This window comes from Thioalkalivibrio sp. AKL19 (genome assembly GCF_000420165.1).
Taxonomy (GTDB): domain Bacteria; phylum Pseudomonadota; class Gammaproteobacteria; order Ectothiorhodospirales; family Ectothiorhodospiraceae; genus Thioalkalivibrio.
On the sequence record NZ_ATUK01000013.1, the window covers coordinates 56,327 to 113,997 of the forward strand.

Here is a 57,671-nt window from a genome sequence, read left to right on the forward strand (position 1 = left end):
AGCTGAGGCAGCAGTATTTCGCCCGCGGCCGCTACAACGTGCAGATCGATGTCGAGATCGTCGACCTGCCGCGCAACCGGGTAGACGTGGAGATCGACATCGCGGAAGGGCCGGTGGCGAAGATCCGCCAGGTCAACGTGGTCGGCAACGAGAGCTTCAGCACGCGCGAGCTGACCCGCGGGTTCGAGTCCGGCGTGCCGCGCTGGTGGGCCTTCTTCAGCCGCCGCGACAACTATTCGCGGGAGAAGCTCTCCGGAGACCTGGAGCAGCTGCGCTCGCATTATCTGGACCAGGGGTTTCTCGAGTTCGATATCGACTCTACCCAGGTAACACTCACGCCGGACCGCCGGGATCTGTTCATCACCATCAACGTGGACGAGGGTGAGCGCTACACCGTGACCGGTGTCGACCTCGCCGGGGAGTTCGTGATCCCGCGCGAGGAACTGGAAGAGCTGATCGAGGTGGACATCGATGCGCCGTTCTCGCGCAGCCAGGTGACCGAATCCGCCGAGCGCATCAGCGAGCGCCTGACCCGTGAAGGTTTCGCGTTCGCCAACGTGAATCCGGTTCCGGACGTGGACGAGGATAACCGCGAGGTGTCGATCACGTTCTTCGTCGACCCGGGCCCCCGCGTCTACGTGCGCAACATCCGGATCACCGGCAACCAGAACACGGAGGAACGCGTCTATCGCCGTGAGCTTCGCCAGATGGAGAGCGCCTGGTACAACGGGGCGCTGATCGAGCGTTCGCGGGTGCGCATCCAGCGGCTGCCGTTCGTGCAGAGCGTGAACGTGGAGACCGAACGGGTCGCCGGCACCGATGACGAGGTGGACCTCAATATCACGGTGACGGAACAGCAATCCGGGGCCCTGTCCCTGGGCGCTGGGTTCTCGCAGAACCAGGGCCTGCTGCTGACCGCGAGTTTGACGCAGGACAACTTCCTCGGGACCGGCAACCGCTTTTCCACGGAGGTGAGTACCAGCGACGTCAACCAGCTGTTCCGGATGAGCGTGACCAATCCGCACTTCACCCCGTCCGGAGCAAGTCGCGGTTTCTCCGTGTTCTACCGCAAGATCGATGCCGAGGAGGCCAATATCTCGCGGTATTCGTCGAACCGTTATGGATTTGACGTGACCTACGGGATCCCGCTTTCGGAGTTCGACCGAATCCAGGTACGGCCAGGCTTCGAGAACATCGAGATCGAGACGGTCGACCGGTCTGACACCCGTATCGGGACCCCGGACGAGATCATCGACGAGCTGGACGAATTCGGCGACTCCGCGAACCTCTACAAGCTGGAGACGAGCTATATTCACGACACACGGGACAGCACCACCTTCGCGTCGGAAGGGCGACGGCATCGTGTCGGTCTGGAAGTGGCGGTGCCGGGCAGCGACCGTGAGTTCTACAAGCTGACCTATTCCGGTCAGGAGATCTTCCGGCTGTCCGATCGCTATTCCTTCAGCCTGTCCGCCGGACTGGCGTATGCGGATGGTTACGGCGGCGATGAAGTCCCGTTCTACGAACGCCTGTTTGCGGGCGGCATCCGTTCCGTTCGAGGATACGAGGACAACCGTCTGGGTGACCTGCGTCCGTTGCGGGACGGACAGACCGCGACCCGGGATTCGAACGACGATCCCTATGGCGGCCGCTTCCGGACCACGTTGTCGGCGGAGCTGTTCTTCCCGATGCCGTTTGCCGCGGATAACGATGCGGTACGGATGAGCACGTTCGTGGACGCCGGCAACGTGTTCGACGAGGTCTCGGATTTCGATACCAGTGAACTGCGTGCATCGGCCGGTGTTGCGGTGACCTGGTTCTCGCCGGTGGGCCCGCTGAGCTTCAGCGTGGCAGAACCCTTCAATAACCAGCCGGGCGATGATTTGCAGCGCTTCCAGTTCCTCCTGGGGGCCAGCTTCTGAGGATGATCGGTGCAAGCGATGCAAGGGCATCGGGAGGCGGTATGAGATCCGGAGTTGCCTGGCTGGCGGCGGTGATGCTGGTGGCGAGCGGTTGGCTGGCACTGCCGGCCGTGGCCGGTGCGCAGAACGTGGCCTTTGTCACCATGAACCGCATCCTCGAGGATTCGCCCCAGGCGGAAGAGGCCATGCGCGAGCTGGAACGCGAGTTCTCCCCGCGTGATTCCGAACTGGTGGCGGAACGCGAGGAGTTGCAGCGCCTGCGGGATCGGCTGGAACGTGACGGGGACCTGATGAACCCGTCGGAACGCGCGGACCTGGAACGCGAGTTTTCGCAGCGCTCGCGCGAGTTCCGGCGTGCGCAGGAGAGCTTCAGCGAGGACCTCAACGTGCGTCGCAACGAGGAGCTGGCCAAGCTCCAGCGGCGGATCAACGATGCCATCGTCGATCTCGCCCGCGAACGCGACATCGACCTGATCCTGACCGAGCGCAACGTGCTGTATGCCAGCGACCGGATCGACATCACGGACGACATCCTTGCCGCGATGCAGCGAGACTGACGGCGGGTACTCGGCCCGCTCGCTGGCACAGGCGCTCGACGGGCGGCTTGCCGGGGACGGCGAGCGCCGCATCACCGGTCTGTCCCCGCTGGCGACCGCCGGCCCTGGAGACCTGAGCTTTGTCATCGACACCCAGCGCCAGGACGAAGCCCTGCGGGCGAGTGCCGCTGGCGTGATCCTGGTCCCGGAAAGGGCGGACGTGGAAGCCGTGCCGGGCCGCACCCTGATTCACCTGGATGATGTCTATCTGGGGTATGCCCGCGCGAGCCAATGTCTCGGCGCCATTCGGCGTGCGCGGACTGCCGGGGTCCATCCGGGGGCCTTTGTCGATCCCGCGGCGCGGGTCGCCGCGGATGCGTTTGTCGGGCCGGGAGCAGTGATCGGTGCCGGGGCATCGGTGGGGTCGGGGGTCGTCGTCGAGGCCCGGTGCGTGGTGGGCGAAGGGGTAACGATCGGGGAGGGTACCTTCCTGCATCCCGGGGTCTCGTTGCTCGCCGGGGTCGTCGTGGGGGAGCGGTGCATCCTTCACAGCGGCTGCGTGATCGGGGCCGACGGTTTCGGGTTCGCCTCCGCAGGCGCGCAGGGCTGGGAGAAGATTGAACAACTGGGTGGTGTCGAGATCGGGTCTGATGTGGAAATCGGCGCCAATACCACCATTGACCGCGGGGCGTTGCAGGCGACCCGGATTGGCACGGGTGTGAAGATCGACAACCTCGTTCATGTTGCCCATAACGTCGAGATTGGCGACCATACCGCCATTGCCGGTTGTGTCGGCATCGCGGGGAGCGCCCGGATCGGCGCGCACTGCGCGATCGGGGGCGGCGCCGGGATCCTCGGGCATCTTTCCATTGCGGATCACGTCACGATTCATGCGATGACCCTGGTCACGCGGTCCATCGACCGGTCCGGTCACTACGCCTCGGGGGTCCCGCATCAAGAGGCGCGTTTGTGGAATCGCATGCTGGCTCGATTGCGCCGTTTGGCGCGTTAGCCGGACGGGGGTGACCCCGGGAATATTCGGACCCGACCCGTGTTGTGGGGAACGGTCGCATCGAGCGTCGTATTGAACGTCCGCGCAGCGGTCCGGATGCGGCACAACAAGGATCAGAAAAAGGACACCCGCGTGGATGACTTTAACGTCCAGGAGATCATGCGCTACCTGCCGCATCGCTACCCGTTCCTCATGGTGGACCGGGTGCTGGATTGGGAGGCGGGCAGTTATCTGACGGGAATCAAGAACGTCAGCATCAACGAGCCCTATTTCCAGGGGCACTTTCCGATCAAGCCGGTCATGCCGGGTGTGCTGATCCTCGAGGCGCTGGCCCAGGCCACCGGCCTCCTGGCATTCAAGACCGAGGAGGCACGCAACGAGAACCAGGACAAGCAGCAGCTCTATTTGTTTGTGGGGATCGACGAGGCGCGCTTCCGGCGCCAGGTGGTGCCCGGCGACCAGCTCCACCTCCGGGTTGATCTCAAGCGCACGGTGCGCGGCATCTGGCGCTTCGATGCGGTGGCGAAGGTGGGCGACGATGTGTGCGCCACCGCGCAGTTGATGTGTTCCGGCCAGGAAATCCCGGCGTGATCGACCCGCGGGCCGACGTCCATCCCAGCGCCGAGATCGACAGCTCGGTGGAGATCGGGCCGTTCTCGGTCATCGGCGCCAATGTGAAGATAGGGGCGGGCACCCGGGTCGGCTCGCACGTGGTGATCAAGGGGCCGACCGAAATCGGGCGTGACAACCGGATCTTTCAGTTCTCCTCGCTCGGGGAGGAACCCCAGGACACCAGCTACCGCGGCGAACCGACCCGGCTGGTGATCGGCGACCGCAACGTGATCCGCGAGTCGGTGACGCTGCACCGGGGCACCGAGAAGGGGCTGGGCGAGACGGTGATCGGCCATGACAACCTGATCATGGCGTACGTCCATATCGCCCACGATTGCACCATTGGGAACGGGATCATCTTTTCCAATGCCACCTCGCTGGCCGGGCACGTGGAGATCCAGGACCACTCGACGCTGGGCGGCTTTACCCTGGTCCACCAGTTCTGCCGGGTGGGGACCTACGCCTTCACCAGCATGGGTGCGGCGCTCAACCGTGACCTGCCGCCGTATTGCCTGGCGAGCGGCAACTATGCGCGGTTGATCGGGATCAACAAGGTGGGTCTCAAGCGCAACGGCTTCTCCAACGAGGCCATCCAGGCGCTTCATCGGGTGTTCATCCAGGGGATGCGGGGCCGCGCCGGTCGGGAGAGCCACCTGGACACGATGTTCGAGGAGACCGATGTGCCCGAGGTGCGCAACCTGATCGGCTTCGTGCGGGGCAGTCGCCGCGGCATCCTGCGCGGTGGCCGCCCCCACTGACATTGCACCCCGACTCCCGTGTCATTGTTCCACCGAGGAAACGGAGTGCACGGAGAAGGTCGAGGTCAAGGGCGATTCACAGGAAGTTGGGAAGAGGCAAGAAATTCAGGTTCGTATGTTTCAAGGAAACGGGTCTTTTGGCCGGGCGGTGGCTGCAGCCGCAAACGGAATTGGCCATGACCGGTGTGCAATCCAGGGGATCGACGAATTCGTCATCCCGGGGCGCAAAGCGACGTGGCGGACGGCGAGGGCGCCTCGTCCTCACTGAAGATTGCCGCGCGACACTCGCAACGACGATCCCTCAAAAGCTTACAGATGCTGCCGGCCAGCCGGGGCCCCACCCGTGTACCCCCTTCCTGCCTTCCCATCTTCCTGTGAACCGCGCTTGACCTTCTCCGTGCACTCTGTGTCCTCTGTGGTGCAATCAAGAAAGCGGTGTGGTTCGTTAAGTGGCTTGATGGGTCTTGGTGGTCAGCAGATGCCCGTGGTGGAGGAGTTCCTGCGCCATTTCGGCGACTCGCCGATCCGCCCCGCCATCGCCCAGGCGTTCACGCACCTGCGCCAGGCGATCGCGCATCGCTTCCAGGGCCGCGGGGCGGTCGAGCAGGTCCGCGGCGTCGCGGGCCAGGCGCTCGGCGGTGGCATCGTGTTGCAGGTACTCGGGCACCAGGCGCTCACCGCCGACGATGTTGACCAGGGCGATGTTCTCGAGCCGGACCAGCCGGGAGAAGACGGCATGACTCAGCGCCCCCATGCGGTAGAAGACCAGCATCGGAGCCTGTAGCAGGCCGGCCTCCAGCGTCGCCGTGCCGGAGGTGATCAGCAGCAGGTCGGCACCAGCCATCAGGGAATGGGTCTCCGCGTCACCTCCTACAAACTGCACTGGAAGGTCGTCGCAGGCTGCGAGTTCGGCCAGGCGGCTGGCGGTCACGCCGGGAGCCAGCGACACCGCGAACCGCAGGTCCGGATGTGTTGCATGGAGGCGCCGGGCGGTATCCACGAGCATGGGCCAGTGGCGTTTCAGCTCGCCACTGCGGCTTCCGGGCAGGAGGCCGACCAGGCGCGTGGCGGGCGCCAGGCCCAGCGTTTCCCGAATCGGTGCTTGGGGCGGTTGAACCCGGTCGACGAGCGGGTTGCCTACATAGCGCACGGGGACGCCGGCGGTCTCGTAGACCTCGGTTTCGAACGGGAACAGGACCGCCATCGCGTCGATCGACTGGCGAATCCGCTTGATGCGTCCCGCACGCCAGGCCCACAGCTGCGGACTGACATAAAACAGTACCCGAATGCCCAGACGTCGGGCATGGGCCGCCAGACGCAGGTTGAATTCGACGTAGTCGACCAGCACCAGCAAGTCCGGGCGCGTGGTCTCCAGATGCCGGGTCATGCGTCGGTAAAGCCCGCGCAGGCGTGGATAGTTGACCAGCACGTCGACCAGGCCCACCACGGCCAGTTCGGATACATCGATCAACGTGTCGACACCGGCGGCGCGCATCTGGGTCCCGCCCATACCCGAGTAGCGCAGTCCGGGTTCCAGCGCGGAGAGCTCGTGGACCAGCCCGGCCCCAAGGGCGTCCCCGGAGCTTTCGCCGGCGCAGACCACCACATGCTGCGTCATTGCCGGCGCCGGGCTCCGGTAGGCGCGTGGCGGGGTGGGGTCATGCGAGCGCTTCGCGGATCTTCCCGCAGATCATGTCGACGGTGGCGTCCTCGAGTTCCGGGAACACCGGCAGGGACAGACAGCGCGCGGCGACGTCTTCGGTCACGGGCAGTGAGTCCGGCCGGTTGGCAAGGTCGGCGAAGGCCTTCTGTTGGTGCAGGGGTACCGGGTAGTAGATCGCGCAGGCCACGTCAGCGGCCTTGAGGGCCTCCATGATCGCGTCGCGGTGATCGGTCAGCAGCGTGTACTGGTGATACACGTGGGTCCCGATGCCATCCTCGAACGGCACCTCCACCGGCAGCCCGGCCAGGCCATCGCGGTAGCGCGCCGCCACCCGGCGGCGCTCGGCGTTATAGGTATCGATGTGCGGCAGCTTCACCCGCAGGATCGCGGCCTGCATCTCGTCCAGCCGGCTGTTGTAGCCGATCTCGTCGTGGTAGTAGCGCTCGCTGGAGCCGTGGTTGCGCAGACGGCGCAGGGCCTCGGCGGAGGACGGGCAGCTGGTGGTAACCAGACCGCCGTCGCCGAAGGCCCCGAGGTTCTTGCTGGGGAAGAACGAGAAGCAGCCAAATGCGTGGGCGGCGCCGGTCTGCACGCCATCGACCGTCGCGCCGAAGGATTGCGCGCAGTCCTCGACAATCATCACCTTGTGCTTTTCCGCGATGGCCTGGAGCCGCGGCATATCCGCCGGCTGGCCGAACAGGTGGACCGGCAGGATCGCGCGGGTGCGCTCGGTGATCGCGGCCTCGACCTGGTCCGGGTCGATGTTGAAGGTCCGCGGGTCGATGTCCACGAATACCGGGTCGGCCCCGACATAGCGGATGGCCTCGGCGGTGGCGATGAAGGTGAACGGGGTGGTGATAACCTCGTCACCCGGGCCGATTCCGGCCGCGGCCAGGGCCAGGTGCAGGGCATCGGTGCCGGAGGCGCAGGTGATCGCGTGCTCGACGCCCAGATACTTGGCCAGCTCCTGTTCCAGGGCCTGCACGTTGGGGCCCAGGATGAAGCGGGCGCCCGTCAGCACCTCCTGTAGGGCGGCATCGATTTCGGGGCGCAGGCTCTGGTACTGGCGCTGCAGGTCGACCATCGGGATCACGGCTTGACTCCTTCGAGGTGGCTGTGCGGGCCGTCGGCCCGGCTCATGATGTTCAGGTTCTCGTAGACCAGGTCGGTGATGCGGCTGGCCGTTTCCAGGGCCCGCTGGCCGTCGCGGCCGCTGACCACCACCGGGCCCTGACCGCGCACGGCGGCCACGAAGGCCTGGATCTCGGCCAGCAGGGCGTCGGCTTCGTCGAACACGCTCTCTTCGCGGTGGATGGCCGGGGCGCCGGTCTCGGGGTCCGGCTCGCCGATGTGGTTCAGCGACAGGATGCGGTTCTGAAAGTCCACCGAGGCATAGGCATGCGACTGGAAGATGCGCATGCGGCGCTCGGACTTGGTGCTGATGCGGCTGGAGGTCACGTTGGCCACACAGCCGTTCGCGAACTCGAGGCGGGCGTTGGCGATGTCGATGTCGCCGGTCAGCACGCGGGCGCCGGAGGCACGGATCTCGGTCAGAGGCGCGTCCACCAGCGACAGGATGATGTCGATGTCGTGGATCATCAGGTCGAGGACGACCGACACATCGGTGGCGCGCGGCTTGTAGGGCGCCAGGCGGTGCGATTCGATGAATCGCGGGTGCAGCGGGCTCTCGGTGAGCCGGCGCAGCGCCGCGTTAAAGCGTTCCAGGTGCCCGACCTGCAGGACCACGCCCTGTTGCTCGGCGATCTGGTTGAGGGCCTCGGCCTGGTCCAGGGTCGCGGTGATCGGCTTTTCCACCAGCACGTGGCAGCCGGCCTCGAGGAAGTCCCGGGCGATGTCGTAGTGCAGGGTGGTGGGGGCGGCGATGGAGACCGCATCGACCTGCCCGATCAGGGCGCGATGATCGGTCTCCGCCCGGCAGCCGTGTTCGGCGGCGATGCGGTTGGCGGTTTCGGAATCGGCATCGACCACGGCGACCAGCTCGGTGTCCGGCAGGGCGGCGTATTTGGCGGCATGCCATTTGCCAAGGTGGCCCACGCCGATGGCGGCGCAGCGTAACGGGGTTTGGGACATGGGTAGGCTCGGATCCGGAGGGGGTGTGCTAGGATTTTCGGCGCTATTGTAACGGATCCCCGGCGCGGCGCATGGTTGCGTCCGGGCGATTTCCCGCAGTTCACCGTGGTGGAGACTCCATGACAGAGGCAGCGCAGCGCCATGTCGCCGGCGTGGACGAGGTGGGGCGCGGGCCGCTGGCCGGGCCGGTGGTCGCCGCAGCCGTCATCCTGCCGGAGGGCTACGCCTGCCCCGGGCTGACCGATTCCAAGAAGCTCGGGGCGAAACGCCGGGAGGCGCTGGACGCGCAGATCCGCGCGGAGGCCCTGGCGTGGTCGCTGGGTCGGGCCGAGGCATCGGAGATCGACGCGCTCAACATCCATCATGCGACGCTGCTGGCCATGCAACGCGCGGTCGCGGGCCTGTCCATCGCGCCGGCGCACCTCGTGGTCGACGGTCGCTTTACCCCCGACGGGCCCTGGACGGCCGAGGCCATCGTGGGCGGGGATGGCTCGGTCCCGGCCATCAGCGCGGCCTCGATCATCGCGAAGGTCGCCCGCGATGGCTGGTTGGACGACCTGCACGCGGAGTACCCCGATTACGGCTTTGACCGTCACGCCGGTTATCCCACCGCGGCCCACCGGGCGGCGCTGGAAACACTGGGGCCGTGTCCGCAGCACCGGCGCAGCTTCGGGCCCGTCGCCCGCGCCCTGGCGGCGCGGGAACAGGGGGATGGGACATGAGTGGAGATCGTCCCGGCTTCGTGCATCTGCGGGTGCATTCGGAATATTCCCTGATCGATGGCCTGGTCCGCCTGAAGCCGCTGGTGAATGCGGTGGTCGAGGGCGGGATGCCGGCGGTCGCGGTGACCGACCACTGCAACCTGTTCGGGCTGGTGAAGTTCTACCGTGCCGCGATTGGGCAGGGCGTGCAGCCGATCATCGGGGCGGACGTGCTGGTGCGCGATGCGCGCGCCGACGGCAGCCTGGCGCGCATGACCCTGCTGGCGCAGAACGACCCGGGCTACCGCAACCTGACCCGGCTGATCTCCCGGGCCTGGCAGGAAGGCCAGGAGAAGGGTATCCCGCGGGTGGACTGCGCCTGGCTGGACGCGGCGGCCGAGGGCCTCATCGCGCTGTCGGGGGGTATCGACGGGCTGTTCGTGAATGGTTCGGGGACGGCTCGGGCCCTCCTGCCCGAAGACCTGGAACCGTGGATGCAGCGTTTCCCGGGGCGTTTCTATCTCGAGCTGGTGCGTAGCGATCGTCCGGGCGAGGAGGCCTGGATCGAGCAGGCCCTGGCCGCGGCCGAAGCCTTTGACCTGCCGGTGGTGGCGACCAACGATGTTCGCTTCCTGCGGCCCGAGGATTTCGAGGCCCACGAGGCCCGCGTCTGTATCCACGATGGCGTGACCCTTGATGACCCGCGCCGCCCGCGCCGCTACTCGGAGGCCCAGTACCTGCGTTCGCCCGAGGAGATGGGCGAACTGTTCGCGGACATCCCCGAGGCCCTGGCGAACAGCGTGGCGATCGCGCGGCGCTGTGCCGTGAGCCTGACCCTGGGCGAATCGGTGCTGCCGGACTTCCCGGTGCCCGAGGGCTATACGGTGGAGGACCACCTGCGGGAGACCTCCGCGAAGGGGCTGGCCGCCCGCCTGGAGCGTTTCTGCTTTGCGCCGCAGGAAGATTACCAGGCGCGGTTGCAGCGCGAGCTGGACGTGATCTGCCAGATGGGCTTCCCCGGGTACTTCCTGATCGTGGCGGACTTCATCCAGTGGGCCAAGGACAACGGGATCCCGGTGGGGCCGGGGCGTGGCTCCGGCGCGGGTTCTCTGGTCGCCTATGCGCTTGGAATTACCGATCTGGATCCATTGCGTTACGAACTTTTGTTCGAGCGATTTCTGAATCCTGAGCGCGTCTCCATGCCCGACTTCGATGTCGACTTCTGCATGGAGAAACGCGACGACGTGATCGACTACGTCGCCGAGCGCTACGGGCGCGACAAGGTCTCGCAGATCATCACCCACGGGACCATGGCGGCGAAGGCGGTCGTGCGCGATGTCGGGCGCGTGCTCGGGCACGGCTACGGTTTCGTCGACCGCATTGCCAAGCTGATCCCGTTCGAGCTGGGCATGACGCTGCAGAAGGCCCTGACCGAGAGCGAGGACCTGAAGGCCCTGTATGACGAGGACGAGGAGGTCCGCGCGATCATCGACCTCGCGCAGAAACTCGAGGGCCTGACCCGCAACGCCGGCAAGCATGCGGGCGGGGTGGTGATCGCGCCGTCCGCACTGACGGATTTCTCGCCGCTGTACTGCGAAGACGACGGTGGTTCCTTGGTGACCCACTTCGACAAGGACGACGTCGAGGCGGTCGGCCTGGTGAAGTTCGACTTCCTGGGCCTGCGCACGCTCACCATCATCGACTGGGCGGTGGATAACGTCCGCAAGATGGATGCCTCGGTGCAGGTCGATCTCGATGCGATCCCGCTGGATGACCCCGAGACCTTCCGCCTGCTGAAGGACTACCAGACCACCGCCGTGTTCCAGCTGGAATCCGGCGGCATGAAGGACCTGATCCGCCGCCTGCAGCCGGACAGCTTCGAAGAGATCATCGCGCTGGTGGCGCTCTACCGCCCGGGTCCGTTGCAGTCCGGCATGGTGGACGACTTCATCGACCGCAAGCACGGGCGCGCCCAGGTGGAGTACCCGCACCCGGACCTGGAGCCCATCCTGCAGCCGACCTACGGCGTCATCCTGTACCAGGAGCAGGTGATGCAGATCGCCCAGGTGCTGGGCAACTACACCCTGGGTGGTGCGGATCTGTTGCGCCGCGCGATGGGCAAGAAGAAGCCCGAGGAGATGGCCAAGCAGCGCGAGATCTTCCTGGAGGGCGCGCTGGGGCGCGGGGTCGACGAAGGGGTTGCGACCTACATCTTCGACCTGATGGAGAAATTCGCCGGCTACGGCTTCAACAAGTCGCACTCCGCGGCCTATGCCCTGGTCGCCTATCAGACGGCCTGGCTCAAGGCGCATTATCCGGCGCCGTTCATGGCCGCGGTGCTGTCCGCCGACATGGACAACACCGACAAGGTTGTCGGGCTGATCGAGGAATGCCGGAACATGGGCCTGGAGGTCCTGCCCCCGGACGTCAATCAGTCCGACTACCGCTTCACCTGTCGCGATGCGCAGACGGTCGTCTATGGCCTGGGCGCGATCAAGGGCGTGGGCGAGTCCGCGATCGACACGCTGCTGAAGGCGCGTGGCGAGGGCGGCGACTTCCACGGGCTGGTGGACCTGTGCCAGCGCGTGGATCTCGGCAAGCTGAACAAGCGCGTGCTGGAGACGCTGGTGCGAGCCGGGGCCATGGACGGACTGGGCGCCAATCGCGCGACGCTGCTAAACGACATCCCCATGGCGGTCGCGGCGGCTGAGCAGACCGAGCGCAATGCCAGCCTGGGCGTGGTGGACCTGTTCGGAGACCCCGCCGCGGCCGTCATCCCGGAAAGCGTGACCCTCGAGGAGATGGAGGACGACGAGCGGCTGCGCGGCGAGAAGGACACCCTGGGTCTTTACCTGACCGGTCACCCGGTAGAGCGCTACCGGGACGAGCTGTTGCGGCTGACCGGAACGACACTGCAGGCGCTGGAGGCGAAGCTGGAGGATCGGCCGGACGAACCGCAGGGGCAGAAGTGGCGCGGCAAGCAGGAAACCGTCCGCATTGCCGGCCTGATCGTCGGGGTTCGGGTGCGCAACACCCAGAGCGGGCGCATGGGCATCGTGACCCTGGACGACCGCAGCGGGCGTGCCGAAGTCGTGCTGTTCAACGACGACTTCACCCGCTACAAGGATCGCCTGGAGCCGGATGCCCTGCTGGTGGCGGAGGGCACGGTCACGCTGGATGACTACGCCGGGGGTATCCGGATGCGCGCCCGGGACGTGTACAGCCTGGACGAGGCGCGGGCACAGTGGGCGCGCGCGCTGCACTTGTGCCTGGAGGGTGTGGTGCCCGAGCAGGTCGCCCATCTGCGCGGCCTGATGGAGGCGCATCGCGAAGGGACTTGCCGGGTGCACATGTGCTACCGGCGGGACGGGCTGGAGGCCGATATCAGTCTGCCGGAGGGCTGGACGATCCAGCCGGACGAACGGCTGTTGCGAGGCATCCAGCAATCCCTGGGGCCGGATTGCGAGGCCCAGGTGCTGTACGGACGGTAAGGAGGCCGGGAGATTCCGTCCGCGAACGGGAGCGGGGATTGCCGCGATTGGTTACAATTCGCGTCTCTTGGGAAACACTGATCCATGTGCACGTTCGCGTTGGTGTGCCCTATGTTCCGAGACAAGGCGCGGTGCGCCGCCGGTAGTGGTTCTACCGGCAAGTGCGGCAACGCAGGATCGAGAGCACGGGACACCAACCCCCGCAAGTCATTGAAAGCCGGGGGTCGGCCGCAAGGCAGCCCGCGGGCAAGAGCGACTCGAGCGCGAACGTGCACATGGATCAGTGTTTCCCTGGCCGGCCTCCACCAACAAGCCTTCGGGACTCTGCATGAATCCGGACTTTCTCGACTTCGAACAGCCCATCGCCGAACTGGAAGCGAAGATCCGCGATCTGCGCTATGTCGGCGACGACGCCGAGGTCAACATCCAGGAAGAGATCCAGCGCCTGGAAGACAAGTGCCGCTCATTGACCGAGAGCATCTTTGCCAAGCTCACCCCCTGGCAGGTCGCCCAGATGTCGCGGCATCCCCGGCGTCCCTACACACTCGACTACATCCCCGACCTGTTCGACGAGTTCGAGGAATTGCACGGGGATCGGGCCTATGGCGACGACCCGGCAATCGTCGGAGGCGTGGCCCGTCTCGACGGCCGGCCGGTGATGCTCATCGGGCATCAGAAAGGGCGCCAGACACGCGACAAGGTCTACCGCAACTTCGGCATGCCGCGACCGGAGGGCTATCGCAAGGCCCTGCGCCTGATGGAAATGGCCGAGCGCTTCCGCATGCCCGTGCTGACCTTCATCGACACCCCGGGGGCGTATCCCGGTGTAGGGGCCGAGGAGCGTGGCCAGAGCGAGGCCATCGCGCGCAACCTGCGGGTGATGGCGCGCCTGGACACGCCGATCATCGCCACGGTGATCGGCGAGGGCGGCTCTGGTGGGGCGCTGGCCATCGGGGTCGGTGATGCCACCTTGATGCTGCAGTATTCGACCTACTCGGTGATCTCGCCGGAAGGCTGCGCCTCCATCCTCTGGAAGAGCGCCGAGAAGGCCTCGGAGGCCGCCGAGGCGCTGGGAATCACCTCGGAGCGTCTGAACGAACTGGGGCTGGTGGACCGCATCGTGCCGGAACCGCTGGGGGGTGCCCATCGTGACCCCGAGGCGATGTCCACGAGCCTGCGTGCGGCGCTTCTGGAGACCCTGGACGGGCTCGAGGGCCTGGATCCGGGCAAGCGGCTCGAGCGGCGCTACCGCCGCCTGATGGACTACGGTGCCTTCCAGGAAGCCACTTCCTGATCCGGACGCGGGCGCGGCCGCGTCCGATCCCGTGGTTGCGGCGCTGCGGGCGTTTCTTCAGATCCACCCCGGTTACCAGCGCGTGCGCATCGCCTTCAGTGGCGGGCTCGATTCCACGGTCCTTCTGCATGCGGCCGCGCGCCTGGGCATCCCCGGCCTTGAAGCCATGCACGTCGACCACCGCCTGCGCCCGGATGCCGCACAGCAGGCCGCGCACTGCCGACGGACGGCGCAGGGCATCGGCTGTTCGTTGCAGGTGCGCGAGCTCGAGCCGCTCGTCCCCCAGGCGAACGGGCTCGAGGCGGCGGCGCGCGAGGCTCGCTATGCGCGGCTGCGCGAGGGCCTGGGGGCGGCCGATCTGATCCTCAGCGGCCAGCACGCCGACGACCAGGCCGAGACCTTCCTGCTGGCCGCCCTGCGCGGCAGCGGACCCGAGGGGCTGCAGGCCATGCGGCCCCTGCGGCGAGAGGAGGCCACCTGGCTGGGACGGCCGTTGCTGGGCCTGCCACGGGCGACGCTGGCTGACTACGCGGAGCGCGAGGGCCTTGCCTGGTACGACGACCCCAGCAACCGTGATACCCGGTTTGATCGCAACTTCCTGCGCCAGTCCGTGCTTCCGTTGCTGCGCGAGCGCTTTGGTGGCGTGGGTGGGCTGGCGCGCGCCGCCGGCTGGCAGCGCGAGGCAGCCGACCAACTGCGGACGTACTTCGCCGGTCAAATGCAACAGGCGCAGGGCCCGGTATCCGGTGCCCTGGATCTTGGCACCCTGCGGTCCCTGGATCCCGCGACGGCCCGCGGGCTGGTGCGGCACTGGTTGCGGGAACAGGACCTCCGGCCGCCCGGGCACGAGCGGCTGGGCGAATTCCTGCGCCAGGTGGCGGCGGGCAACCCGGGGGCCGCGCCGCAGGTGGAGTGGGCCGATGGCTGGATGCGGTGCTATCGGGACCAGTTGCATGCCGGGGCGAAGCGGCAGGAGACGGACATCGAGATACCGCCGGATCAGGCCTGGCCGGCGGACCAGCCGGAGCTGGTCCTGGCGGACGGACGCCGACTGGACCGAGAGAGGCTGGGGGAGCTGGGCGTCGACCCGAACGCCCACCTGACCGTTAGCTATCGCCGTGGGGGTGAGCGCGTCGCGACGCCGGCCGGGCGCCGGCCCCTCAAGAAACTGATGCAGGAACGCGGGATCGCGCCCTGGGAACGCCACCGGATTCCCTTGTTGCGTCAGGCGGATGGCGCGATTGTGGCGGTCCTGTGGCCGAAGTTGGATAATGCCGGCAGTTGACGGGACCGCCCGAATCGGACAATTCTTGGGCCGTCTCCATGGGTCTTGGGTGAGCGGCACGTGACAGGTCTCGCGGCACAGTGCGGACGACGTACGGGCATGGCATTGCTGGCGGCCGGGATGCTGCTCGCGGCACCCCTGAGCGCGGACTCCCTGACGCTCACCACCGAAAGCTACCCGCCATTCAATTTCGAGACCGAATCCGGCGAGCTGGACGGGATCTCCGTCCGGGTCATGGACCGCCTGCTGGAAGCCGCCGGGGTGGACGCGGAGATCCGTCTGCTGCCCTGGAGTCGCGCCTATGCCGAGGCCCAGTCGGAGCCCGGCACCTGCGTCTTCTCCACCACGCGCACCGCGGAACGCGAGGACCTGTTCACCTGGGTGGGACCGCTGGTCGAGAACCAGTGGCACGCGTTCGTCCTGGAGGGGGCCGATATAGAGGCGTCCTCCCTCGAGGAACTCGGCAAGTACCGGGTTGGGGGGTATCGCGACGATGCCGTGGCGCTGTATGTCGAACGGCAGGGGATTCCCGTCGATACCGCCCCGAATGACCGCCTGAACGCCCGCAAGCTTGCCGCCAATCGCATTGACGTCTGGGTGAGCGGGGAACACCTGGCGCCCTGGTATGCCCGGCAGGAGGGCATCGGGGAACTGCAATCCCTTTTCGCGTTCAACGATACAGTGATGTCGCTGGCCTGCCATCCGGAAACCGAGCGGGCGCCCCTGGAGCGCATGCAGGAAGAGCTGGATGCCATGCGGGCCGACGGGCGCTATGCGGCGATTGTAGAGGCGGTCCTGAACCGCAATGGAGAGCGGAATGAGTGAGACAGCCGAGGCCCGGGCCGACGCGTCAGCCCTGATCGCCGAAGAAGTGCTGGGTTTCCAGCGCAACATGACCCGGCGCGGCATTATCTTTTCGTTCACCGGGTATATCTCCGAGGGCATCCTGAAGGCCCTGGGGGACGCGCTGCGCCAGAAGATCCGGCTCGAATCGACCGACACGAAGACTGTGAACCGGGTGTTTTCGGTCTTCGTGGAACAGGTGCAGAACATCATTCGCTATTCGGCCGAGCGTATCGAGCACGATGCCGAGCCACCCGTCGAACTGAGCTCGGGGATGATCACGGTCGGATCGGAGAATGGCCAGTTCTTCGTGATCTGCGGCAACGTGATCGGGCGCAAGGATGCCGACACGCTGGCCGCGCGGCTGCGCGAGCTGGCGGGGATGGACAGCGACGAACTGCGCCGCTTCTACAAGGAAAAGCTGCGCGAGCCGCCGGACGAGGGCAGCAAGGGTGGCAGCATCGGCCTCATCGAGATCGCACGGAGGGCGAGCGAGCCCATCCAGTTCGACTTCCAGCACATTTCCGACGCCCATTCCTACTTTGTCCTGAAGGCCTACATCTGATGGCAGTCGTCGAAACCATTGAGCACGAGGCAACCGACCGGACCCCTGCGGTGGAGTTCGATTTCTCCGCCGGGAAATACCGGCTGTCGGGCGAGTCCTACCCCGAGGATGCGGCCAACTTTTATGGCCCACTGACCCAGGGACTGCGGCAGGCGATCGAGGATCGGGCCAGCGACGAGGTGGAATTCACGGTGGAAATGATCTACTTCAACTCGTCGACCGCGAAGGCCCTGATGAACATGTTCCAGATCCTGGAAGACGGGGCCGAGGCCGGGCTGAAGGTCCGGATCAACTGGTGCTACCACGAGGATGACGAGACCATGGAGGAGTTCGGCGAGGATTTCTCCGAGGACTTCGAACACGCCGACTACCGCATGTGTCCGCTGACATGACCGCCCCCTCTCGCGACGACCCCACGGATCCCTCGAACCGGCCCCGCGACGGGCAGGACGTGGACGGACTCGCGGACTTCTCCCTGTTCGAGCAGGAAAAGGCGATCATGCAGCGCTCCGAACAGATGCTCGAGGCGCTGGATGCCGTGGCGGATGGCGTGAAGGTGCTGGCCAAGGCCTACTCCGAGAGCTACCGCGCGCAGCGGCGCATGATGCGCATGAGCGATCGCATGCAGGCCGATCTTCAGGAAGCCAACCGCCAGCTGCGCGAGCAGGCCGAGCACCTCGCCCAGCTCAACAACGCCCTCTCCAACGAGGTCCACGAGCGTGAGCGCCTGACCGCGGAACTGGAGCGCCTGGCCCTGGAAGACGCGCTGACCGGCCTGTTCTCGCGCCGGCGGGTGATCGACTGCGTGGAGGGGATGGCCGAGAGTGTCGGCGAGGAGGCGCGCTCGCTCGCCGTGATGATGCTCGACCTGGACGACTTCAAGGCCCTGAACGACACCCACGGCCATGCCGCCGGCGATTTCGCGCTGGAAAGCTTTGCCGAGATCCTGCGCGGCGAGCTGAGCGCCGAGCAGTACGCCGGACGGATGGGCGGCGAGGAATTCCTCGTGGTGGCGGCGGACCTGGAGCTCGAAGCGGCAGTGGATCTGGCCGAACGTATCCGCCGCGCGGTGGAGAATGCCTCGCTCCACTGGAAGGGCGAGCCGCTCTCGCTGGCGGTCTCGATCGGCCTGGTGGTGACCACCAGCCCCTGGCCGGATGCCGGGGAACTGGTCGCGCGGGCGGACGATCTGCTCTATCGCGCCAAGAACGAAGGGCGCAACCGTGTCATCGTGCAAACGCACGGCGATCACGGATGATGCCGGAGGCCCGGCGGCGCAATCGAAGTCTCGTTGCCAAGCTGGCCGTCGCCACGCTTCTGGCGGCGCTTGCCCTCAGTCTCCTCAGTAGCGCCTATGTGATCGCCTCCGACTGGAATGCCTTCCGGGCGGAGACCCAGTCCCAGATCGATCGCCTGCAACGCCTGGTCGAGCCGCCGGCCGCGGAGGCCGCGTTCCAGTTGAGCGCCGATCAGGCCGATTCACTGGTCCAGGGATTGCTGGTGTTCGACGAGATCCGGCGGGTCGAGATCCTGGACGATTTCGGCAACACCCTGGCCGAGGACCAGCGGGAGGTGGAGTCGCAGGTCGGGGAATGGTCGCGATGGCTGTTCGGCGACCTGCGGGAACACGAGCGCGAACTGCGCTATCCGGACACCCGTGGCAACGTCCAGGGCGTGGGGCGGCTGCGCATTGAACTCGACCCCGGCGTGCTGGGGATGGCCTTCGTCAACCGGCTCAAGACCGGGGTCCTGACCAGCGTCACGCAGGCAGTCATCGTGTCGCTGGTGGTCGTGGTGCTGTTCTATGTGCTGATGTTGCGGCCCATGCTCAAGATCTCGCGTGCGGTGGCGGATACCGACCCCGATCAGCCCGCCCAGTGGCCCATGCCACGCCTGGGGCATCACGAAAACGACGAGCTGGGCGCGCTGGGGCGTTCCCTGGATCGCCTGCTGCGTGCCTTTCAGGCCGGTCTGGATGCCCGCGATGGCGCCCGCGGGGAGCTCAAGGCCCTGAACGCGGACCTGGAACGCCGGGTCGAGGAACGCACTCGGCAGCTGGAAGACGAGAAGGCCGAGACGGAACGGGCCCTGGCCAAGGTCGACGAGGCCAACCGGGAGCTGGAACGCAGCAATCGCCTTGTGGTGGAGAGTATCCGCTATGCGCGGCGCATCCAGACCGCGATGCTGCCGGACAAGCACGCCCTCGATGGGCACATGGACGAGGTGCAGATCTACTGGGAGCCCCTGCACCTGGTGGGGGGCGATTATTTCTGGGTCGAGGCCATCGACGGTCACAGCATCCTGGTGGTCGCGGACTGCACCGGGCATGGCGTGCCGGGTGCCTTCATCACCCTGGTGGTGGCCTCGGCGCTGGACCGTATCCTCCACGAACATCGCCTGATGGAGCCCTCTGCCATCCTGCGCGAGATGGACCGGCTGGTCCGTTCGCGCCTGCGCCAGGATGGCCACGATTCCGATTCGGACGACGGCCTGGAGGCGGCGGTCTGCGTCTACCGCCCGGAGGACCGTGTGCTGTCCTTCTCCGGCGTCGGGCTGCCGCTGATGATCGACCGGGGAGGCGCGGTGGAGGAGATTCGCGGCGTGCGCGGGGGACTCGGCTACCGCAGTCTGGAACCCGCCCAGCCGGTGGACCACGAGGTGCCGGTGGAGCCGGGTGTCGAATTCTTCCTGATCACCGACGGGGCGCACGATCACGTGGGCGGGGAGCCGCCGCGCCTGTTCGGACGTCGGCGCCTGCGCCAGGTCCTGGCCGAGAAGAGCGGGCGCGACCTGTCCGCCAAGATCGACGCGGTGGTGCGGGTGCTGGAGGACTACCGCGACGGCGAACCGCGCCGCGACGACATGACGCTGGTGGCATTCCGGCCGCTGTCACCGGCGGCCGGAAACGAGGAGTTGCCCGCGCCTTCCGATTGAGCGGGGGCGGGCGCTCTGGTACTCTTTCAGGCGTTTTCGGCCCACCCCGGATTGCCGTTGCGAGCCGGGGTGGGGCGCTTGTCAGCTCCCAGCCAGGTTTCCCGCATGACGCGTTTTGTTTTCATTACCGGAGGCGTGGTCTCGTCTCTGGGCAAAGGTATTGCATCCGCCTCGCTGGGAGCGATCCTCGAGGCCCGCGGGCTCAAGGTCACGCTGCTCAAGCTGGACCCGTACATCAACGTGGATCCCGGCACCATGAGTCCGTTCCAGCATGGCGAGGTCTTCGTCACCGCGGACGGCGCGGAGACGGATCTCGATCTGGGCCATTACGAGCGCTTCGTGCGCATCCAGACCTCCCGGCGCAACAACTTCACCACCGGGCAGATCTACGAGAACGTGATCCGCAAGGAGCGCCGGGGCGACTACCTGGGCGGCACCGTGCAGGTGATCCCGCATATCACCGACGAGATCAAGCGCTCGATCCACGAGGGGGCCGGCGATGCCGACATCGCCCTGATCGAGATCGGCGGTACCGTCGGGGACATCGAATCCCTGCCGTTTCTCGAGGCGATCCGTCAGATGGGGGTGGAACTGGGGCACGAGAACGCCCTGTTCATGCACCTGACCCTGGTGCCGTTTATCGAGGCCGCCGGCGAGATCAAGACCAAGCCGACCCAGCACTCGGTCAAGGAACTGCGCTCCATCGGCATCCAGCCGGATATCCTGCTGTGCCGCTCGACCCAGGCGGTACCCGACAGCGAGCGCCGCAAGATCGCGTTGTTCACCAACGTCGAGGAGAAGGCCGTCATATCCGCGGTCGACGTCGACAACATCTACAAGATTCCGCTCTGGCTGCATTCGCAGAAGCTCGACGAGATCGTGCTGCGGAAGCTGCATATCGAGGCGCCGCAGGCGGATCTCTCGGACTGGAAGCACGTGGTCAATGCCATGGAATTCCCGGAGTCCGAGGTGACCGTGGGCATGATCGGCAAGTACGTCGACCTGACCGAGTCCTACAAGTCCGTGAACGAGGCCCTGACCCACGCCGGCGTGCAGGTCGGGACCCGGGTCCGCATCCGCTACCTCGATTCGGAGAAGCTGGAGGGAGCGGAGGACGAGGCCGCCCGCGAACTCGAGGGGCTGGATGCCATCCTGGTTCCCGGCGGCTTCGGCGAGCGCGGCGTGGAAGGCAAGATCGCCGCCGTGCGCTACGCCCGCAAGCACAATGTGCCCTATCTGGGGATCTGCCTGGGCATGCAGGTGGCCGTAATCGAGTTCGCGCGGGATATTGCGGGCCTGGAAGGGGCACACAGCACCGAGTTTGTCCCCGATACGCCGCACCCGGTGATCGCGCTCATTACCGAGTGGCAGGACCAGGAAGGCCGCATCGAGCGACGTGACGCCGACAGCGACCTGGGCGGCACCATGCGCCTGGGCGCCCAGAACGCGCGCCTGACGCCGGGCTCGCGCATTGCCGAGGCCTATGGCCGCGAGACGGTGGAAGAACGCCATCGCCATCGATTCGAATTCAACAATGCCTACCGCGAACGGCTGGAGGCCGCCGGATTGCGGATCTCCGGGGTGTCGGAGTCCGGTGAGCTGGTGGAGGCCGTGGAACTGGCGGAGCACCCGTGGTTTGTTGGCTGCCAGTTCCATCCGGAGTTCACCTCCACCCCGCGGGATGGGCACCCGTTGTTTACCGGTTTCGTGCGTGCCGCCCGGGTCTACCAGGACGCGCGCGAGCCGGAAACCACCACGGCGCTGACGGAATAGGGCGCCGATACACGATTCTTTAGCAGCCGCGCCCGGAGGGTGGCGGCTGGCGGACAGGACAGAGCATGCAGCTTTGCGGTTTTGAAGTCGGCCTTGACCGGCCCTTTTTTCTGATAGCAGGCCCCTGTGTCATCGAATCCGAGGCGATGGCCCTGGAGACGGCTGGCGCGCTGAAGGCGATGGCCGACGACCTGGGCATCCCCTTCATCTACAAGTCGTCGTTCGACAAGGCCAACCGCTCGTCGACCCGGAGTTTCCGGGGCCTGGGCATGGCCGAGGGCCTGCGCATCCTGGACAGGGTGAAGTCGGAGATCGGCGTGCCGGTCCTCACCGACGTGCACGAGGATACGGCGCTGGACGAGGTCGCCAGTGTGGTGGATGTTCTGCAGACGCCGGCCTTCCTCTGCCGCCAGACCAACTTCATTCAGAATGTTGCGCGCCAGGGCCGCCCGGTGAACATCAAGAAGGGCCAGTTCCTCGCACCCTGGGACATGGGCAACGTGGTCGACAAGGCGCGCGAGGCGGGCAATGACCAGATCATGGTCTGCGAGCGCGGGGTTTCGTTCGGCTACAACACTCTGATCTCCGACATGCGCGGCCTGGCCCAGATGCGCCAGACCGGCTGCCCCGTGGTGTTCGATGCGACCCACTCGGTCCAGCAGCCGGGCGGACAGGGTGCCTGTTCCGGTGGGCAACGCGAGTTCGTGCCGGTACTCGCGCGATCCGCGGTGGCGGCCGGTGTCTCCGGACTGTTCATGGAGACCCACCCGGACCCGGAGAAGGCCCTGTCCGATGGCCCCAACGCGTGGCCACTGCCAAAGATGGCCGAGCTGCTGAAGACGCTGAAGGCGCTGGACGCCGCGACCAAGGCGCAGCCGTTCGCCGAGGCGGAGTACGGCCTCGGCTAACGACCCATTGATTCGATAAAGCGTCCCGGGCGGTCCCGCCCGGGCGGGTATTTTTCAAGGAGAGAGCATGTCCCAGATTGCGGAGATTCACGCCCGCGAGATCATCGACTCCCGGGGCAACCCGACGGTCGAGGCCGATGTTGTCCTGGATTCCGGCGCCATGGGGCGCGCGGCGGTGCCGTCCGGCGCCTCCACGGGCGCCCGCGAGGCCCTGGAGCTGCGCGACGACGAGAAGCGCTACGGCGGCAAGGGAGTGCTGAAGGCGGTGGGCCACGTGAATGGCGAGATCCGCGATGCGCTGCGCGGCATGGAGCTGGACCAGACCGCCGTCGACCGCCGCATGCTCGAGCTGGATGGGACCGAGAACAAGTCGCGCCTGGGCGCCAACGCCCTGCTGGCCGTGTCCATGGCCACCTCGCACGCCCTGGCGGCGGATCGCGAGCAGCCGCTGTTCGAGACCCTGGGTGGCGCGGATGCCACGCTCCTGCCGGTGCCGATGATGAACATCATCAATGGCGGCGCGCACGCGGACAACAGCGTGGACATGCAGGAGTTCATGATCCTGCCGGTCGGGGCCGAGTCCGTGCGCGAGGCCGTGCGCTATGGCGCCGAGGTCTTTCACGCGCTGAAGAAGGTCCTCTCCAGGCGCGGGCTGGCAACGGCGGTCGGCGACGAGGGCGGTTTTGCCCCGGACCTGCCGTCGAACTCCGCGGCGATCGAGGTGATCCTGGAGGCCATCCACAATGCCGGCTTCAAGGCGGGCGAGGACATCTGGATCGGCCTCGACTGTGCGAGCTCCGAGTTCTACCGCGACGGGCGCTACCACCTGGACTCCGAGGGCAAGGCCTTCTCGGCGGACGAATTCTCCGACTATCTCGCCCACTGGGTCGACCAGTACCCGATCCTGACCATCGAGGACGGGATGGCCGAAGATGACTGGGACGGCTGGAAGACCCTGACCGAGCGCCTGGGCGAGCGCGTGCAGCTGGTGGGCGACGACCTGTTCGTCACCAATACCCGCATCCTGCAGGAAGGCATCGACAAGGGTGTCGCGAACTCCATCCTGATCAAGCTCAACCAGATCGGCACGGTCACCGAGACGCTGGAAGCCATCGAGATGGCGCGCAAGGCCAACTACACGGCGGTGATCTCGCACCGTTCCGGCGAGACGGAAGACGTGACCATCGCGGATCTGGCGGTGGCCACCCGCGCCGGCCAGATCAAGACCGGTTCTCTGTCGCGGTCCGACCGCGTGGCCAAGTACAACCAGCTGATCCGCATCGAGGAGCACCTGGGGCCGCGGGCCACCTATCCCGGCATGTCGGCGTTCACTTTCGGGCGCTGATCCAGACGCTGGTCCGCCGTGTCGATCACGCCGTCTGCAGCCTGCGGTGCGGTTCCTGTCCCCGGCCGTGCGGGGCTCGTAGAATGCCGGGCATGCTGGCCACTCGCAAAAGCCCTCGTCCTGTCGCTCCCGCGTTTGTCGCGGCGCACGGGCGAGGGCTTTTTCTGTCCCTGCATTCGGAGTTCGGCTGATGCGCGGCCTGCTGATCGGTCTGGCGCTGGTGCTGCTGGCGCTGCAATGGCCCCTGTGGCTGGGCGAGGGGAGCTGGCGCGACGTGCGCGACCTGCGCGAGCAGGTAGAGCGCCAGCAGGCCGCGAATGCCGAGCTGGAGCAGCGCAACCAGGCCCTGGAGGCCGAGGTTCGCGACCTGCGCGGGGGTACGGCCGCGGTCGAGGAGCGTGCCCGCCGCGACCTGGGCATGATCCGCGAGGACGAGATCTTCTTCTTCGTGGTGGGCGACGACGAGCCCGCGACGCTGGACGTCGAGCCGCTGCCAGGATCGGCCGGCGAGACCGACCCGGGTCCGGATTCGCGCGTACCCGAGGATGCGGAACCGGCGACCGACACCCTGCCACCGGAGGATCCCTTTGATGGCTGACGCTGGTAGTGGATCCGGGCGGGAGCCGGCCTTCTGGGCATTGATCCCGGCGGCGGGTGTGGGGCGGCGCATGGGCTCGGACCGCCCCAAGCAGTACCTCACGCTGGGGTCGCGCACGATCCTGTCGCATACCCTTTCCGTCTTCCTCGAACATCCGCGGATCCGCGGCGTGGTGCTGGTCATGGGCCCGGATGTCGATCCGGATGCCCTGGATCTGCCGCTGGCCGGGGGGCGGCTGTTCCGCGCGGCCGGCGGCGCGGAGCGCGCGGACTCGGTGCAGAACGGGCTGGAGTTTCTCGCCGAGCGGGCGCACGAGGATGACTGGGTCCTGGTCCATGACGCGGCTCGTCCCTGTCTTCCGGTGGCGGACCTCGACCGGTTGCTGCGCGAGCTGCGCGACGATCCGGTGGGCGGGCTGCTGGCAAGCCCCAGCACCGACACCATCAAGTGGAGCGACGGGACCGGGCACGTCGAGCGGACCCTGGACCGGGCACGCGTCTGGCGGGCCCTGACGCCGCAGATGTTCCGGCTGGGTGTGCTGCGCGAGGCCAATGCGCGGGCCCGCGAGGCAGCGCATCCGGTGACCGACGAGGCCAGTGCCATCGAGTTTCTGGGGCAAGCCCCGCGACTGATCGAGGGCTCCGCGATGAACATCAAGATCACCCGTGCCGAGGATCTCGAGCTGGCGCGCCTCTACCTGATGCAGCAAGGGCGGCTGGAAGGGCGGTTCAGCGCATGAGCGGGTTTCGCATTGGTCAGGGGTTCGATGTCCATGCCTTCGGGGACGGCGATCACCTTGTGCTCGGCGGGGTGCGGATCCCGTTCGAGCGCGGATTCGTCGCGCACTCGGATGGCGACGTGTTGATCCACGCGGTCTGCGATGCCCTGCTGGGCGGCGCGGCGCTGGGGGATATCGGCCAGCACTTTCCGGATACCGACCCGGCGTTTCGCGGTGCGGACAGCCGCGCCCTCCTGCGCGAGACCATCCAGCGCGTGGCCGCGGCCGGGTGGCGCCCGGTCAATATCGACTCGACCGTGATCGCGCAGGCACCGAAGCTGGCTCCGCATGTGCGCGGCATGCGCGAGCATGTCGCGGCGGATACCGGGCTTGATGTCGGGGCGGTCAGCGTGAAGGCCACGACCACCGAGCACCTGGGCTTTACCGGGCGCAAGGAGGGCGTGGCGGCGCAGGCGATTGTGTTGCTCGAGCCTTCTTCGGGGATGATGCGGGTATGACGTCCGGGGAGGCCAAGCCCGGCATCCAGGGGCTGCATCACGCCAGCCTGGTGGTGGCCGATACCGTGGTGGCCGCGGCCTTCTACGAGGGGCAGCTGGGGCTGGAGCGGCTGCAACGGCCCGAGCTCGGTTTTCCCGGTCTGTGGTACGCGCTGGGCGGCGGTCAGGCCCTGCATCTGCTGGAGGTACCGAATCCCGACCCGGTGGAACGCCCGGTGCGCTGTGGGCAGGACCGCCACCTGGCGCTGCGGGTGCTCGGCCTGGAGGCCCTGGTCGCGCGTCTGGAGGCTGCCGGGGTGGTGGTTGAACGCAGCCGGTCCGGGCGCCCGGCGGCGTTCGTGCGCGACCCGGATGGCAATGCCATCGAGCTGATCGAGGACGCCGCTGCCTGAATCCGGAAACGGGAGGCCCGTCATGAGCGATTCGCGTTACATCCTGGCCCTGGATCAGGGAACCACCAGTTGCCGGGCGATCCTGTTTGACCGAGCCGGCACGATCGCGGGTGTGGCGCAGAAGGACTTTCGCCAGATCTACTCGAAGCCGGGCTGGGTGGAACACGATGCCATGGAGATCTGGGGCACACAGATTGGCGTGGCACGCGAGGTCCTGGAGACCCGCGGCATCAAGCCGTCCCGGCTCGCGGCGATCGGGATCACCAACCAGCGCGAGACCACGGTGGTCTGGGATCGGGCGACGGGCGAACCGATTGCCAACGCCATCGTATGGCAGGACCGGCGCACCGCATCGTTCTGCGACGACCTGAAGGCGGCGGGTCACGAGGCGATGATCCGCGAGCGAACGGGGCTGGTCGTGGACGCCTATTTCTCCGCCAGCAAGCTGCGCTGGCTGCTCGACCACGTGGACGGGGCGCGGGAACGGGCGGAGCGGGGCGAGCTGGCTTTCGGCACGGTGGACAGCTGGCTGATCTGGAACCTGACCCGCGGTGAGCGGCACGTGACCGACGTGACCAACGCCGCGCGCACCCAGCTGTTCAATATTCACACCCTGGAGTGGGATGCGGAGCTCCTGGAGCGGTTCGGCATTCCCCGGGCAATGCTGCCGGAGGTCCACGATTCCAGTGGTGTTCTCGGGGTGACCGGGGCCGAGATGTTCGGCGGCGCGGAGGTCCCGATTGCCGGGGTGGCGGGAGATCAGCACGCGGCCCTGTTCGGCCAGGCCTGCTTCGAGCCCGGCATGGCCAAGAACACCTACGGGACGGGGTGTTTCCTCCTGATGAACACGGGCGAGGCGCCCGTGGAATCACGCTCCGGCCTGCTGACGACCGTTGCCTGGTCGCTGGACGGCCGGGTGGAGTACGCACTGGAGGGCTCGATCTTCATTGCCGGGGCGGCGATCCAGTGGTTGCGCGACGAGCTTCACCTGATCGATTCCGCGGAGGATTCGGAGTACTACGCGGGCAAGGTGGCGGACGCCGACGGGGTCTACGTGGTGCCGGCGTTCGCCGGGCTCGGGGCCCCGTACTGGGACATGTATGCCCGTGGGGCCATCTTCGGACTCACCCGGGGCACGCGCAAGGAGCACATCACGCGCGCCACGCTGGATTCGCTCGCCTATCAGACGCGGGATGTGATCGAGGCGATGCAGCAGGATTCCGGGATCGCCCTGAAGGCCCTCCGGGTCGATGGCGGGGCCGTGGCGAACAACGTGATGATGCAGTTCCAGGCGGACATGCTCGGGGTGCGGGTCGAGCGCCCGGCGGTCACCGAATCGACGGCGCTGGGGGCCGCCTGGCTGGCGGGGCTGGCGGTTGGGTTCTGGAGCCGCGACGAGCTGGCGCAAAAAACTGGGCTGGACCGGGTGTTCGAACCGGAGATGGATGCGGCCACCCGGGAAGGGTACTACCGCGGCTGGAAGAAGGCGGTGAAGCGCACCATGGGCTGGGCGCGCGAGGACGAGGGGGATCCGGCGTTGTAGCGGGGTGGGACCGTGTGGGTGCTCCGGCGCGGGCAGGGGCTTCGCCGCCGAGGCGGCTCCTACATGGACGGACCCGATTCGCGACGATGTTCAGGGTCATCCAGGCCGCTAGATGGGATTCGCTGCGCTCATCCCATCCTGCACGGAGGTCTGAAGGTCATTGCCCATCAGGCAGGCGCATGGCGAACGGGTGGCAGACGGGTCCCTGTCACCCGTAGGAGCCGCCTCGGCGGCGAAGCCCCTGCCAGACCCGGCTTGGCCCCGGGCGTCAGTCCATGCTGGCCGGTTCGGCGGCGAGCTGGCCGGACTGGTAGTCGCTGATGGCCTGTTCGATCTCTTCGGAGGTGTTCATCACGAACGGGCCGTAGTGGGCGATCGGCTCGCCCAGCGGACGGCCCTTGAACAACAGTACCCGCGCGTCCTGTTGCGCGATCAGGTGGATCTGCGTGTGGCCGCGCCAGATGCCCATCTGGCCGGTCGCCAGGCCGGTCAGCTCGCCGTCGAACACGTAGGCCAGCACGCGATCCTCAAGCTGGACCGCGAGCGACAGGCGATAGCCGGCGGGCAGCATGAGGTCGGCCATGGCGGCGCCTTCGCCGATCTGCGGCAGCGCGCCTTCGGTGTCCCCGGCGCTGGTCTGCCAGGAGCCGGCAATGGCCTTGAAGCGCAACGAATCGTCGTCTTCCGGCAGGTGACGCATCGCGTCCGCGCGCACGTCGCGGTAGCGCGGCGGGTCCATCTTGCGCGCGGCGGGCAGGTTCACCCACAGCTGGAAGCCGTGCAGGCCGTCGGCATCCAGCAGCGGCATCTCGGAGTGGATCACGCCGCGGCCGGCGCTCATCCACTGCGCCTCGCCGGCCTCGACGCGGCCCTGGTTGCCCATGGAGTCCTCGTGGGTCAGGCCGCCATGGACCAGGTAGGTCAGTGTCTCGAAACCGCGATGCGGATGGGAGGGGAAGCCGCCGATGTAGTCCTCGCGCGCGCTGGCCTTCAGTTCGTCCAGCATCAGGAAGGGATCCAGCCCGCCACTAAAATCATGGATGCGCCGAATCTTCACCCCGGCCCCGTCCTGGGTGGGATGAGAGTTCTTCACGCTGTCCGGCGGTGTCGGGTTCATGGCGTTCTCCTTCGCAACAGATCTGCACCATACCGACCATGAAACGAAAAGAAAATTGCATCGTTTCCCGTCATGGGGCGTTCTGTCAGGTGGCCGAAAGCGCCCAGGAATCGGCGAACATCTCCAGGCTTTCGATGAAATCGGGATCGTGTTCCTGACGATTGATGGTCAGGTGCAGGGTGACGGCCCGCGGTTCCGGCGGGTGACCGGTGGTCAGCGTCCAGGCGAGGCCATTGGGGCATTCCGGAAGGGAAAAGCGCACGCCGCCGTTGATCAGCTCCCGATGGACCCGGAATTCGCCCCACAGGCAGTAGACAACGCCGGCATCCGGGCCTTCGTCCTGGACGAGTGTGTCGATGGCATCGCTGAGGCCGGGCAGGGCGGGGACATTCAGCCTCTGCTGCAGGCCAGTGGCGTCCAGCGTGGCGGGCAGGGTGCGGAAGAACTCCATCGGGTCACTCGCTGCGCGGCAGGAAAACGGGCAGGCCGTCCACCTCGCCGACGCTCAGGGGTTGGTTGTACAGGCGTTCCAGCGCGCTGGGCACCAGCATGGTGGCTGTCGGGCCCCAGCAGGCCTGCCCGTCCGGGAACAGCAGGAGCAGGTGGTCGCAGTATCGCGCGGCCAGATTCACGTCATGCAGGACCAGGACCGCGGCACGGTGTTCCTGCGCGACGATCGCCTGCACGCGATTGAGAACGGCCACCTGATGGTGGAGGTCCAGCTGGCTGGTGGGCTCGTCCAGCAGCAGCAGACTGGGGTCCTGGGTCAGGACCGTCGCGATCGCCAGGCGCTGGCGTTCGCCCCCGGACAGGGTGTCGACCATGCGGTCCTCCAGGTCGGCGAGATCCATCTCCGCGAGCGCGGCCCGGGCGCGGGCGTAGTCCTCGGCGGTCTCGATATCCCAGGGGCGCAGGTACGGGTGGCGACCGATCAGGGCGGTTTCCAGAACCGTCGCGGGAAAGCCGTCGTGGTGCGTCTGGAAGACGAGCCCCAGGCGGCGCGCGAGTTCCGCCCGGGGCAGGGTGGAAATGCCCTGCCCCTTGATATCGATGCGTCCGGCGCGCGCGGCACGCAGGCCGGCGAGGGTTTGCAGCAGCGTGCTCTTGCCGGCGCCATTGGGGCCGAGGATGCCCCAGCATTGCCCGGGGTCGACGGTCAGTTCCAGGGGCGCGCCGGGGGGGCGTCCGGGGATGTCGATCACCAGGTCGTCCGTGGCCAGCAGGGTATCGGGGCCCGGCTTCTGATGGACGCTGCGCGCGCCCGGGCCCGGGTCGTCGTGGGGCTGGCGGGTCGCGGGGGCGGAATGGGGCGTGCGCGGCATCAGCGGCTCCGGTACAGCAGGAACAGGAACACGGGTACCCCCAGCATTGCGGTGATCACGCCCACGGGCAATTGTTCGGGCGCGATCATGGTCCGCGCCAGGGTGTCGGCCAGGGTGAGCAGGATGCCGCCGCCCAGCGCCGATGCCGGCAGGATCACGCGCTGGTCGTTACCGAAGATCAGGCGCAGCATGTGCGGCACGATCAGTCCGACAAAGCCCACCGCGCCAACCTGCATCACCGCGGTCGCGGTAATCAGCGCCGCCGCGATATAGATGCTCCACTCCACCGGCCGCACGGCCACGCCCAGCGCGGCCGCCTGCATCGGGCCGCGCGCGAGGACGTTCAAGGTCCGGCCCAGTGGCAGCGCCAGCAGCACGACCAGTACCAGCACGATCCAGGCAGGGTAGGGGTTGCGGGCATGGGAGACATCGCCCATCAGCCAGTAGAGCATGCCCGGCAACTCGGCCGTGGGGCTGACCGCCAGCAGGAAGCTGATCATGGCGCCCCAGCCCGCGGCCACCACCACTCCGGTCAGGAGCAGGCGCGTCGGGGTCCAGCTACCGGTGCCGTGCGCCAGGCCGAATACGATCACCGTGGACAACAGCGCCCCGGCGAATGCGGCCAGGGAAACGGAGAACATCGACAGGCCGGCCAGCATGGCCAGGAGGGCCCCGACGGACGCACCACCGGAGAGGCCCAGTACATAGGGGTCGGCCAGCGGGTTGCGCAGCAGCACCTGCATCAGGGCCCCCGCCAGCCCCAGCAGCCCGCCGGCCGCGAAGGCCGCCAGCGCGCGCGGAAGGCGCAGCTCCAGGACCAGCGTGTCGTGCAGCCGGCTCCCGTCTCCCGCCACGACGGCGAGCAGATCGGCCGGCGCGATGGCGACACTGCCGAAGGCCAGCGCGATCAGGATCGCCAGCAGCGACGCGGGCAGCAGCACCGCAGTGGCAAGGAGAAAGGAGCGGGTCACGGGGGATCAGTCGGTCCGGCGCGAGCGGGCGCGTTCCAGCTCTTCGCACATCAGCCGCGTGCCTTCCGCGATGCGCGGGGTATGACGCTGAAGCAGCGACGGCGGAATGAAGTACAGATTGTCGCGTTGCACGGCCGTCATGTCCTCCCACTGCTCCCAGGCGAGGACCCAGTCGGGGCGATCCTCGCCCATGCCGCCGCCGATGATCACCTCCGGGTCGGCCTCGATCACCGCCTCGCGATCCATGCGCGGCACCAGCCGATCCAGGTGCCCGAACACGTTCACGCCGCCACACAGCCGGATCGCCTCGCTGATCAGATGCTCGTCGTTGACGGTCATCAGCGGCTGTTCCCAGACCTGGTAGAACAGGCGTACCGGAGCGCGGTCCTCGTAGTCCAGACGCAGGGTTTCGATCTCGTCGAGAAAGGCCTGTACGGCCACCTGGCCCTGATCCTCGGTACCGGCAAGCCGGGCCATGCGGCGCATGCTGGAGGCGACGCCCTCGAAGCTGCGGGGCTCGGAGACGTAGACGTTCAGTCCGAGTTCGCGCATGCGCTCGATCTGCGAGGCGGAGTTGCCGCTGCGCCAGGCGACTACCAGGTCCGGGTCGAGCTGTACGACGCGTTCCAGGTCGATGCGGCTGTAGCCCCCGATGCGCGGGATCCTCTCCGCTTCCGGCGGGAAGTCGCTGTGCTGGGTCACCCCGACCAGCTTGTCCCCGGCGCCGACGGCGAACAGCACCTCCGTGATGTGCGGGGCCAGGCTGACGATGCGGGTGGCCGGGGCTTCCAGGCGTACCTGCCGATCCGTGTCATCCGTCACCGAGACGGCATCGGTATCGGCATGGCTGGCCGGGCTCACCAGGAGGGCGCAAGTGGCGAGCAGTGCCAGCACCAGTCTCGAACGGTATAACATACGAAAGGTTCCTTGGTTCCGTAGGGTCGGGCAACGGTGCGGGCGGGGCTGGCGCGGGTGTTCGCCGGCGATATTCGGCGGTGGCATGCCCAGCCGGAGGATCCAGCCTCTCCGGCGGCCCGTCCCGACAGCGCGCGTCATGATAACAGCTGCCCCGGCGGGCACGCCGCTTCCCCGTTGGGACTGGTGACAAGCGGCTGAGCGAGCCGTTGACCCGCGGTGCCCCGGATGCGCCGCGGCCTTGCCGTGTGCGCTTTACGATTTCATCGGGAGGGTCAGGGAAGCGCTCGCACCACCGTCAGGACCGGCCATGAGGCTCGCATCCCCCCCATGGAGCCTCGCGATGCGTCGCACAAGGTAGAGCCCCATTCCTACCCCCGCGATCTGCGACATGTTGTCGCCCCGGGTGAATTTTTCGAAGAGCTTTTCCGGGGCAGCGTTTTGCAGGCCCGGTCCCGCGTCGACCACCTTAAGATTCACGCGATCGGAGCCACCGGGCTCTGCGATGACAGTGATCTGCGTGCCCTCGGGGGCGACCTTGGCTGCGTTGTCGATGAGATTCAGGAGCGCCACGCGGACCAGGGCGGGGTCGAAGGTCATCTCACTGGGTATGGCCCCGACGTCCAGTAACAGTTCGTGGCGGGTTACGGATTGGCGAGCGTGTTCAACCACCTCTTCCAGAAAGGCCCGCGAGGCAACACTCTCCGCCCGTACCCTCCAGGCGTCGGATTCGAAGCGGTCTTCCGTCAGCAGGTTGTCCATGAAGCCGGTCATACGGTTGACCGCGCGACGGATTCGCTGCAGGACTTTGGCGGGCGGAATGGTGCCCTGTTCGCGCTGGGCATCCAGCACCGTGCAGGCCGAAGCGATGGAGGCAATGGGTGAGCGCAGCTCGTGGGAGATCATGGCGAGAAACTGGCGATGATCACTCAGGGCGGTCTCCGCCGTCCGGCGGGCCGTGTCGAGCTCGGTGGTGCGTTCGTCTACTAGCCGTTCCAGTTCAGCCCGCTTCTCTTCCTTGCTGCGCATGCGCTCGCGCCGCTCGAGGACCACGCGTGCCCCCAGCCCGGCGAGGACGATGACCGAGGCCAGTAACACCGAAATCGCCATGGCCGGTTCGGAGAACGCAGCGGGTACCCGGGGCAGCCAGCCGATGCTGGAAAAGTAAAGCAGCTTGGTGACCTGCCAGGGCAGGACGTAGCCGGCGAAGGCGTAGCCCCACAGCACCACCCCCTTGCGCCACGCCATGTACCCGAGAACGGGGCTGAACAGGGCGATGCTCAGCCCCCACAGCGCGAGGAAATGCATCATCGGCCGATGGGGGAGGAACAGGAACAGTACGCCGATCAGGCCGAAACTGAAGATCAGGCCGATCAACACCCGGTCAATGCGCGGAAACAGCTCGCGGGTCCGCAGCAAGATGCGGTGCAGGATCAGCAGCAGCATCCCCACCAGCGACAGCGAGAGGCCGATGGCCGGCCGGGTCCAGTCGGGGGATTCGGGCCAGAATTCGCGAAAGGCCATCCCCTTGATGCTCCAGCGGAACAGGAGGAAGGCAAGGCTCAGCAAGCCGAAGACCAGAAAGCCCGGCTCGCGCAGCATCAGCCACATCACCACCCCGAACAGCAGCATCAGGATGACCGCGCCGGCCATGAAATACTCCAGCCGCGTGGCGCTGCGTTCCCTTTCGAGTAGCTCCGCGGTGGCATGGAGTTGTGGGTGGATCACGATGGGCGTGTCGCTGGCGACGCGGACCAGCAGCTCCTTTGATGCATGCGCGGGGATGTCCACGGAAAACACCTGCGTCAGGGTCGGCAGTTCCCGTTCCGATAAGGGGACGGCCCGGCCTCCGGGGCGGGTGACCCAGCGGCCATCAATGCGTTCGTGATAGGTCACCTCCCGCAGCCGCGCCTGACCGACCTCCAGCCAGCGCAACACCGCTTCGGGGCGATCGTTGGTCACTTCCAGCTTCAGCCAGAAGGCGGAATCACTGGCGCCAAGCCGGTGGCGATCCTTCGCCAGCGGCAAGGGGCTGAGCGGGATGGCGCCGGCCGCCACCTCCGCTGGACCCAGTTGTCCACTGGGGTCTTCGCCCATTACCAGACCCTTGACGCGAACGTCGTCGGCGGCTGCGAGGAGCGACGGGGCCGGTAAAAGCGCGAGCAGCAGGGTCAGCAGCAGGGCCGGGCGGATGCGGGGCACCGGGCTCAATCCATCGTGAACGGCCGGGTCAACTCCAGCCGTTGCCGTGGGGCGGTGGCCAGGGGCAGGGCATCGCCCGTGCACGACTCGACCTTCTTGCGCAGGCGACTCATCAATACATCGATGCGGTGGAAGCGGAACTGGGATGGGTTATCGCTCAGTACGGTGGCGAGATCGAGCCGCGAGACCTTGCCGCCACCGTGGACGAGACACTCCAGGAAGGCGAATTCGTTGGGGGTCAGATCCACACACTGGCCATTCGGTGAGTACAAGCAACGTCCTTCCCGGAGTATGCGCCAGGTGGGTTCGGGCCCACGGAGGCCGGCGTCCGACTGGCCGCTGCTGGCCGCCAGCCGTCTGGACAAGGCTTCGACGTGGGCGGCCAGTTCCCGCAGGTCGACGGGTTTGGTCAGGTAGACATCGGCGCCCGCCTCAAGCCCTGCCAGGCGGTCATTCAGCTGTGAGCGCGCACTCACGATGATGATGCCGATACCGGTTTCCATGACGTGGCGCGCCACACTCAAGCCGTCTTCCTCGGGCAGACCGATGTCCAGCACCACCACATCCACCGGTTGGGCGACCAACTGGCGGTAGAAGCCCGCCGCGCTTTCTTCCGTCCATACGGTGCAGCCCTGCATGGCCAGGTACTCCGCCATGCTGGCGCTCTGATCCACGTCGTCTTCGACAATGGCGATACGGATGGCGCTGGGTTCGCTGGGATTGAGGGCGTCTTGCATGATCCGACTGAACGCCTGGTCGGTTACAGATGGGAGGCCTGCGGTCATGAGACACCACAGTGTGGCCGTTTAGCTGGAGGCCAAAGAGTACACCTTTCTGCCGCTTGGCCAAATGTTCAGGCGTTGCTTCCGGATCCGTGATGAGAGGAATGGTGAGAGTCCGTGAGTGGACGGGCAGGGCCGCGACGGTTCCAATGTGACGAAGTTCAAAAAAACCGTGACAGCACGGGAGAATTTGCCATGTCCGCCAGTCCCCGCCGTTCCCTGAATGCCCTGCCGCAGGTTCTGGGCCTTGGGCTGAAGCATTCGCCCCTGGTCCTTGGCGCCGTCATGGCGTTGGTGGCGGGAGCGGTGCAGGCGGACGGGACCTGTGACCAGGACGGCAATACCTACACCTGCGAATTCACGGACACGGGCGCGCATGCGCTCAATCTCTCCGAGTATCTGGAAGACGATGAGCACACCATCAGCGAGATCGAGTATCTCGCTGTTGGTGGCGGTGGTGGTGGTGGCGGTGGCAACGGCAATGCCGGTGGTGGTGGCGGTGCCGGCGGCTTCGTCGAAGGCACCATGGCGGTCGGACCGACCGACACCTTGAACCTTTACGTGGGCAGCGGCGGCAGCCGCGGCAGCGGCAGCCCGGATAACCAAACCGACTCCTCGGCCGGGGGCGATGGCAGTGCAAGCTGGATCGAATCCAGTGTCGAAAGGATCGAGGCCGTCGGCGGCGGTGGTGGCGCACGAGGCTTTCCCAGAAGCAGCTATACCGGCCGTTATGGTGGCTCCGGTGGGGGTGGCACCCGCTATGGCTCGGGAGGTTCCAGCGCCGGTGAGCAGGGCCACAGCGGTGGCCGTGGTGGGCGCACTACGGGCGGTGCCGGCGCTGGTGGTGGCGGTGGTGCCGGTGGTGCCGGTAGTTCCGGCAGCAACCAGCACGGCGGCAATGGTGGCGCAGGCAGGGAGTCCGAGATTTTTGAAGGTACCTACGCCGGTGGTGGCGGTGGCGGTAACTACAACAAGGCCCGTCGCGGCAGCGGTGGCCGATGGGGTACTTGGCCGAGTACCGAAGGCGGAGGCACTGGCGGCCACGGCGATAACGATTGGTCAGGACAGAACGCCACCACCAATACCGGAAGTGGCGGTGGCGGCGGTGGTGGCCGCACCAGTTTCTGGGGCGTCAGCCAAGGTACCGACGGTGGTGACGGCGGCTCCGGCGTGGTGAAGGTCCGCTTCGAGGTCGTTGATACGGCGGATACCCGGACCACCACCATCGAGGAGAATGGCCAGACTTTCGTGGTCCACCAGTTCCTCAATCCGGAGATGGCGCACGAGTTCGTGGTGCCCGAGGGCGTCACCGAGGTCGAGTACCTGGTGCTTGGCGGCGGTGGTGCGGCAGGTAGCGCTCCGGCTGGCGACGCGAACTCCAAAGGCACCGGTGGTGGCGGTGCCGGTGGTTTCCTTACGGGGAGCAAGGCCGTACAGCCTGGTGAGAGCTACACGATTGCCGTTGGTGCCGGTGGCTCGGTGGATGATTCAGTGCTTGCAGAAAGAAGCGACCTGGTGGGCCAGTCCGGGCAGGCGTCCGTCTTTGGTGTGATCGAGGCCATGGGCGGTGGCGGTGGTGCCGATTGGAGCGCCAATAATGGTCAAACAGGTGGCTCTGGCGGCGGTGGTGCCGGGCGTGATGGTACCAGCCAGGGCGGTTCTGGTGAGCCGGGGCAGGGCTTTGGTGGCGGTGATGTAACCACTGCCACAGGTGGAGGTGAGGCCGCCGGTGGTGGTGGCGGCGGTGCCGGTGGGCCTGGTATCCGTGGCTCTATCAATGACAGTGGTGGTGGTGATGGTGGCCAGGGCCTGCTCTCCACTATCACTGGCGAGGCTCGCTGGTACGCTGGTGGCGGCGGTGGCGGTGCTACCGCACGACTCACCGATGGAAAGGCCCCGGACGGCGGGCTTGGTGGCCTGGGCGGCGGTGGTGCCGGCCGTGGTGACGCGGAGCACGGCCAGGATGGTGAGCCGGGCGTACCCAATACCGGCGGCGGTGGCGGTGGTATCGGGCGTGAGGCAAGCAGCGGCGACTACACCAAAGGCGGTGCAGGCGGCTCCGGCATCGTGGTGGTGCGCTATGCACTGCCGGAGACGGTCCCCGAACGTCCCAACCAGGGCACGGTGAGCCTGCCCGAGTTGCCGCGCATCGAGGGCGGCGAGACCGTCCATGTGCCGGTCACCCTCGAAGGCTTCGATGAGATGGCAGGCGACAAACTGCTCGCCTACGTCCGCGTTCCCGAGGGGGGCGGTACGGTGAGCATCACCGGCACGACCGGGCTGACGCGGGAGCACGGTTACGACAGCTTCACCGGCGAGCGCACCATCGGCTTCAAAGGCAGCCGTGAGGCGGTGACCACGGCGCTGAAAGAGCACCTGGAGTGGACCGCGCCGCTCAACCGCCAGGACGTGGTGCTGGAGGTGAGCGTCACCGAGGCGTCCGACGGCGTCTTCTTCAACCCGGACAACGGCCACTACTACAAACCGGTGGAGTCCAGTGACAAGAACTGGACCGATGCTCGGGATGCAGCCGCCGGACAGGAGTTGTTCGGCATGACCGGCTACCTGGCCACCATTACCAGCCAGGAAGAGAATGACTTCATCGCCGAGCGCGTGGACGCCGAGGATCTCTGGATCGGTGCCAGCGACCACCGAGCCGCCATCGAGCAGGCCTGTGGCTCAAACGTCTATACCACGCAGGGGGATGATTTTGACCCCGAGGCCGGTGATCAGGCCGAGGGTCGCTGGTACTGGGTCACCGGGCCCGAGGCGTGCACCCAGTTCTGGGCGGGGGATGAGGAAACCGGCCACACCGTGGCGGGGCGCTTCGCCAATTGGCCGGACACGGAGCCCAATAACGATCATGGCGGCGAGCACTACGCCGCGACCAAGTGGACGCATTCTGAACATAGCCAGGGCCCTGAGTACTGGTACGATTTCGTACTTGGACGAGAAGACGTTAACAACTACCTGATCGAGTTCGGCGGCCTGCCGGGTGAGGCCAGCGAGGCCCACTTCGGCAACGGCAGCACCACCCTGCGCTCCACCAACGGCGTGACGGTGGATTCGCTCACCGCTGCGGCTGGTGGTGCTGAGCAGTCTGTCGGCATCGGCTTGCCGACAGCGGTTGAAGAGGCAACGGCGGATCTCAAGGTCGGCATTAGTATTGCGGCGGATGGCGGCACCCTTACGGTTACTACGACTGCTGGTCTGACACAAACCGAGGGAGGCAGCTTTACTGCGCAGCAGGAGATCGCCTTCCACGGCACGGCGGATGCCGTACGCACGGCGCTTGAAAATGTCGAATGGACCCCCGGCGGCGATGTCGGTCGCTACGACTTCGAGCTCACCATTGAGGAACACGATGAGCCCAGCGCCTTCCTTGCCCAAGGGATCGCGACGCTGGCCGTCGCTGCCGTGCCGGGCGTACCGCAGGAGGTAACGGCGGAGCCGGGCAACGCCCAGGCCACGGTGCGCTGGACGGCGGCCGATGATGGCGCCAGCCCCATCAGCCACTACAGCGTTACGGCCACCAACGGTGGCGATACGCATACCTGTCAGACCGCGAACGGCCAGGAGACCAGCTGCACTGTCACCGGGCTGAGCAACGGTACCGAATACACCGTGACAGTGACGGCCACCAATGCCAGTGGCACCGGGGCCGAATCCCATTCGGTGACGATCACGCCTGTCTCTAACGTCACCGTGAGCGCCCCGTCGGGTGCCACCGAAGTGGTCAATGACGACGGTAGCGTCACCACCAGCTACACCAACCTGAACGGCGACACCGTGCGGGTGACCCAGGGCGCCGACAACAGCGCCTCCGGGGCCATCACCCTGGATGGCAGCAATGGCCAGACCAGCACGGTGCAGTTCGACGGTGGCGAGACCGATAGCACCATCAACCCCGATGGCAGTATCTCCAGCGTCAACACCACCAATGGGGTCACCACCCGTACACGGGTCCATCCCGACGGGCGCATCAGTTACTGCCAGGGCGTCGATTGCAGCCTGGACGACGAACTGCCCCCCGGCTCCACCCTGCGCGTGGACGAGGGCAGTGCGCTGATCGTGGTCGAGGAGGGGCAGTACCCCGACGCCTCGGCCGATGCCGACGGCAGCCTGAACGTCTGCTACGCCCACGACGACTTCAACAGCGGCGTGCTCACTGGTTGGAAGATCCTCGCCAGCCAGAACTACACCCCGCAGGTCGTGCGCATCGGCGGTGATCCGAACAACCACCGCCTGCGCCTCACCGATGTCGGCGGCAACCGCGCCACCGGCATCACCAAGGACGTGCCGATCCCCTCCACCGGCCGGGTGGAGCTGGACTTCGTCGCCCATATCTACGGCGGCAGCGGTGCCGATGGCCTGGCCGTGGTGCTCTCCGACTGGAATGAAGCACACCCCTCCGTGGGGGCACCGGGCGGCTCCCTGGGCTATGCCCAGCGCTCCGGTGGCAACGGTTTTGAGGACGGCTGGTTGGGGATCGGTATCGATTCCTGGGGCAACTTCGCCAACAGTAACGAAGGGCGCATTGGCGGCCCCGGCTTCCGCCGCAACGCCGTCTCCCTGCGCGGGTCCGCGCCGGACTACCGCTACCTGACCGGCACCCCGGCCAACCTGCAGCCCAAGCTCGACGGCAGCTACAACGGCCACCGCTATCGGGTGCTCATCGACGCCACCGATTCGGTGGAGGGCGTGATCCGCGTCACCGTGCAGCGCGCCACCAAGCCGGATAGCGACGAGTACGAGACCCTGGTCGACGAGGTCAACGTGCTCGCCGATGAGTTCAATCAGGGGACACTGCCCGAGCAGTTCCGGCTGTCGTTGACCGCCTCCACCGGCGGAGCGCACAACTACCACGAGCTGAGTTCACTGCGCGTGGCCGCCAGCACCTGTGAGGCCGTGGACCCCCCGAGCATCACCACCGAGGCCGGTGCCGAGCCCTTCGAATGGACCCAAGGGGATGACAGCCTGGTAGCAACCATCGATTACGACGGCGAGGGTGAACTCTTCGTCTCCGGCCCCGATGCGGAGCGCTTCGAGCTGCGCAACGACAACGAGCTGCACTTCCGCGAGGGCGAGCCCGAAGAGTCGGGGACCTACGAGGTGGAGGTCGGCATCCAGGACGATCGCGGCAACCGCGACTCGGAGACCTATCAGGTCGATGTGGACCTTCAGGAGGCCAACGAGACCCCGAATGCGCCACGGAATCTGGAGGGCTTTGCCGGTGTCGAGCGTGCGGCCCTGCGTTGGGACCTCCCCGACAATGCGGACGATGTCGACCTGGCCGATTTCACTGTCTACGGCAAGAAGGGTTCTGACGCCGAGGTCGAGTACCCGGTGATCCGCTCCTGGCAGCAATTCCTTACCGACGAAGACGACGAACGGACCCGGGCAACGGTTCTGGAGGAAGACGGGCCGTGGTGTCGGCTCGATGACGTCTACGAACCCCTCGGCTGCGTGGTCGAGGTTGACGGAGGCATGGCGGCCGAGGAGTACACCTTCCAGGTCACCGCCTCCAACGCCAATGGTATGGAGGGAGAACACTCCGAGTCCGTCACGGTGACCCCGGTTGTATTGGACGGCAATGGCACCAAGGCCGACCCGTGGCAGGTCACCGATGCGGAGGAATTCGGGCTCATTGGTACTGCGCTGGGTGGCGGCAGCGATGCCCACTACGCGCTGACCGGCGATATTGGCCTGAAAGATGTCGACTGGCAGCCCATCGGCAGTGCCGAGGAGCCGTTCACTGGCTCATTGAAGAGCGCCGATGGCGAACAGGTGAATGTCAGCGACCTTGACGGTCAGCCGCTGTTCGATGTGATCGGCCCCGGCGCCGAGGTCTCGGACGTGAACATCCAGAAAAGTGTCAACAGCGACGCCGGTGACTACGCCGGTCTGCTGGCCAACGCCATCGAGGGCAGCGAGGACGAGAAGGCCGTCATCCGCAATGTCACCATCGACAACGACAGCTCCATCAGCGGTGGCAGCTTCGTCGGCGGCCTGGCGGGCACCATCGAGCACGCCACGATCGATGGCGTGACCATCGACGCCAATGTCACCGGCAGCGGCAACTATGTCGGCGGCGTCGGCGGCACCATTGCCGACAGCGACATCAGCGGTGTCGGCGGCACCCCTGCCGACAACGGCATCGAGTACTCCACCGTCAATGGCGATGTCGCGGGCCACGACTACGTGGGTGGTGTCGGTGGCCAGATCGACGGCAGCACTCTGACGAATGTCAAGGTCAATGGCGGGGTGCAGGGCGAAGGCAGCAACGTCGGCGGTGTCGGCGGCCAGATCAATCGCTCCGACAACGCCAACTGCGTGCTGGATACCATCCGCGTTGACGGCAACGTCTCCGGTGGCAACAAGACTGGTGGTGTCGGTGGCGGCATTGACGGTTGTAAGGTCAGCGATGTCGAGGTCAATGGTGATGTCACCGGTGGCGACGAGACCGGCGGCGTCGGTGGCGACATCAATGACAGTGAAATCGATAACGCCACCGTCAAGGGCAAGGTCAAGGGCAACAAGAAGACCGGCGGTATCGGTGGCAGCATCGACGAGAGCACCGTCAAGAACAGCGAGCTGACGGAAGAGGGCAGTGTCGAGGGTACCGAGGAGGTCGGCGGCATCGGTGGCGCCATCACCGACAGCACCATCGAAGACAACACCGTCAATGGTGAGGTGACCGGTGACCAGCAGGTCGATGGTATCGGCGGCAGCGAGAGCGGCAGCACCACGCTGACGGGCAACACCGACGGCGCCACGGTGGATGAAACCAACCTGGGTAGCGAGGCCAATCCTTACCTGATCACCGAATGGGGGCACCTGCACGCCATCCGCAACAACCCGGATGCCCACTACCAGCTGGATGCCGATCTGGGTACAGCCTCTGCCGGCTACGGAGACTATGCCTCCGATGCCGCCCACGACGGCAAGGGCTGGCAGCCCATCCCCAACTTCACCGGACAGCTGGACGGCAATGACAAAACCATCACCGGTCTGCACATCGATCGGGCAGGCGAGTCCAATATCGGCCTCTTCGCCGAGCTGGGCACCGACGCCGTGGTCAAGGATCTGACCCTGGCCGATGTCGACATCGTCGGCGGCGACCAGACCGGCTCCCTGGCGGCCCGTTCCTGGGGCACCATCGAGGGTGTCCGCGCGACGGGTCGTGTGGAAGGTGATCTGCGCAATACAGGTGGGCTCATCGGTCTGGTTACCGGTGGATCCGTGGTCGATGCCTCTACCAATGTGGCGGTGGTCAAGGAGAGCACCGCCCTTGGCAACAGCGGCGGCCTGTTCGGTGACCTCGTCCAGTCGGGTGATGCCATCATCGTAGAGAACGTCCACGCCCAAGGCGATGTCACCACCCAGAACGGCAACGCCGGCGGTCTCATCGGCCTGATCGAGGGCGAGGTCACCGTGCGCAATGCCTCCGCCTCCGGCACCGTCTCCGGTGTCAGCCACCAGGGCGGCCTGGTCGGCTACATCTGGAAGGGCGGGGTCGAGGCCTCCCTGGCCACCGGCAACGTCAGTGGTACCAGCCACCTGGGCGGCCTGGTCGGCGAGGTCTGGGACGGCAGCGTGGTGGATAGCTATGCCACCGGCGCGATCGGCGACGGCGGCAGCCAGACCGTCGGCGGCCTGATCGGCAGCCTCGGTGGCAGCAGCACGCTGAGCCGCAGCTACGCCAGCGGCTCGGTGCAGGGCAGCGCCCCTATCGGCGGCCTGCTGGGCAGCGAGGGCGGCAGCGTTACCGTTGAACACGCCTACTTCGACAGCACCGTCAACAGCAACGGCATGGGGGATGCGGGCTATGGCCGGACCTCGACCGAGCTGGCGACCCTGGCCACCTTCAAGGACGATTGGGACATCGGGGTGTCGGGTGAGGTCGAACCGGGCTACCCGCGCCTGAGCTGGCAGGAGGCCGGCGCCGGTGGTCAGACCTGGGTGATCTACCCCTTTGCGGGCGGTGACGGTACGCCGGAGAGCCCCTATGAGATCGCCACCCCCGAACAATTGGCGTTGATCGGCGACGATCCGACCGCCCACTACGTCCTGATGGGTGACATCGATCTGGACGGCGTCGACTGGCAGCCCATCGGCAGCGAGGCCGAGCCGTTCACCGGCTCACTGACCAGCAGCGACGACGGGGTTGTCCGCAGCATCAAAGGTCTTGACGGCAAGCCGCTGTTCGACGCAATCGGACCCGGTGCCGAGGTGGCGGACCTGACTATCGAAGGCAGCGTCAATGACGATGCCGATGGGGGCTCCGGCCTGCTCGCCAATCGTATCGCCGGCGAGGAGGGCAACCCGGCCCGTATCGACAACGTCACCATCGACGATGCAAGCCGCATCGATAGAGGTGATAACGACATCATCGGCGGCCTGGCTGGCACCATCGACCATGCCGAGCTGAACCACATCACCATGGATGGTGAGGTGAAGGGCCGTGACTACGTTGGTGGTATCGGTGGGCAGGTCAGCAACAGCACCATCAGCGATACCACCGTCACCGGCCACGTGGAGGGTCGGGATTACGTCGGCGGTATCGGTGGTGAGCTTGACGGCAGCACCGTTACCGACACGACTGTTACGGGTGATGTCACCGGTAGCGGCGACCATGTCGGTGGCGTCGGCGGCGAGGTGAACGACAGCAGCGTCGACAACGTCGCCATTGAAGGTAATGTCGAGGGCCAGGACTACGTCGGCGGTATCGGCGGTGAGGTCAACGACAGCAGCATCAGTGGCTCCACGGTGAGCGGCGATGTCGATGGGAATGACCACGTGGGCGGCGTAGGCGGCGTTATTGCTAACAGCGAGTTGGACGGCACTCACGTCGAGGGCGGCGTGACCGGGACGGGAGAAAACGTTGGCGATATTGCCGGTCAAATCGAAGGTGAGGTGCGTATCGACGATGAGGCGCCCGGCATCTACGACGAAGCGGGCAATCTGCTGGACGATCAGAGCATCGCTACCGGTGAGCCGGTACGTTTCCGTGTGCCGTTTGGCGACGTCACGCCTTCCGGGACCGTGTCACGGGGTGAAGATACGCACGACCTCGGAACGGCCACCGGGCCGGTTCTGCTGACCGACCCCGATGGCGGTGCCACGATCCTGCGCGTGGATGACGAGAGCTACTACGTCTTCCAGGCAAGCCGTGGCGGACACTACACGCTTCAGTTCGAAGATGGGGCGTACACCTTTTCCATCGAGTTCGAGGTGCGCCCGCAGGTGGCCTTCAGCAGTACGCGCCAGTTCGGCACCGACGGCGAGGAGGTCGAAATCCGGGCCGTGCTGGAAGGCACGCCAGGGCAGTATCCGGTGGTGGTTCCGTACACCCTCTCCGGGGTTTATCTCATCGGCGAGTCGGAGGGCCTGGAAACCGAAAATGGTGGGGCGGGGCTACTGACAGAGGGTGAGTTCAAGTTCGAAGACGGAGAGCACGAGCGGATTCGTCCCCTGAAGGTGACGCCGGATGCGACTACCGGGATCATCGGCATCACCCTCACTCAGGGCGACGGGCCCGAGCACGCCGTCCTGGGCGATCCGGCGGAGCACGTCATCGAGTTGCGCTCTGCACAGGAGATCCCGCTGTCGGTGCGGGTGACCATCGAGCAGGGCACTGGAGGCGCAGCCGAGGAAATCGCGGATGGCGTGGTTCAGGTCGGGGAGGGTGATGTCACCCTGTCGGTGACCCCGGGGGATGCCGGCACTTATTCCTACGACTGGAACGGGAGCGATCCGAATCTCGGTTTCAGTGGCAATGGTGGTCACACGATCATCATCACGGATGACGCTAATGGGCTGGAACAGTTGGCCGGGGACGGCCATGGCTTCCAGGTCACGGTCACCGATGGCGCGCGGCGTGGGGCGGCGCTGGGTCGCCTGCGCGTGGTCGAAACCATTCCGGATGAGTATCAGGAGGCCATTCGCGACCGGGACGAAGCCCATCGCCTGCCCATCTGTCCGGAGGGTACGTTCCGCCGGGTCGGCGCTGGCCACTGCGTGAGCAGTGATCGCGAGGTGATGCTCGCTACGCCGGAAGGCTATAGCGTTCGCATGGGTCAGACCTCGGAGCGGGTTTCCTGGGACGCGGGTCGTTTCGGCACCGGCATTAACTCGGATGATCTGCACGACGGTGGCGGCAATCTGGCCCTGAACCGCGATGATCCGGATTTCGAGCACCTGGGGTACCTGGTCGATTTCGAGGTCTTCGATCTGCAGCATCCGGGGCAATCGGTGCCCGTGGTGATCCCGTTGGCGGACGACGAGTCCATTCCGGCGGATGCCACGTGGCGCAAGTGGCACGGTGCTGATGGCTGGAAGGATTTTGTCCAGGACGACGCCAATCGTCTGCATTCGGCGGCACGCAGCGGAGACGCGTGCCCCTGGCCAGGTTCCGACCGCTGGGAGGCGGGCCTGAACGAGGGCTACCACTGTGTACGGTTGATTCTCGAGGATGGGGGTCCCAATGACCTGAGCGGCAATGACCCGAACGGGGTGATTGCCGACCCGGGTACGTTGGCGGTGCCTGCGGGCGCCGGAGGCGATGAGGATGCCAAGCTGACCAGTGGGGGTGGCGGCGCCTTCGGTGGCTGGCTGATCGTGGGTCTCGCAGGCTTGCTACTGGCCGCTCGCGTGGGTCGTGGCCGGGGTGTCCGGCGGCGCCTGTCCCCGGGAGCGATCGGTGGAGCCGCACTGTTGGTCCCGGGTCTGCTACTGGTACCCATGACCGTCCAGGCCGGCGGTGGCTCGGACGACGAGGTCCACCCCTGGTACGTTGGGGGTCAACTCGGGTATGCGCGCACCGGCGGGGTCAGTTCAGCGAGCGTGACCGACGACATGGAACGTGCGGGGATTGCGGGTAGCGCCCGGGTCAGTGACCGTACGCGTGGGGCGTGGCGGTTGTTCGGTGGGTACCACTTTACCGAGCATTTCGGACTGGAGGGTGGTTATACGGATCTGGGCGAGATCACCACGAGATTCCGGGACGTGGATGCCGGGCTCGAGGTGGATGACCTGGAGGGTATCCGGCCGACTTCGGGGCGGGGCCTGGAGCTGGTGGGAACGGCGCGCTGGGCGGTCCACGAGCGCATCGATGTGTTTGCCCGTGCGGGTGTCTGGCACTGGCAGGCCCGCTACAACCTGCGCGTAGGCAGCGAGCGGGAACGCCATACGGTGTACGGCACGTCGGGCGTGATCGGTGCCGGCGCGTCCTGGCACTGGAACGAGCGCTGGTCCTCCCGACTGTCGGTGGATCGCTATCGCAGTGACGGATCGGATCACGACTTCTTCGGCATTGGTCTGGTCCGGCGCTACTGACACCTTGTGGCGCCGGCGTTCGATTCCAGCAAAACGCCGATCCAGTTGAGACACGCTGATTGATCGGCGTCCGCGTGGGGCTCCATGTCTTTCGAGACCGGCGTGGGGTGTGGCGTCCAGACCGATCGTCATGCTGCTCGCCCCTTACTGAACGCTTCGGGGTGCAACGCGGGACCGGGATGCATTGGGCGCCGTTGCCGTCCCGCCGCGACCCCGGGGCGGTCGTAACCGGTCCGGGCGGAACGGGTTCAGAGGGTTCGAGTTTGTGACGCTGAAACGGTCTCTCCGCTGGCAGTTGTTCCCCTTCCTGGTTGCGCTACCGGCCCTGCTGATTGCTCTGTCGGGCGAGATGGTCGGCGCCGTGATGCAGTACGAGCGGCCGGCGGTGATCAACGGTGAGGTGTGGCGGTTGGTCACGGGGCACTGGGTGCATCTGGGTTGGCGACACCTGGCCCTGAATCTGGCGGGGCTGTTTCTCGTGTGGCATCTCTTCGGACGGATGCTGCCCTTGGCCGGGTGGCTTGCCGTGCTGTTGGTGATCGCCTTGAGCCAGTCCGCGGCCCTGATGGTCTTCCATCCCGAAGTTCTCTGGTATGTCGGGCTTTCCGGACTGCTGCACGGATTGCTGGCGGCCGGGGCACTCGCGGCGCTTCGCCACAGCCCCCTGATCGGCGCGGGTGCATTGCTGCTGTTACTGGCCAAGTTGGCGCTGGAGGCCCTGCAACCAGGTGTCGGGGTCGCGGGGGCGAGCGACTGGCTGGGAGGCCCGGTTGTCGTGGAATCCCACCGCTATGGAGCGCTTGCCGGGCTGCTGATCGGCGCACCGGCCGTCTGGTGCACGGCGCGTCAGGCGGCCCGCCGTGCCGGAGAAGCCTGAGGAGGCGCGTGCTGGTTCGGGTGGTTGCGCCGGTACATGGCGCCGCGCTGGTTCGTTCGCCCGTCCCAATCGTATGCCAGGTGCCTGGGCGCAGCCAGAGTTCTGCGGTTCCCGGTCCACGTGGCGGGGTCACTGGAGAGGGGGGAGGGGAACGCGTATCATCCCGCTTTCCCGTCCGGGCACGCGTGGGTACGGCTGAGCGGTGTCCGGGCCCCCGCTGAACCCTTGCGCCCATCTTGCCCGCAGCCGGGAGCCGCCTTCGCATGTCCTGCAATACCCGTCCATCCGCCGATCCCGGTGCCGCGTCCCGGACAGACTTCTCGCCGGACGAGGTCGCCGCGGTTTATCGCGCGATCAACGAGCGCCGGGACATGCGGCATTTTCGCCCGGATCCGGTGGACGCCGAGATCCTGCGGCGGCTGCTCGAGGCGGCGCATCGCGCGCCGAGCGTGGGCTATATGCAGCCCTGGCGTTTCCTGCGCATTACCGACCCGGCGGTGCGCGAGGCGCTCCACGCCCATGCGGCGGACGAACAGACCCGCACCGCGGAGGCCTGTGGCGAGCGCGCGGCGGAGGTGCATCGCCTGAAGCTGGAGGGCATCCGCGAGGCGGGCGAGCTGCTGGTCGTGGCCCTGACCGATGGCCGCGAGCGCTACGTGCTCGGCCGGCGGACGCTCCCCGAGATGGACCTCTGTTCCGCCGCCTGTGCGATCCAGAACCTGTGGCTGGCCGCCCGCGCCGAGGGCCTGGGCATGGGCTGGGTCTCCCTGTTCGATCCGGACTGGCTGGCCGATCGGCTGGACATGCCCGAAGGCGGGTACCCGATCGCGGTGCTGTGCCTGGGGCATGTGGAGCGCTTCTATGACCGGCCGATGCTGGAGACGGCGGGCTGGGATACCCGGCGCCCCCTGGAAGACCTGGTCTTCCAGGATCGCTGGGGCGCGCCGTGCGAGCTGGCCGAGTCCCCGGATGCGCGGGAATCCGTCACGGGTCCGGATGGGGCATCCGGGCGCGGCCCGGCATGAGCACCTTTCTGATCCTGATCGGCGCCCTGATCCTGGACCGACTGTTTGGCGACCCACGGCGGTTCCATCCGCTGGCCGGATTCGGCCGCCTGGCCGCCTGGGCCGAATCCCGCTGGCATGCGCCCAGTCGTGTACGCGGAGCGCTCCTTCTCGCGGCGCTGGTCCTGCCCTGGGTGGTGCTGGCCGCACTGGGCACCTCGCTGGCCTGGGGCTGGCTTCTGACGCTGGCGATCCTGACGCTGGCGATTGGCTGGCGCAGCCTGGGCGAGCATGCGGAGGTGGTGGCCGAGGCCCTGGAAAAGGATGACCTGTCTGGCGCGCGCACCGGTGTCGGCATGCTGGTCAGCCGCGACACGGCGGCCCTGGACGAACGCGGGGTGAGTGGCGCGACCATCGAGTCGGTGCTGGAGAACGGCAACGACGCGCTGTTCGCCACGATCTTCTGGTTCCTGGTGGCCGGTGCGCCGGGCGTGGTGGCCTATCGCATGGTGAACACGCTGGACGCGATGTGGGGCTACCGCAATGACCGGTTTCGCTCGTTTGGCTGGGCCGCCGCGCGCCTGGACGATGCCATGAACCTGATCCCGGCCCGCCTGACGGCACTGGGCTATGCCCTGGCCGGGCGCGGCCGGGACGCGCTGCAGTGCTGGCGCGAGCAGGCCGCCGGCTGGAAGAGCCCGAATGCGGGGCCGGTGATGGCCGCGGGGGCGGGTGCGCTGGGCGTGGTCCTGGGGGGGGCGGCACCCTATGGCGGGCAGCGCGAGTGGCGACCCCGCCTGGGGATGGGCCGCATGCCCGACGCGGCAGGCATTCGCCAGGCGGTTGCGCTGCTGGATCGTGCGCTGGCCATCTGGATGGCCTTCATTGTGGCCGGGGTGATTGTCGTTGTCCTGTTCTGAGGCCCAATCGATGCAGACGCCGGAGCCGAAGGCGTTGATCCAGGTGCACGGGGGTGGTATCCGCCAGGCGGCCGTGCGCTACGGGATCCCCGAGGCCGACTGGCTGGATCTCTCCACGGGCATCAACCCGCATGGCTACCCCGCGGGCGAGCTGCCGCCAGGGGCCTGGGCGCGCCTGCCGGAACCGGACGACGGCCTGGAGGCCGCAGCCGCCGCCTATTACGGGACCGGGGCGCTGTTGCCGGTGCCCGGTTCCCAGGCCGCGATCCAGCTGCTGCCCGCGCTACGGGAGGGCCCTTCGCGCGTGGGCATCCTCGAGCCCAGCTACAACGAACACGCCCGGGCCTGGCACGGGGCCGGGCATGACGTCGTCCCGCTGGATGGGGACTCGATCGAGGCCGCATTGCCCGGCCTGGACGTGCTGGTCCTGGTCAACCCGAACAATCCGACCGGGCAACGGTTCGACCGCGCGGACCTGCGGGCGTGGCATGCGGCCCTGGCCGTGCGTGGCGGCTGGCTGATCGTGGACGAGGCCTTCATGGACGTTACACCGGAGGAGAGCCTGGCGAAGGACGCGCCGCGCGAGGGGCTGGTGGTGCTGCGCTCGCTGGGCAAGTTCTTTGGCCTGGCCGGGGCGCGCGTGGGATTTGTCATCGCGGAGGACACGCTGCGCACGCGACTGGCCGCCCGGATGGGCCCGTGGGGTCTTGCCGGACCGTCCCGCTGGATCGCCACCCAGGCGCTGTCGGACCGGGCCTGGCAGGCCGAGACACGCACCATGCTCCAGGCACGTGGCCAGCGCCTGGCGGACTTGCTGCGCGACCAGGGGCTGGAACCCGCCGGCGGCACCGCGCTGTTTCAGTGGTGCCGCGAGGACGATCCCGCAGGCTGGCAGGATCACCTGGGCGCGCAGGGCATCCTCGTGCGGCGGTTTGATGAGCCGGGTAGCCTTCGCTTTGGCCTGCCGGGGCAGGAACACGAATGGAAGCGCCTGGAACAGGCACTGGGGGCGTCCTGATGGGAACGACGCTGATGGTGCAGGGCACGACCTCGGATGCCGGCAAGAGCGTGCTGGTGGCGGGGCTGGCGCGCGTGCTGCACCGGCGCGGGCTGTCGGTGGTGCCGTTCAAGCCGCAGAACATGGCGCTGAACAGCGCGGTCACTATGGATGGTGGCGAGATCGGACGCGCCCAGGCCCTGCAGGCGGCGGCCTGTGGCCTGGCCCCGCATACGGACATGAACCCGGTACTGCTCAAGCCCAGCTCGGACCAGGGGGCGCAGGTCATCATCCACGGCCGGCCGGCGGCGGAGCTGGATGCCCGGGCCTATCACGACTACAAGCCGGTGGCACGCGAGGCGGTGCTGGCCTCGCATGGCCGCCTGACCGCACAGTACGACCACGTCCTCGTGGAGGGCGCGGGATCGCCGGCGGAGATCAACCTGCGTGCCGGCGACATTGCCAACATGGGCTTTGCCGAGGCCGTGGACTGCCCGGTGATCCTGGTCGCGGACATCGACCGGGGCGGAGTTTTCGCGCATCTGGTGGGCACGCTGGCGCTTTTGAGCGAAACGGAGCGCGCGCGGGTGCGGGGCTTCGTGATCAACCGCTTTCGCGGCGATATCGGCCTGCTGCAATCCGGCCTGGACTGGCTGGAACAGGAAACCGGCAAGCCGGTGCTCGGCGTGATTCCGTACCTGCACGGGCTTTATCTGGATGCCGAGGACGCCCTGCCGCGCGAGGCGATGCCCGAGAAGACTGCGGACGCGCTGAAGGTGGTCGTGCCGGCACTGCCGCGCATCTCCAACCATACGGATTTCGATCCGCTGCGGCTGCACCCGGCGGTGGATCTGCGCTTTGTCGGGCCGGGCGAGTCGTTGCAGCCCGCGGACCTGGTCATCCTGCCGGGCTCGAAGTCCGTGCGCGCCGATCTCGCCTGGCTGCGCGAGCAGGGCTGGGAAGAAGCGCTGCGGCAGCACGTGCGCTATGGCGGCAAGGTCCTGGGGATCTGCGGCGGATTCCAGATGCTGGGCCACGCCGTGCACGATCCCGATGGGGTGGAGGGCCAGCCGGGCTCCACCCCGGCGCTGGGCTGGCTGGATCTCGAGACCCGGCTCGCCCCGGAGAAGCACCTGGAGCGAGTGCGCGGAGACCGCGTGCTGGATCGAGAAGCCGGCGTAGAAGGTTACGAGATCCATGCGGGTGTGACGTCCGGGCCCGGCCTGGAGCGGCCGCTACTGCAGCTGGAACACGGCCCGGATGGCGCGCGTAGTACGGATGACGCGGTGGCCGGCACCTATGTCCACGGCGTGTTCGATACATCGGACGCCGCCGAGGCCTTGCTGCAATGGGCGGGAATGCGTAGCGGGATGGAGAAAGGGGAAGACCTGGCAACGGCGCGGGAGCGCGGCCTGGAGCGCCTGGCCGATTCTCTGGAAGAACACCTGGATATGAATTGCATACTGACCCTTCTGCAAGTCGAATCGACGGAGCCAGTCGCATGAAGACCCTGGTACTGGGTGGCGTGCGCTCGGGCAAGAGCCGGCTGGCAGAACAACTGGCGGCGGCCAGCGGCCTGCCCGTGACCTACGTGGCGACGGCGCGCGCGGACGATGCCGAAATGGCGCGCCGGATCGAACGCCATCGCGCCGACCGGCCCGGAGACTGGGGCCTCGTCGAGGCGGGCACGGGCCTGGCCCGGGCGCTGGAGGAGGCCGCAGGACCGGAGCAGTGCCTGCTGGTGGACTGCCTGACCCTGTGGCTGACCCAGCTCCTGTGCACCGATGACGAGTGCCGGATCGAGCGTGAGCGCGAAGCCCTGATCGAAACGGTTCCGCGCCTGCCGGGCACGCTGGTGTTCGTCTCCAACGAAACGGGCATGGGGATCACGCCCATGGACGCACTGTCACGTCGCTTCGCCGACGAGGCCGGCTGGCTCCACCAGCGCCTGGCCCCCGCGATGGACCGCGTCGTCCTCACCGTCGCCGGCCTCCCGCATGTGCTCAAGGGTGACCTTCTGTGATCCAGGGTGGGCTTTGCTGCGACCAGGGTGACGAGGGTTCGCGGGCAAGCCCGCTCCCACAAATGCATGTGCGGCAGCCTTGTGGGAGCGGGCTTGCCCGCGAAGACGGATCGAATAGGGAGAACATGTGACCGAAGACTGTGACTGGCTGCAGGTGCCGCCGGCGGCCCTGGACGCCGCCGCCCGGCAGGCCGCGGCTGAACGGCAGGCCCAGCTGACCAAGCCGCCCGGGTCGCTCGGGCAACTGGAGGCGATCGCCGAACGCCTGGCCGGGATGCAGGGCCAGGAAAAGCCCGCGCTGGAGAACGTCCACATCGCGGTGTTTGCCGGCGATCACGGCGTGGTGGCCGAAGGCATTTCGCGCTTTCCGCAGGCCGTGACGGCACAAATGGTCGCGAACTTCGCCACTGGCGGGGCGGCAATCTCCGTGCTCGCGCGGCACCTGGGCGCCTCTATCGAGGTGATCAACCTGGGCACGGTTGCGGAGCCGCCCGCCGTCAGCGGTGTGCAGCAACTGAACCTGGGCCCCGGCACCGCGAACCTCGCACGCGAGCCGGCCATGACGTCGGCGCAACTGGAACGCGCCCTGAACGCCGGCCGCCAGTGCGCGGAGCGCGCGCGGCGCAGCGGGGCCCAACTGTTCGTCGGCGGCGAGATGGGGATCGGAAACACGACCTCCGCCGCCGCGTTGGCCTGTTCCCTGCTGGATCTGCCGCCCGCCGATCTGGCCGGGCCCGGCACGGGCCTGGATGAGAATGGGGTCCGGCACAAGGCCGAGGTCATCGAACAGGCGCTACAGACCCATGCGGACGTGCGGGGCGACGCCCTTGGCAGCCTGCGCTGCCTGGGTGGCTTCGAGATTGCGGGGCTGGCCGGGGCGTATATCGCTGCGGGGCAGATCGGCCTGCCGGTGCTGGTGGACGGCTTCATCAGCACCTCGGCGGCGCTGGTGGCCGAGCGCCTGTGCCCGGGTACGGCGGACTGGTTCTTCTATGCTCATACCTCGGCGGAGCCGGGTCACCAGCGCCTGCTGGCGGCGCTGGAGGCCGAGCCGCTGCTTGATCTCGGCATGCGCCTGGGCGAGGGGAGCGGGGCGGCCACGGCCGTGCCCCTGCTGCGCCTGGCCTGCGAACTGCACTCCGGCATGGCCACCTTCGCCGAGGCGGGTGTCAGTGGAGAGGCCGGTTGAGCACGGATTCCGCACGCATCGGCCTGCTGCGCCACGGCGAGACCACCGGCCAGGGGTTTTGTGGTCGCGGCAGCGATGTCCCGCTAACGGAAGCCGGCTGGGGCGCGATGCGCGACACACTCGCGCGTGACGCCGGCTGGGATCGCGTCGTCTGCTCGCCGTTGATGCGCTGCCTGGGGCCTGCCGAGGCGTTTGCCGAGGAGGCGGGTGTGCCACTCGCCGTGGACGAACGCCTGGCCGAACTCGATTTCGGCGACTGGGAAGGCCGTACGGCGGCGGCGCTGATGGAGACGCATGCCGACGCTCTGGGCCGTTTCTGGCAGGATCCGCTGAATCACCCGCCGCCCAATGGTGAGTCGCTTTCGGATTTTCGCGAGCGTGTCGTCGCCGGCTGGAATGACCTGGCGCCGAACGAAGGCGAGCGCGTGCTCGTGATCGCGCACGGCGGGGTCATCCGCCTGATCCGTGCCCTGCAGGAGGGTTGGCCGCTGGAAAAACTCTTGAGCATCGACGTCCCGCTCGCTTCCCTGCATATTGTCGAGCCATGGGAGCCCTATCCATGAATCTCCTGCCCTTGGTGCGGAAAGCCCCTGTGGGTGATCTTGTGAGGGCTCTTGTGGGAGCGTGCTTGCACGCGAAGCCCCTGCCCGCGCGGGACTCTGGCAGGGGCTTCGCGTGCAAGCACGCTCCTACGGCAGGGCCGGGGCTCCGGGGGAGCAACCGCCCCTGTGGACCCGGCCCGGGCCTCGAACCCATGACGCCAGAGACCGAACGGGCACTGACATGAACCCCGTGATAACACCCCTCTGGCTGGCCATCCAGTTCCTCACACGCCTGCCGACCCCCGCGCTGGAGCCGCGCCCCGAGGATCTGGGGCGTTCCGTGCTGACCTATCCGCTGGTCGGGCTCATCCTGGGTCTGATCGTGGTGATTGTCGGAATCGCGCTGTCCGCCATTCCCGGGGCGCCGGCGCTTCTTGTCGCGGCCCTGGTGCTGACGTTCTGGGTGGCCCTGACTGGCGCGCTGCACCTGGACGGGCTGGCGGATACGGTGGATGCCTGGGTCGGCGGTCAGCGGCACCCGGAGCGTGCCCGCGGGATCATGAAGGATCCTGCCTGTGGCCCGATGGCGGTCGCCGCCCTGATCCTGGTGCTGTTGCTGAAAGGCACGGCACTGGTGGCCGTGATGGAGACGGGGGCGTGGATGGCCCTGCTGCTCGCGATCGTGCTGGGGCGGATGGTGCCTCCGGTACTGTTCCTGACCACGCCCTACGTGAACCCGGTGGGGCTGGGGGCCGAGATGGCGCAGCACCTGCCGCGCAGGGCCGCGATCGGCGTGGTCGGCGCCACGGCCCTGCTGAGCCTGATACTGGGGATGGTCTCCGGTCTCTGGGGGGTGATACCAGCGCTTGTCGCCGTCGGCCTGTTGCTGTGGGGTGCGACCCACCTCCTCAAGGGCTGGCTCGGCGGCTTCACCGGCGACACCGTCGGAGCCACGCTGGAGCTGGTGGAGACATCGGTGCTGGTCATCCTGGTGCTAACGCTTGGGCTCCATTAGCCCTGAAGGAAACACTGATCCATGTACACACTCGCGTTGGCACCCCAGGTATTCCGAGACAAGGCGCGGTGCGCAGCGGGTAGTGGTTCTACCGGCAAAGACGCAACGCAGGATCGGCGAACCTGGGGTGCCAACCCCGAATGGGCTCGGCCGCCCGTTGTTATCAAAAACGGGCGCGCGCTCGGCGTTGCGATTCCCTTGTGCAGAATGACTGCACGGCAGTCATCGCGCCTTGCTTGCACGCAAAAGCGACTCGAGCGCGAGCGTGTACATGGATCAGTGTTTCCTTAATGCGGCGAGGCCCTTCCCATCGCCTTGTCCAGCAGCTCAAGCCCTTCTTGCTCCTGGCCCTGACCGCGCTCGGCGCGCATCCGGACACGGGTTTCCGCGTCGTGCTCGGCAATCATCAGCATGGCCATCTCGTCCACGAGCTGATTTACGCTAGTGCCGCGTTCGCGTGCCAACGCCTTCAGGCGTTTGTACTTCCCGTCAGGCAAACGAATCGTCAAGCGAGCCAATGATGTGTCTCCCGTTGCAGGATCCGGATGAGGTATGTCGGAAGTTAGCAAAACCTGTCATCGAATGGTCACGTCATTGCCGCATACTTTCGCAATGACCTCGACTGCGAGACTTAACCCCGCCCGCATGACCCTGCGCTCGCTCGTAAACCCGCTTGGGGCGGTGCGTGATGCGCGGGCAATCGAACCCGCCCCGCCGTGGTGGCAGACATTCCTTCGGCTGGCGTTGCCGGTGCTGCTGGTGAGTGTGGTCGCGAGCCAATGGCTTTACCAGGTGATCCCGCCCGGCCTGCCGCCGGAGGCAATGCCGGGCGCCTGGGGCTTTGGCGTCTACAGCGTGCTGGCGATGAGCATCGGGGTCCTGGGGATGGCCGGGTCCGCGCACTACCTGACCGATCTGTTCCAGGGCTACTCGCACCCGGACCGGGCGATGCTCGCCGTCACGGTCGGGCTGTTGCCCGCCTGGGTCGGCAAGGTGGTCGCGGCGTTCCCGTGGCCCTGGGGCAACGGCATCGCGTTGTTGCTGATCCTGTATTCCCTCTGGCTGATCTACTGGTCGCTGCGCGAGATCATCGGCCTGCGCCGCGGCAACCGGATCGGCCTGTTCGTGGCCACCATCTTCTGCGGTGCCTTCATCACCCTGATCTTCGGCTGGCTCCTGATGGACCTGATCCCCGGTGCCACACCCGATCATCGCATCGGCACCACCTGGCTGATCTGAGCCCCCTCGTTGGCGGGGTAACACTTGTAGGAGCCCAGCCCTCTGGGCGATTTACCTTCATCAATGCCAGATGCCCGGCCCGATCGCCCAGAGGGCTGGGCTCCTACAGTAGCGGGACCGGCGGTGGACTATCGCGTTGCGTGGGTGGTGTGGAGCCAAGGTTGAATTCCGGGTCCTGTGTACAAAGCCTCTGAAACGCCGAGCAGATGTTCGTCTTCGCGATCGACCCGCTCGGCAAGGCGAACGGGCCGTTGCTGTGGCGTTGCGGCGGTCACAGGGCCACACCCGTGCGGTCGGCATGCGTATCAATGGGGCGGGGCGGCGCGCCGCGCGGATGCACGACGATATCCACACGGCGTTCGCCCAGTTGGCGTTGCAGTGCCACGTACAGGCGCAGTTCCTGGTCCAGCAGTTCATTCGGTGTGCCGTCCGCCTCGATGTAGAGGTCGATGTCGCCGCCACGCGCGGCATCGTCCACGCGCGAGCCGAACAGCTTCACGCGAGCATCCGGCCCGAATGCACGGCGCACTTCCTCGCGGATGATCGTCTGTTGTTCGTCCGTCAGGCGCATCGCTCAAGTATATCAAGGCCCTGGGGCATATACCCGAACCGTCTCACCTCCGACCTCCACCACCGTCAGCCCGCGAACCAGCCGCGAATCCACCACCTCTGTCATTGCGAGGAGCACAGCGACGAAGCAAGCGCTCGGGACAAGCAGAGTGCTGGATTAAAACGCCTTGCGCCCTGCCAGCCGATTGCCACGTCGCCTGCGGCTCCTCGCAATGACGGGATGTAATCGCCACCCTTGAGCGGCCGGGTCGCGGCCCTCGTTTCCGTGCGGTCCCGCCACCCGAGTCATCCCGGAAACCGCGCAGCGGTTATCCGGGATCTCCGCCGCTGAATGTGGCGCAGACGTCGGGGTGTTCGCGCGTGGGGAGATCCCGGCTCTCCGCTTTGCTCCGGCCGGGATGACGGGAAGGGGTGCGTTGCGGCCAGGATGATGGCGAAGGAGGGGCTCGTCGGGATAACGGCCGGGGGATGCGCACTGGCTGGAGGCACGCACGTTGGGAATGACCACCCACCCCCGTCATCCCGGAAACCGCGCAGCGGTTATCCGGGATCTCCGTCGTTGGGGGTGGCGCAGACGTCGGAGTGTTCCCCCATGAGGAGATCCCGGCTCTTCGCTTCGCTCCGGCCGGTGATGAAGGACAGGGGCTGCGGCCGGGATGACCGAGAAGGCCCTGGTGGGCGGAGTGCGGTCCGGATGATGGCTGGGCATCGGTGCGTGGCGTTACGGTTTCGCGGCCGGAGGAACTGGGGGCGGCAAGGAATTGCCGCGGGTCGAAAAAAATTTCGATGCAGGGCTAAAGGTTCCTGGGCAAGGGTCGTTAAGGCTTCTGAGAGCGGGGATCAACCCGTTCACCAGAACCGCCCGAGGCGGTGACGAACGACTCTACAGGAGAGCGATCATGTCCCAAGTAATTAACACCAACGTTCTTTCCCTGAACGCCCAGCGCAACCTGAGCAACTCTCAGGGCGCGCTGGCCCAGAGCCTGGAACGTCTGTCCTCGGGCCTGCGTATCAACAGCGCCAAGGATGACGCGGCCGGTCTGGCGATTTCCGAGCGCTTCACCACCCAGATCCGCGGTCTGAACCAGGCCGTGCGCAACTCGAACGACGGCATCTCCCTGGCGCAGACCGGCGAAGGCGCCCTGCA

The 57,671-nt window shown here is 66.9% G+C and carries 46 protein-coding genes (2 of these 46 running past the window's edge); 34 read left to right on the forward strand and 12 right to left on the reverse strand.

The window, feature by feature from the left end; translation table 11 throughout:
* From bamA to lpxA, 5 genes are all read left to right on the forward strand, one after another.
* Positions 1-1,922: the 3' portion of an outer membrane protein assembly factor BamA gene (gene bamA, locus F817_RS0108530; RefSeq protein ID WP_369774207.1), read on the forward strand. Its footprint begins 412 nt before the window's first position; the window shows 1,922 of its 2,334 coding nt (coding positions 413-2,334); its start codon lies beyond the left edge, outside the window; the stop codon is at positions 1,920-1,922.
* A 41-nt stretch (positions 1,923-1,963) separates the two neighbouring features.
* On the forward strand, positions 1,964-2,479 hold the full coding sequence (locus F817_RS0108535; protein ID WP_024327250.1) for an OmpH family outer membrane protein: 516 nt from the start codon (positions 1,964-1,966) through the stop codon (positions 2,477-2,479).
* Positions 2,457-3,470: a UDP-3-O-(3-hydroxymyristoyl)glucosamine N-acyltransferase gene (gene lpxD, locus F817_RS0108540; protein ID WP_024327251.1), complete on the forward strand. Its 1,014-nt coding sequence runs from the start codon at positions 2,457-2,459 to the stop codon at positions 3,468-3,470. The genes F817_RS0108535 and lpxD overlap by 23 nt, the downstream gene beginning before the upstream one ends.
* Positions 3,471-3,566: 96 nt before the next feature.
* Entirely contained in the window at positions 3,567-4,061 is a 495-nt protein-coding gene (gene fabZ, locus F817_RS0108545; protein ID WP_196801209.1) for a 3-hydroxyacyl-ACP dehydratase FabZ, read from the forward strand.
* The gene (gene lpxA, locus F817_RS0108550; protein WP_024327253.1) at positions 4,058-4,840 is read left to right on the forward strand and encodes an acyl-ACP--UDP-N-acetylglucosamine O-acyltransferase; all 783 of its coding nucleotides are present in this window, start codon (positions 4,058-4,060) and stop codon (positions 4,838-4,840) included. Before fabZ ends, lpxA begins: the two co-directional genes overlap by 4 nt.
* 445 nt (positions 4,841-5,285) lie before the next feature.
* On the opposite strand, the gene lpxB is transcribed toward lpxA, so the two are convergent.
* Genes lpxB through F817_RS0108565 form a run of 3 tightly spaced genes read right to left on the reverse strand, consistent with a single transcriptional unit; the run spans position 5,286 to position 8,594 of the window.
* Positions 5,286-6,458: a lipid-A-disaccharide synthase gene (gene lpxB, locus F817_RS0108555; RefSeq protein ID WP_024327254.1), complete on the reverse strand. Its 1,173-nt coding sequence runs from the start codon at positions 6,456-6,458 to the stop codon at positions 5,286-5,288.
* A 40-nt stretch (positions 6,459-6,498) separates the two neighbouring features.
* A complete protein-coding gene (locus F817_RS0108560; RefSeq protein ID WP_024327255.1) occupies positions 6,499-7,596 on the reverse strand; it encodes a DegT/DnrJ/EryC1/StrS aminotransferase family protein in 1,098 nt (365 codons plus the stop codon).
* Positions 7,593-8,594 (reverse strand): Gfo/Idh/MocA family protein, encoded by a 1,002-nt coding sequence (locus tag F817_RS0108565; RefSeq protein WP_024327256.1) that lies wholly within the window; start codon positions 8,592-8,594, stop codon positions 7,593-7,595. The genes F817_RS0108560 and F817_RS0108565 overlap by 4 nt, the downstream gene beginning before the upstream one ends.
* 119 nt (positions 8,595-8,713) lie before the next feature.
* On the opposite strand from F817_RS0108565, the gene rnhB reads away from it, so the two are divergent.
* The 17 genes from rnhB (at position 8,714) to glpK (ending at position 27,502) form a co-directional block, all read left to right on the forward strand.
* Positions 8,714-9,316, forward strand: coding sequence for a ribonuclease HII (gene rnhB, locus F817_RS0108570; protein ID WP_024327257.1), 603 nt, complete (start codon positions 8,714-8,716; stop codon positions 9,314-9,316).
* Entirely contained in the window at positions 9,313-12,786 is a 3,474-nt protein-coding gene (gene dnaE, locus F817_RS0108575; RefSeq protein ID WP_024327258.1) for a DNA polymerase III subunit alpha, read from the forward strand. Before rnhB ends, dnaE begins: the two co-directional genes overlap by 4 nt.
* 328 nt (positions 12,787-13,114) lie before the next feature.
* Positions 13,115-14,080, forward strand: a complete 966-nt coding sequence (locus F817_RS0108580) for an acetyl-CoA carboxylase carboxyltransferase subunit alpha (RefSeq protein ID WP_024327259.1) — start codon at positions 13,115-13,117, stop codon at positions 14,078-14,080.
* A gap of 82 nt (positions 14,081-14,162) precedes the next feature.
* A complete protein-coding gene (tilS, locus tag F817_RS0108585; protein WP_024327260.1) occupies positions 14,163-15,365 on the forward strand; it encodes a tRNA lysidine(34) synthetase TilS in 1,203 nt (400 codons plus the stop codon).
* Positions 15,366-15,464: 99 nt separating this feature from the next.
* Complete coding sequence (locus tag F817_RS0108590; protein WP_024327261.1) at positions 15,465-16,190, forward strand: ABC transporter substrate-binding protein; 726 nt, start codon at positions 15,465-15,467, stop codon at positions 16,188-16,190.
* A complete protein-coding gene (locus F817_RS0108595; protein ID WP_024327262.1) occupies positions 16,183-16,773 on the forward strand; it encodes a SiaB family protein kinase in 591 nt (196 codons plus the stop codon). Before F817_RS0108590 ends, F817_RS0108595 begins: the two co-directional genes overlap by 8 nt.
* A complete protein-coding gene (locus tag F817_RS0108600; RefSeq protein ID WP_024327263.1) occupies positions 16,773-17,165 on the forward strand; it encodes a DUF1987 domain-containing protein in 393 nt (130 codons plus the stop codon). The genes F817_RS0108595 and F817_RS0108600 overlap by 1 nt, the downstream gene beginning before the upstream one ends.
* Before the next feature lie 59 nt (positions 17,166-17,224).
* Positions 17,225-18,031: a GGDEF domain-containing protein gene (locus F817_RS0108605; RefSeq protein WP_024327264.1), complete on the forward strand. Its 807-nt coding sequence runs from the start codon at positions 17,225-17,227 to the stop codon at positions 18,029-18,031.
* A complete protein-coding gene (locus tag F817_RS0108610) occupies positions 18,031-19,707 on the forward strand; it encodes a PP2C family protein-serine/threonine phosphatase (RefSeq protein WP_024327265.1) in 1,677 nt (558 codons plus the stop codon). The genes F817_RS0108605 and F817_RS0108610 overlap by 1 nt, the downstream gene beginning before the upstream one ends.
* A 105-nt stretch (positions 19,708-19,812) precedes the next feature.
* Positions 19,813-21,480, forward strand: coding sequence for a CTP synthase (locus F817_RS0108615; protein ID WP_024327266.1), 1,668 nt, complete (start codon positions 19,813-19,815; stop codon positions 21,478-21,480).
* A 65-nt stretch (positions 21,481-21,545) separates the two neighbouring features.
* On the forward strand, positions 21,546-22,388 hold the full coding sequence (kdsA, locus tag F817_RS0108620) for a 3-deoxy-8-phosphooctulonate synthase (protein ID WP_024327267.1): 843 nt from the start codon (positions 21,546-21,548) through the stop codon (positions 22,386-22,388).
* Positions 22,389-22,455: 67 nt separating this feature from the next.
* Positions 22,456-23,733 (forward strand): phosphopyruvate hydratase, encoded by a 1,278-nt coding sequence (eno, locus tag F817_RS0108625; RefSeq protein ID WP_024327268.1) that lies wholly within the window; start codon positions 22,456-22,458, stop codon positions 23,731-23,733.
* A 190-nt stretch (positions 23,734-23,923) separates the two neighbouring features.
* Positions 23,924-24,331 carry a cell division protein FtsB gene (gene ftsB, locus F817_RS0108630; protein WP_024327269.1) on the forward strand — a complete coding sequence of 136 codons (408 nt, stop codon included), beginning with the start codon at positions 23,924-23,926 and terminating at the stop codon, positions 24,329-24,331.
* On the forward strand, positions 24,324-25,070 hold the full coding sequence (gene ispD, locus F817_RS0108635) for a 2-C-methyl-D-erythritol 4-phosphate cytidylyltransferase (protein ID WP_024327270.1): 747 nt from the start codon (positions 24,324-24,326) through the stop codon (positions 25,068-25,070). The genes ftsB and ispD overlap by 8 nt, the downstream gene beginning before the upstream one ends.
* A complete protein-coding gene (gene ispF / locus F817_RS0108640; RefSeq protein ID WP_024327271.1) occupies positions 25,067-25,567 on the forward strand; it encodes a 2-C-methyl-D-erythritol 2,4-cyclodiphosphate synthase in 501 nt (166 codons plus the stop codon). Before ispD ends, ispF begins: the two co-directional genes overlap by 4 nt.
* Positions 25,564-25,959, forward strand: coding sequence for a VOC family protein (locus tag F817_RS0108645; protein ID WP_024327272.1), 396 nt, complete (start codon positions 25,564-25,566; stop codon positions 25,957-25,959). The genes ispF and F817_RS0108645 overlap by 4 nt, the downstream gene beginning before the upstream one ends.
* Before the next feature lie 22 nt (positions 25,960-25,981).
* Complete coding sequence (glpK, locus tag F817_RS0108650) at positions 25,982-27,502, forward strand: glycerol kinase GlpK (RefSeq protein WP_024327273.1); 1,521 nt, start codon at positions 25,982-25,984, stop codon at positions 27,500-27,502.
* A gap of 268 nt (positions 27,503-27,770) precedes the next feature.
* Here glpK and F817_RS0108655 read toward each other — a convergent pair whose 3' ends face one another.
* The 7 genes from F817_RS0108655 to F817_RS0108685 all read right to left on the reverse strand — a co-directional run bounded on the left by F817_RS0108655 (position 27,771) and on the right by F817_RS0108685 (position 34,766).
* Positions 27,771-28,619 (reverse strand): pirin family protein, encoded by an 849-nt coding sequence (locus F817_RS0108655; protein WP_024327274.1) that lies wholly within the window; start codon positions 28,617-28,619, stop codon positions 27,771-27,773.
* 85 nt (positions 28,620-28,704) lie between these two features.
* Positions 28,705-29,070 (reverse strand): hypothetical protein, encoded by a 366-nt coding sequence (locus tag F817_RS0108660; protein WP_024327275.1) that lies wholly within the window; start codon positions 29,068-29,070, stop codon positions 28,705-28,707.
* A gap of 4 nt (positions 29,071-29,074) precedes the next feature.
* Positions 29,075-29,941, reverse strand: a complete 867-nt coding sequence (locus tag F817_RS0108665; protein ID WP_024327276.1) for an ABC transporter ATP-binding protein — start codon at positions 29,939-29,941, stop codon at positions 29,075-29,077.
* The gene (locus tag F817_RS0108670; RefSeq protein ID WP_024327277.1) at positions 29,941-30,912 is read right to left on the reverse strand and encodes an iron ABC transporter permease; all 972 of its coding nucleotides are present in this window, start codon (positions 30,910-30,912) and stop codon (positions 29,941-29,943) included. The genes F817_RS0108665 and F817_RS0108670 overlap by 1 nt, the downstream gene beginning before the upstream one ends.
* Positions 30,913-30,918: 6 nt before the next feature.
* Complete coding sequence (locus F817_RS0108675) at positions 30,919-31,827, reverse strand: cobalamin-binding protein (RefSeq protein WP_029681074.1); 909 nt, start codon at positions 31,825-31,827, stop codon at positions 30,919-30,921.
* Between the two features lie 255 nt (positions 31,828-32,082).
* Positions 32,083-34,029 carry a sensor histidine kinase gene (locus F817_RS0108680; RefSeq protein WP_024327279.1) on the reverse strand — a complete coding sequence of 649 codons (1,947 nt, stop codon included), beginning with the start codon at positions 34,027-34,029 and terminating at the stop codon, positions 32,083-32,085.
* Positions 34,030-34,034: 5 nt separating this feature from the next.
* Positions 34,035-34,766, reverse strand: a complete 732-nt coding sequence (locus tag F817_RS0108685) for a response regulator transcription factor (RefSeq protein ID WP_024327280.1) — start codon at positions 34,764-34,766, stop codon at positions 34,035-34,037.
* A gap of 240 nt (positions 34,767-35,006) precedes the next feature.
* Between F817_RS0108685 and F817_RS13780 the strand changes: the two genes are divergently transcribed.
* The 10 genes from F817_RS13780 to cobS all read left to right on the forward strand — a co-directional run bounded on the left by F817_RS13780 (position 35,007) and on the right by cobS (position 54,715).
* On the forward strand, positions 35,007-46,148 hold the full coding sequence (locus F817_RS13780; RefSeq protein WP_024327281.1) for a glycine-rich domain-containing protein: 11,142 nt from the start codon (positions 35,007-35,009) through the stop codon (positions 46,146-46,148).
* Between the two features lie 265 nt (positions 46,149-46,413).
* A complete protein-coding gene (gene rrtA, locus F817_RS0108695; protein ID WP_231369399.1) occupies positions 46,414-47,025 on the forward strand; it encodes a rhombosortase in 612 nt (203 codons plus the stop codon).
* Positions 47,026-47,288: 263 nt separating this feature from the next.
* The gene (gene bluB, locus F817_RS0108700) at positions 47,289-48,050 is read left to right on the forward strand and encodes a 5,6-dimethylbenzimidazole synthase (protein WP_024327283.1); all 762 of its coding nucleotides are present in this window, start codon (positions 47,289-47,291) and stop codon (positions 48,048-48,050) included.
* Positions 48,047-48,949 (forward strand): adenosylcobinamide-phosphate synthase CbiB, encoded by a 903-nt coding sequence (cbiB, locus tag F817_RS0108705; RefSeq protein ID WP_024327284.1) that lies wholly within the window; start codon positions 48,047-48,049, stop codon positions 48,947-48,949. Before bluB ends, cbiB begins: the two co-directional genes overlap by 4 nt.
* Positions 48,950-48,959: 10 nt before the next feature.
* Positions 48,960-49,967 carry a threonine-phosphate decarboxylase CobD gene (cobD, locus tag F817_RS0108710; protein ID WP_024327285.1) on the forward strand — a complete coding sequence of 336 codons (1,008 nt, stop codon included), beginning with the start codon at positions 48,960-48,962 and terminating at the stop codon, positions 49,965-49,967.
* Entirely contained in the window at positions 49,967-51,451 is a 1,485-nt protein-coding gene (locus F817_RS0108715; protein ID WP_029681080.1) for a cobyric acid synthase, read from the forward strand. The genes cobD and F817_RS0108715 overlap by 1 nt, the downstream gene beginning before the upstream one ends.
* Positions 51,448-51,969, forward strand: coding sequence for a bifunctional adenosylcobinamide kinase/adenosylcobinamide-phosphate guanylyltransferase (gene cobU / locus F817_RS0108720; protein ID WP_024327287.1), 522 nt, complete (start codon positions 51,448-51,450; stop codon positions 51,967-51,969). Before F817_RS0108715 ends, cobU begins: the two co-directional genes overlap by 4 nt.
* A 127-nt stretch (positions 51,970-52,096) precedes the next feature.
* Complete coding sequence (gene cobT, locus F817_RS0108725; RefSeq protein ID WP_024327288.1) at positions 52,097-53,158, forward strand: nicotinate-nucleotide--dimethylbenzimidazole phosphoribosyltransferase; 1,062 nt, start codon at positions 52,097-52,099, stop codon at positions 53,156-53,158.
* Complete coding sequence (locus F817_RS0108730; RefSeq protein ID WP_024327289.1) at positions 53,155-53,721, forward strand: histidine phosphatase family protein; 567 nt, start codon at positions 53,155-53,157, stop codon at positions 53,719-53,721. Before cobT ends, F817_RS0108730 begins: the two co-directional genes overlap by 4 nt.
* A 220-nt stretch (positions 53,722-53,941) precedes the next feature.
* Positions 53,942-54,715 (forward strand): adenosylcobinamide-GDP ribazoletransferase, encoded by a 774-nt coding sequence (gene cobS, locus F817_RS0108735; protein ID WP_024327290.1) that lies wholly within the window; start codon positions 53,942-53,944, stop codon positions 54,713-54,715.
* Positions 54,716-55,002: 287 nt separating this feature from the next.
* Here the strand turns inward: cobS and F817_RS0108740 are convergent, their stop codons facing one another.
* Entirely contained in the window at positions 55,003-55,212 is a 210-nt protein-coding gene (locus tag F817_RS0108740) for a hypothetical protein (protein ID WP_024327291.1), read from the reverse strand.
* A gap of 115 nt (positions 55,213-55,327) precedes the next feature.
* Here F817_RS0108740 and F817_RS0108745 point away from each other — a divergent pair, with 115 nt between their 5' ends.
* Complete coding sequence (locus F817_RS0108745) at positions 55,328-55,954, forward strand: YIP1 family protein (RefSeq protein ID WP_024327292.1); 627 nt, start codon at positions 55,328-55,330, stop codon at positions 55,952-55,954.
* A gap of 271 nt (positions 55,955-56,225) precedes the next feature.
* Here F817_RS0108745 and F817_RS0108750 read toward each other — a convergent pair whose 3' ends face one another.
* On the reverse strand, positions 56,226-56,525 hold the full coding sequence (locus F817_RS0108750) for a nucleotidyltransferase family protein (RefSeq protein ID WP_024327293.1): 300 nt from the start codon (positions 56,523-56,525) through the stop codon (positions 56,226-56,228).
* An 898-nt stretch (positions 56,526-57,423) separates the two neighbouring features.
* Here F817_RS0108750 and F817_RS14770 point away from each other — a divergent pair.
* Positions 57,424-57,671, forward strand: partial view of a flagellin gene (locus F817_RS14770; protein ID WP_024327294.1) — the start only. The gene runs 1,213 nt beyond the window's last position; 248 of the gene's 1,461 nt are visible here — the first part of the coding sequence; it begins with the start codon at positions 57,424-57,426; its stop codon lies beyond the right edge, outside the window.

Excerpts from the sequence above, each read along its gene's own strand:
- F817_RS0108535 (WP_024327250.1), top strand. The coding sequence starts at position 1,964 with ATGAGATCCGGAGTTGCCTGGCTGGCGGCGGTGATGCTGGTGGCGAGC.
- fabZ (WP_196801209.1), top strand. The coding sequence starts at position 3,567 with ATGCGGCACAACAAGGATCAGAAAAAGGACACCCGCGTGGATGACTTT.
- lpxB (WP_024327254.1), bottom strand. The coding sequence starts at position 6,458 with ATGACGCAGCATGTGGTGGTCTGCGCCGGCGAAAGCTCCGGGGACGCC.
- F817_RS0108565 (WP_024327256.1), bottom strand. The coding sequence starts at position 8,594 with ATGTCCCAAACCCCGTTACGCTGCGCCGCCATCGGCGTGGGCCACCTT.
- rnhB (WP_024327257.1), top strand. The coding sequence starts at position 8,714 with ATGACAGAGGCAGCGCAGCGCCATGTCGCCGGCGTGGACGAGGTGGGG.
- dnaE (WP_024327258.1), top strand. The coding sequence starts at position 9,313 with ATGAGTGGAGATCGTCCCGGCTTCGTGCATCTGCGGGTGCATTCGGAA.
- F817_RS0108580 (WP_024327259.1), top strand. The coding sequence starts at position 13,115 with ATGAATCCGGACTTTCTCGACTTCGAACAGCCCATCGCCGAACTGGAA.
- F817_RS0108590 (WP_024327261.1), top strand. The coding sequence starts at position 15,465 with ATGGCATTGCTGGCGGCCGGGATGCTGCTCGCGGCACCCCTGAGCGCG.
- F817_RS0108595 (WP_024327262.1), top strand. The coding sequence starts at position 16,183 with ATGAGTGAGACAGCCGAGGCCCGGGCCGACGCGTCAGCCCTGATCGCC.
- F817_RS0108600 (WP_024327263.1), top strand. The coding sequence starts at position 16,773 with ATGGCAGTCGTCGAAACCATTGAGCACGAGGCAACCGACCGGACCCCT.
- F817_RS0108610 (WP_024327265.1), top strand. The coding sequence starts at position 18,031 with ATGCCGGAGGCCCGGCGGCGCAATCGAAGTCTCGTTGCCAAGCTGGCC.
- F817_RS0108615 (WP_024327266.1), top strand. The coding sequence starts at position 19,813 with ATGACGCGTTTTGTTTTCATTACCGGAGGCGTGGTCTCGTCTCTGGGC.
- kdsA (WP_024327267.1), top strand. The coding sequence starts at position 21,546 with ATGCAGCTTTGCGGTTTTGAAGTCGGCCTTGACCGGCCCTTTTTTCTG.
- eno (WP_024327268.1), top strand. The coding sequence starts at position 22,456 with ATGTCCCAGATTGCGGAGATTCACGCCCGCGAGATCATCGACTCCCGG.
- ftsB (WP_024327269.1), top strand. The coding sequence starts at position 23,924 with ATGCGCGGCCTGCTGATCGGTCTGGCGCTGGTGCTGCTGGCGCTGCAA.
- ispD (WP_024327270.1), top strand. The coding sequence starts at position 24,324 with ATGGCTGACGCTGGTAGTGGATCCGGGCGGGAGCCGGCCTTCTGGGCA.
- ispF (WP_024327271.1), top strand. The coding sequence starts at position 25,067 with ATGAGCGGGTTTCGCATTGGTCAGGGGTTCGATGTCCATGCCTTCGGG.
- F817_RS0108645 (WP_024327272.1), top strand. The coding sequence starts at position 25,564 with ATGACGTCCGGGGAGGCCAAGCCCGGCATCCAGGGGCTGCATCACGCC.
- glpK (WP_024327273.1), top strand. The coding sequence starts at position 25,982 with ATGAGCGATTCGCGTTACATCCTGGCCCTGGATCAGGGAACCACCAGT.
- F817_RS0108655 (WP_024327274.1), bottom strand. The coding sequence starts at position 28,619 with ATGAACCCGACACCGCCGGACAGCGTGAAGAACTCTCATCCCACCCAG.
- F817_RS0108660 (WP_024327275.1), bottom strand. The coding sequence starts at position 29,070 with ATGGAGTTCTTCCGCACCCTGCCCGCCACGCTGGACGCCACTGGCCTG.
- F817_RS0108665 (WP_024327276.1), bottom strand. The coding sequence starts at position 29,941 with ATGCCGCGCACGCCCCATTCCGCCCCCGCGACCCGCCAGCCCCACGAC.
- F817_RS0108675 (WP_029681074.1), bottom strand. The coding sequence starts at position 31,827 with ATGTTATACCGTTCGAGACTGGTGCTGGCACTGCTCGCCACTTGCGCC.
- F817_RS0108685 (WP_024327280.1), bottom strand. The coding sequence starts at position 34,766 with ATGCAAGACGCCCTCAATCCCAGCGAACCCAGCGCCATCCGTATCGCC.
- F817_RS13780 (WP_024327281.1), top strand. The coding sequence starts at position 35,007 with ATGTCCGCCAGTCCCCGCCGTTCCCTGAATGCCCTGCCGCAGGTTCTG.
- bluB (WP_024327283.1), top strand. The coding sequence starts at position 47,289 with ATGTCCTGCAATACCCGTCCATCCGCCGATCCCGGTGCCGCGTCCCGG.
- cbiB (WP_024327284.1), top strand. The coding sequence starts at position 48,047 with ATGAGCACCTTTCTGATCCTGATCGGCGCCCTGATCCTGGACCGACTG.
- cobD (WP_024327285.1), top strand. The coding sequence starts at position 48,960 with ATGCAGACGCCGGAGCCGAAGGCGTTGATCCAGGTGCACGGGGGTGGT.
- F817_RS0108715 (WP_029681080.1), top strand. The coding sequence starts at position 49,967 with ATGGGAACGACGCTGATGGTGCAGGGCACGACCTCGGATGCCGGCAAG.
- cobU (WP_024327287.1), top strand. The coding sequence starts at position 51,448 with ATGAAGACCCTGGTACTGGGTGGCGTGCGCTCGGGCAAGAGCCGGCTG.
- cobS (WP_024327290.1), top strand. The coding sequence starts at position 53,942 with ATGAACCCCGTGATAACACCCCTCTGGCTGGCCATCCAGTTCCTCACA.
- F817_RS0108745 (WP_024327292.1), top strand. The coding sequence starts at position 55,328 with ATGACCTCGACTGCGAGACTTAACCCCGCCCGCATGACCCTGCGCTCG.
- F817_RS0108750 (WP_024327293.1), bottom strand. The coding sequence starts at position 56,525 with ATGCGCCTGACGGACGAACAACAGACGATCATCCGCGAGGAAGTGCGC.